This window comes from Synechococcus sp. CS-603, from assembly GCF_977929215.1.
In genome coordinates, this window is the sequence record NZ_OZ376778.1 from 775379 (window position 1) to 832684 (window position 57306).

General features: G+C 61.8%; 50 protein-coding genes, 1 tRNA gene and 2 pseudogenes (2 of these 53 only partly in view). 30 read left to right on the top strand and 23 right to left on the bottom strand.

The annotated features are described in order from the left end of the window. Both ACXMDM_RS04050 and cysE read left to right on the top strand, forming a co-directional pair. Window positions 1–108: the end of a GntR family transcriptional regulator gene (locus ACXMDM_RS04050; RefSeq protein WP_071802073.1), read on the top strand. The gene continues 921 nt to the left of window position 1, outside the view; the window shows 108 of its 1029 coding nt (coding positions 922–1029); its start codon lies beyond the left edge, outside the window; the stop codon is at window positions 106–108. A 65-nt stretch (window positions 109–173) separates the two neighbouring features. Next, a complete protein-coding gene (gene cysE, locus ACXMDM_RS04055) occupies window positions 174–965 on the top strand; it encodes a serine O-acetyltransferase (RefSeq protein ID WP_071800706.1) in 792 nt (263 codons plus the stop codon). 30 nt (window positions 966–995) lie between these two features. Here cysE and secA read toward each other — a convergent pair whose 3' ends face one another. Then, entirely contained in the window at window positions 996–3836 is a 2841-nt protein-coding gene (gene secA / locus ACXMDM_RS04060) for a preprotein translocase subunit SecA (RefSeq protein WP_071800707.1), read from the bottom strand. Window positions 3837–4023: 187 nt separating this feature from the next. On the opposite strand from secA, the gene ACXMDM_RS04065 reads away from it, so the two are divergent. Then, entirely contained in the window at window positions 4024–4503 is a 480-nt protein-coding gene (locus ACXMDM_RS04065; RefSeq protein WP_071802074.1) for a GNAT family N-acetyltransferase, read from the top strand. Here the strand turns inward: ACXMDM_RS04065 and ACXMDM_RS04070 are convergent. After that, window positions 4495–4566: transfer RNA gene (locus tag ACXMDM_RS04070), tRNA-Gly, on the bottom strand. The two genes, ACXMDM_RS04065 and ACXMDM_RS04070, sit on opposite strands and share 9 nt — an antisense overlap. A gap of 683 nt (window positions 4567–5249) precedes the next feature. On the opposite strand from ACXMDM_RS04070, the gene ACXMDM_RS04075 reads away from it, so the two are divergent. Beyond that, on the top strand, window positions 5250–6206 hold the full coding sequence (locus ACXMDM_RS04075; RefSeq protein WP_071800708.1) for a GDP-mannose 4,6-dehydratase: 957 nt from the start codon (window positions 5250–5252) through the stop codon (window positions 6204–6206). An 83-nt stretch (window positions 6207–6289) separates the two neighbouring features. Then, window positions 6290–7424 (top strand): annotated as a pseudogene (locus tag ACXMDM_RS04080) (GDP-mannose 4,6-dehydratase). A 41-nt stretch (window positions 7425–7465) separates the two neighbouring features. Here ACXMDM_RS04080 and ACXMDM_RS04085 read toward each other — a convergent pair. Then, a complete protein-coding gene (locus tag ACXMDM_RS04085) occupies window positions 7466–8251 on the bottom strand; it encodes a glycosyltransferase (RefSeq protein ID WP_162922854.1) in 786 nt (261 codons plus the stop codon). A gap of 462 nt (window positions 8252–8713) precedes the next feature. Here ACXMDM_RS04085 and ACXMDM_RS04090 point away from each other — a divergent pair, with 462 nt between their 5' ends. Then, the gene (locus ACXMDM_RS04090) at window positions 8714–9535 is read left to right on the top strand and encodes a glycosyltransferase (protein ID WP_499570139.1); all 822 of its coding nucleotides are present in this window, start codon (window positions 8714–8716) and stop codon (window positions 9533–9535) included. Further along, window positions 9532–10683, top strand: a complete 1152-nt coding sequence (locus ACXMDM_RS04095; RefSeq protein WP_071800711.1) for a glycosyltransferase family 4 protein — start codon at window positions 9532–9534, stop codon at window positions 10681–10683. Before ACXMDM_RS04090 ends, ACXMDM_RS04095 begins: the two co-directional genes overlap by 4 nt. Before the next feature lie 113 nt (window positions 10684–10796). On the opposite strand, the gene ACXMDM_RS04100 is transcribed toward ACXMDM_RS04095, so the two are convergent. Genes ACXMDM_RS04100 through ACXMDM_RS04125 form a run of 6 tightly spaced genes read right to left on the bottom strand, consistent with a single transcriptional unit; the run spans window position 10797 to window position 19049 of the window. Further along, on the bottom strand, window positions 10797–14039 hold the full coding sequence (locus ACXMDM_RS04100) for a glycosyltransferase (protein WP_083544456.1): 3243 nt from the start codon (window positions 14037–14039) through the stop codon (window positions 10797–10799). After that, on the bottom strand, window positions 14039–15217 hold the full coding sequence (locus ACXMDM_RS04105) for an FkbM family methyltransferase (protein WP_071800713.1): 1179 nt from the start codon (window positions 15215–15217) through the stop codon (window positions 14039–14041). The genes ACXMDM_RS04100 and ACXMDM_RS04105 overlap by 1 nt, the downstream gene beginning before the upstream one ends. Then, window positions 15217–16098 carry a class I SAM-dependent methyltransferase gene (locus ACXMDM_RS04110; RefSeq protein ID WP_259723278.1) on the bottom strand — a complete coding sequence of 294 codons (882 nt, stop codon included), beginning with the start codon at window positions 16096–16098 and terminating at the stop codon, window positions 15217–15219. Before ACXMDM_RS04110 ends, ACXMDM_RS04105 begins: the two co-directional genes overlap by 1 nt. Then, window positions 16091–16981, bottom strand: coding sequence for a methyltransferase domain-containing protein (locus ACXMDM_RS04115; RefSeq protein WP_083544457.1), 891 nt, complete (start codon window positions 16979–16981; stop codon window positions 16091–16093). Before ACXMDM_RS04115 ends, ACXMDM_RS04110 begins: the two co-directional genes overlap by 8 nt. A gap of 41 nt (window positions 16982–17022) precedes the next feature. Continuing rightward, window positions 17023–18264, bottom strand: coding sequence for an ABC transporter ATP-binding protein (locus tag ACXMDM_RS04120; RefSeq protein WP_071800715.1), 1242 nt, complete (start codon window positions 18262–18264; stop codon window positions 17023–17025). Continuing rightward, window positions 18264–19049: an ABC transporter permease gene (locus ACXMDM_RS04125; protein WP_205526818.1), complete on the bottom strand. Its 786-nt coding sequence runs from the start codon at window positions 19047–19049 to the stop codon at window positions 18264–18266. The genes ACXMDM_RS04120 and ACXMDM_RS04125 overlap by 1 nt, the downstream gene beginning before the upstream one ends. 458 nt (window positions 19050–19507) lie before the next feature. Here ACXMDM_RS04125 and ACXMDM_RS04130 point away from each other — a divergent pair, with 458 nt between their 5' ends. Together ACXMDM_RS04130 and ACXMDM_RS04135 are read left to right on the top strand one after the other, a co-directional pair. After that, complete coding sequence (locus ACXMDM_RS04130; RefSeq protein WP_083544458.1) at window positions 19508–19693, top strand: DUF6444 domain-containing protein; 186 nt, start codon at window positions 19508–19510, stop codon at window positions 19691–19693. A gap of 99 nt (window positions 19694–19792) precedes the next feature. Then, window positions 19793–20344, top strand: a complete 552-nt coding sequence (locus ACXMDM_RS04135; RefSeq protein ID WP_259723277.1) for an IS66 family transposase zinc-finger binding domain-containing protein — start codon at window positions 19793–19795, stop codon at window positions 20342–20344. On the opposite strand, the pseudogene ACXMDM_RS04140 reads toward ACXMDM_RS04135, so the two are convergent. Beyond that, window positions 20322–21388: pseudogene (locus ACXMDM_RS04140) on the bottom strand (ISAs1 family transposase). The gene ACXMDM_RS04135 and the pseudogene ACXMDM_RS04140 overlap by 23 nt on opposite strands. A gap of 130 nt (window positions 21389–21518) precedes the next feature. Between ACXMDM_RS04140 and ACXMDM_RS04145 the strand changes: the two are divergent. Then, a complete protein-coding gene (locus ACXMDM_RS04145) occupies window positions 21519–22232 on the top strand; it encodes an IS66 family transposase (RefSeq protein WP_499570144.1) in 714 nt (237 codons plus the stop codon). Between the two features lie 133 nt (window positions 22233–22365). Here ACXMDM_RS04145 and ribH read toward each other — a convergent pair whose 3' ends face one another. Together ribH and psbZ are read right to left on the bottom strand one after the other, a co-directional pair. After that, on the bottom strand, window positions 22366–22845 hold the full coding sequence (ribH, locus tag ACXMDM_RS04150) for a 6,7-dimethyl-8-ribityllumazine synthase (RefSeq protein ID WP_071800717.1): 480 nt from the start codon (window positions 22843–22845) through the stop codon (window positions 22366–22368). 6 nt (window positions 22846–22851) lie between these two features. Further along, entirely contained in the window at window positions 22852–23040 is a 189-nt protein-coding gene (gene psbZ / locus ACXMDM_RS04155) for a photosystem II reaction center protein PsbZ (RefSeq protein WP_071800718.1), read from the bottom strand. A gap of 141 nt (window positions 23041–23181) precedes the next feature. On the opposite strand from psbZ, the gene ACXMDM_RS04160 reads away from it, so the two are divergent. From ACXMDM_RS04160 to mutS, 3 genes are all read left to right on the top strand, one after another. Beyond that, entirely contained in the window at window positions 23182–23385 is a 204-nt protein-coding gene (locus ACXMDM_RS04160) for an AbrB/MazE/SpoVT family DNA-binding domain-containing protein (protein ID WP_071800719.1), read from the top strand. Window positions 23386–23396: 11 nt separating this feature from the next. Then, complete coding sequence (locus ACXMDM_RS04165; RefSeq protein ID WP_071802076.1) at window positions 23397–23771, top strand: type II toxin-antitoxin system VapC family toxin; 375 nt, start codon at window positions 23397–23399, stop codon at window positions 23769–23771. 68 nt (window positions 23772–23839) lie between these two features. Beyond that, a complete protein-coding gene (gene mutS, locus ACXMDM_RS04170; RefSeq protein WP_083544635.1) occupies window positions 23840–26662 on the top strand; it encodes a DNA mismatch repair protein MutS in 2823 nt (940 codons plus the stop codon). On the opposite strand, the gene ACXMDM_RS04175 is transcribed toward mutS, so the two are convergent. Next, window positions 26613–27242, bottom strand: coding sequence for a precorrin-8X methylmutase (locus ACXMDM_RS04175; protein ID WP_071800720.1), 630 nt, complete (start codon window positions 27240–27242; stop codon window positions 26613–26615). The genes mutS and ACXMDM_RS04175 overlap by 50 nt on opposite strands. Before the next feature lie 11 nt (window positions 27243–27253). Between ACXMDM_RS04175 and holA the strand changes: the two genes are divergently transcribed. From holA to ACXMDM_RS04190, 3 genes are read left to right on the top strand one after another with little or no spacing between them, the layout of a single operon-like run. Next, a complete protein-coding gene (gene holA / locus ACXMDM_RS04180; RefSeq protein WP_071800721.1) occupies window positions 27254–28222 on the top strand; it encodes a DNA polymerase III subunit delta in 969 nt (322 codons plus the stop codon). 35 nt (window positions 28223–28257) lie between these two features. Then, the gene (locus ACXMDM_RS04185; protein ID WP_071800722.1) at window positions 28258–30060 is read left to right on the top strand and encodes an aspartate kinase; all 1803 of its coding nucleotides are present in this window, start codon (window positions 28258–28260) and stop codon (window positions 30058–30060) included. Continuing rightward, window positions 30061–31395, top strand: a complete 1335-nt coding sequence (locus tag ACXMDM_RS04190; RefSeq protein WP_071800723.1) for a sugar transferase — start codon at window positions 30061–30063, stop codon at window positions 31393–31395. Window positions 31396–31428: 33 nt separating this feature from the next. On the opposite strand, the gene uvrB is transcribed toward ACXMDM_RS04190, so the two are convergent. From uvrB to ACXMDM_RS04205, 3 genes are all read right to left on the bottom strand, one after another. After that, complete coding sequence (gene uvrB / locus ACXMDM_RS04195) at window positions 31429–33435, bottom strand: excinuclease ABC subunit UvrB (RefSeq protein ID WP_071800724.1); 2007 nt, start codon at window positions 33433–33435, stop codon at window positions 31429–31431. A 55-nt stretch (window positions 33436–33490) separates the two neighbouring features. Beyond that, window positions 33491–33916 (bottom strand): phage holin family protein, encoded by a 426-nt coding sequence (locus ACXMDM_RS04200; RefSeq protein ID WP_071800725.1) that lies wholly within the window; start codon window positions 33914–33916, stop codon window positions 33491–33493. A gap of 88 nt (window positions 33917–34004) precedes the next feature. Then, the gene (locus ACXMDM_RS04205; RefSeq protein WP_071802078.1) at window positions 34005–34781 is read right to left on the bottom strand and encodes a DUF561 domain-containing protein; all 777 of its coding nucleotides are present in this window, start codon (window positions 34779–34781) and stop codon (window positions 34005–34007) included. 117 nt (window positions 34782–34898) lie between these two features. Between ACXMDM_RS04205 and tilS the strand changes: the two genes are divergently transcribed. Both tilS and ACXMDM_RS04215 read left to right on the top strand, forming a co-directional pair. Next, entirely contained in the window at window positions 34899–35834 is a 936-nt protein-coding gene (gene tilS / locus ACXMDM_RS04210) for a tRNA lysidine(34) synthetase TilS (protein ID WP_499570150.1), read from the top strand. After that, window positions 35831–36298 (top strand): hypothetical protein, encoded by a 468-nt coding sequence (locus tag ACXMDM_RS04215; protein WP_259723377.1) that lies wholly within the window; start codon window positions 35831–35833, stop codon window positions 36296–36298. The genes tilS and ACXMDM_RS04215 overlap by 4 nt, the downstream gene beginning before the upstream one ends. Window positions 36299–36302: 4 nt before the next feature. Here ACXMDM_RS04215 and ACXMDM_RS04220 read toward each other — a convergent pair whose 3' ends face one another. The 3 genes from ACXMDM_RS04220 to ACXMDM_RS04230 all read right to left on the bottom strand — a co-directional run bounded on the left by ACXMDM_RS04220 (window position 36303) and on the right by ACXMDM_RS04230 (window position 40414). After that, the gene (locus tag ACXMDM_RS04220) at window positions 36303–38327 is read right to left on the bottom strand and encodes a ribonuclease J (protein ID WP_259723378.1); all 2025 of its coding nucleotides are present in this window, start codon (window positions 38325–38327) and stop codon (window positions 36303–36305) included. A 96-nt stretch (window positions 38328–38423) separates the two neighbouring features. Next, complete coding sequence (gene dapA / locus ACXMDM_RS04225) at window positions 38424–39278, bottom strand: 4-hydroxy-tetrahydrodipicolinate synthase (RefSeq protein WP_083544636.1); 855 nt, start codon at window positions 39276–39278, stop codon at window positions 38424–38426. A 47-nt stretch (window positions 39279–39325) separates the two neighbouring features. Then, on the bottom strand, window positions 39326–40414 hold the full coding sequence (locus ACXMDM_RS04230; protein WP_071800729.1) for an aspartate-semialdehyde dehydrogenase: 1089 nt from the start codon (window positions 40412–40414) through the stop codon (window positions 39326–39328). 565 nt (window positions 40415–40979) lie between these two features. On the opposite strand from ACXMDM_RS04230, the gene tig reads away from it, so the two are divergent. From tig to ACXMDM_RS04255, 5 genes are all read left to right on the top strand, one after another. Next, a complete protein-coding gene (gene tig, locus ACXMDM_RS04235) occupies window positions 40980–42359 on the top strand; it encodes a trigger factor (RefSeq protein ID WP_071800730.1) in 1380 nt (459 codons plus the stop codon). 47 nt (window positions 42360–42406) lie between these two features. Further along, a complete protein-coding gene (gene clpP, locus ACXMDM_RS04240) occupies window positions 42407–43129 on the top strand; it encodes an ATP-dependent Clp endopeptidase proteolytic subunit ClpP (protein WP_071800731.1) in 723 nt (240 codons plus the stop codon). Window positions 43130–43210: 81 nt separating this feature from the next. Continuing rightward, complete coding sequence (gene clpX / locus ACXMDM_RS04245; protein WP_071800732.1) at window positions 43211–44557, top strand: ATP-dependent protease ATP-binding subunit ClpX; 1347 nt, start codon at window positions 43211–43213, stop codon at window positions 44555–44557. A gap of 18 nt (window positions 44558–44575) precedes the next feature. Beyond that, on the top strand, window positions 44576–45253 hold the full coding sequence (locus ACXMDM_RS04250; RefSeq protein WP_071800733.1) for a lecithin retinol acyltransferase family protein: 678 nt from the start codon (window positions 44576–44578) through the stop codon (window positions 45251–45253). Next, window positions 45250–47037: a DNA polymerase III subunit gamma/tau gene (locus ACXMDM_RS04255; protein WP_071800734.1), complete on the top strand. Its 1788-nt coding sequence runs from the start codon at window positions 45250–45252 to the stop codon at window positions 47035–47037. The genes ACXMDM_RS04250 and ACXMDM_RS04255 overlap by 4 nt, the downstream gene beginning before the upstream one ends. Before the next feature lie 12 nt (window positions 47038–47049). Here the strand turns inward: ACXMDM_RS04255 and ACXMDM_RS04260 are convergent, their stop codons facing one another. Together ACXMDM_RS04260 and ACXMDM_RS04265 are read right to left on the bottom strand one after the other, a co-directional pair. Continuing rightward, window positions 47050–48423: a glycosyltransferase family 2 protein gene (locus ACXMDM_RS04260; protein WP_071800735.1), complete on the bottom strand. Its 1374-nt coding sequence runs from the start codon at window positions 48421–48423 to the stop codon at window positions 47050–47052. Window positions 48424–48532: 109 nt separating this feature from the next. Further along, window positions 48533–50092, bottom strand: a complete 1560-nt coding sequence (locus ACXMDM_RS04265; RefSeq protein WP_083544461.1) for a SpoIID/LytB domain-containing protein — start codon at window positions 50090–50092, stop codon at window positions 48533–48535. A gap of 107 nt (window positions 50093–50199) precedes the next feature. On the opposite strand from ACXMDM_RS04265, the gene rpmI reads away from it, so the two are divergent. From rpmI to ACXMDM_RS04280, 3 genes are read left to right on the top strand one after another with little or no spacing between them, the layout of a single operon-like run. Further along, window positions 50200–50400 (top strand): 50S ribosomal protein L35, encoded by a 201-nt coding sequence (rpmI, locus tag ACXMDM_RS04270; RefSeq protein WP_071800736.1) that lies wholly within the window; start codon window positions 50200–50202, stop codon window positions 50398–50400. A gap of 32 nt (window positions 50401–50432) precedes the next feature. Next, on the top strand, window positions 50433–50780 hold the full coding sequence (rplT, locus tag ACXMDM_RS04275; protein WP_071800737.1) for a 50S ribosomal protein L20: 348 nt from the start codon (window positions 50433–50435) through the stop codon (window positions 50778–50780). A gap of 23 nt (window positions 50781–50803) precedes the next feature. Then, window positions 50804–51463: a tetratricopeptide repeat protein gene (locus ACXMDM_RS04280; RefSeq protein ID WP_083544462.1), complete on the top strand. Its 660-nt coding sequence runs from the start codon at window positions 50804–50806 to the stop codon at window positions 51461–51463. 55 nt (window positions 51464–51518) lie between these two features. Here ACXMDM_RS04280 and ACXMDM_RS04285 read toward each other — a convergent pair whose 3' ends face one another. Then, window positions 51519–52088: a hypothetical protein gene (locus tag ACXMDM_RS04285; protein ID WP_499570156.1), complete on the bottom strand. Its 570-nt coding sequence runs from the start codon at window positions 52086–52088 to the stop codon at window positions 51519–51521. Window positions 52089–52332: 244 nt separating this feature from the next. Between ACXMDM_RS04285 and ACXMDM_RS04290 the strand changes: the two genes are divergently transcribed. The 4 genes from ACXMDM_RS04290 to ACXMDM_RS04305 all read left to right on the top strand — a co-directional run bounded on the left by ACXMDM_RS04290 (window position 52333) and on the right by ACXMDM_RS04305 (window position 55820). Further along, window positions 52333–53130 (top strand): thiazole synthase, encoded by a 798-nt coding sequence (locus ACXMDM_RS04290; protein WP_071800738.1) that lies wholly within the window; start codon window positions 52333–52335, stop codon window positions 53128–53130. Between the two features lie 72 nt (window positions 53131–53202). Continuing rightward, on the top strand, window positions 53203–53370 hold the full coding sequence (psb34, locus tag ACXMDM_RS04295; RefSeq protein WP_071800739.1) for a photosystem II assembly protein Psb34: 168 nt from the start codon (window positions 53203–53205) through the stop codon (window positions 53368–53370). 84 nt (window positions 53371–53454) lie between these two features. Beyond that, window positions 53455–54651: an NAD-dependent epimerase/dehydratase family protein gene (locus ACXMDM_RS04300; protein ID WP_071800740.1), complete on the top strand. Its 1197-nt coding sequence runs from the start codon at window positions 53455–53457 to the stop codon at window positions 54649–54651. Between the two features lie 35 nt (window positions 54652–54686). Further along, on the top strand, window positions 54687–55820 hold the full coding sequence (locus ACXMDM_RS04305) for a glycosyltransferase family 4 protein (RefSeq protein WP_071802081.1): 1134 nt from the start codon (window positions 54687–54689) through the stop codon (window positions 55818–55820). Between the two features lie 16 nt (window positions 55821–55836). On the opposite strand, the gene mrdA is transcribed toward ACXMDM_RS04305, so the two are convergent. Next, window positions 55837–57306, bottom strand: partial view of a penicillin-binding protein 2 gene (gene mrdA / locus ACXMDM_RS04310; protein ID WP_071800741.1) — the 3' portion only. It continues 312 nt past the right edge of the window; the window shows 1470 of its 1782 coding nt (coding positions 313–1782); the start codon falls outside the window, past its right edge — the gene reads right to left on this strand; its stop codon occupies window positions 55837–55839.

Consider the following 57306-nt stretch of genomic DNA (forward strand, 5'->3'; position numbering starts at 1 on the left):
GCCCAGAGCTACCTGGGGGCTGCCACCATCGACCTGCTGCGTAAGGAGATCGGCCTGACCTCCCCGCCCGACGGCCTCCTGGATCGGGAGTCAGCCCAGGCCGGCTGAGCTGCCTCGCCCCCCTCCCAGCAGGCCTTCCCCGTTCTTCTCCCGTCCACCTTTCCCCGTCTGCCTTGGGTTCCTCGTTCCGGCAACTCCTGAGCACCGTGGCCGCCGATCTCCGGATCATCCGCGAGCGCGACCCTGCCGCCCGTGGCAACCTGGAGATCCTGCTCTGCTATCCGGGATTCCACGCCCTGGTGCTGCATCGGTTCAGCCACCGGCTCTGGCGCTGCCAGATTCCTCTGCTGCCGCGGCTGCTCTCCCAGCTGGCCCGCAGCCTCACCGGCGTGGAGATCCACCCCGGCGCCAGGATCGGCTCCGGGGTGTTCATCGACCACGGCATGGGCGTGGTGATCGGCGAAACCTCCGAGATCGGCAACCGCTGCCTCCTCTACCAGGGCGTGACCCTGGGCGGCACCGGCAAGGTGCACGGCAAGCGTCACCCCACCCTGGGGGAGAACGTGGTGGTGGGCGCCGGCGCCAACGTGCTCGGGGCGATCAGCGTTGGATCGAACACCCGCATCGGCGCTGGATCGGTGGTGCTGCATGACGTTCAACCCGACAGCACCGTGGTGGGCATCCCTGGCCGGGTGGTGCATCAATCGGGGGTGCGCATCGACCCCCTGGCCCACTCCCAGCTGCCGGATGCGGAAGCCAGGGTGATTCGCAATCTGATGGAGCGCATCGACGCGCTCGAAGGCGACCTCAGCCGTCTGCAGCACTGTCTGCGCGAGGTGGCCGCCGGGCGTCCGCTGCAGGAAGCCTGCGGCGGCACCTCCCAGAACCTCAAGGATCGCGAAATCATCCAGTTCCTCGGCGAGGATGCTGCCAGTGATTCCGCCGCCACCAGCACCAGCAACTGAGCGGGGCGGGGGCCGCTGGGCGGCTCGGCTTCAGCCGGTGGCCACGGCCGGGCTGTTTTCCATGCGGGGCTGGAACATGAACATTGAATAGATCACATTGCGGCGCATCGAAGTCATCATGTCGAGGAACATGTCGTAGCCCTCGTTCTTGTATTCGATCAGGGGATCTTTCTGGCCGTAGCCGCGCAGCCCCACCGATTCACGCAGGGCGTCCATGGCCTGGAGATGCTCGCGCCAGAGGGTGTCGATCTGCTGGAGGATAAAGAAACGCTCGGCCTCGCGCATCAAGTTGGGACGGGATTGATCCACCTGGCTTTCCTTGAGGTCATAGGCATTGCGCAACTGCTCGCGCAGGAAGGCCTTGAGCTCCTCCATCGACAGGCCCTGCAACTGCTCAGGCGTGAGATCGGCCAGCAGATAAACGAATTCCTGCACCTTCGAGACCAGCCGGGCCAGATCCCACTCCTCCGAGGGCAGGTCGGGGTTGACGTAGGCCTCGACGACGTCGTCCATGGTGCGCTCCCCGTAGCCGATCACCTGCAGCTTCAGCTCCCGGCCCTCCAGAACACGGCGGCGTTCGGCATACACGGCACGCCGCTGGTTGTTCATCACTTCGTCGTACTCGAACACCTGCTTGCGGATGTCGTAGTAGTAGGTTTCGACCTTTTTCTGTGCTCCCTCGAGCGAGCGGGTGAGCATGCCCGATTCGATCGGCATGTCCTCTTCCACCCGGAAGGCATTCATCAGACCGGCCACCCGATCCCCACCGAAGATGCGCAGGAGGTTGTCTTCCAGCGAGAGGAAGAAGCGGGTGCTGCCCGGGTCCCCCTGGCGGCCGGCGCGGCCACGCAGCTGGTTGTCCACCCGTCGCGATTCATGGCGTTCGGTGCCGATCACGTGCAGGCCGCCGGCCTGCCGCACCCGTTCCTCCTCCTCTTGGACCACGCCATCGTATTCGGCCCGCACCCGGGTGATCAGCTGGCGCAGGCTCTGGATCTGGGCGTCGTCGGTGGGGGCCTTCTCGGCCGCCTGGGCGATGCGGTCTTCGAGTTCAAGCACCGAGAGGGCCCGATCGCCCCAGGCCTTGACCAGTTCCCTTGCCAGCTCCACCAGGGATTGTTCGGTGGCGTCGGTGAGGGCGCAGGGGTAGAGGGCGCCGATGGCGCGGGCCTCGCTGGGGGCATGGGCCAGGCCGGAGGGGCTGCTGCCGAAGCCACCGCCGGCAGCCTCCCGCGGCAGTGGAACGGGGGGACGGTGGCCCTCCTCCGGACGCACCAGGCGGGGCAGCAGCACCTCGCGCAGTTTGAGGCGGGCCATGTAATCGCTGTTGCCACCGAGGATGATGTCGGTGCCGCGTCCAGCCATGTTGGTGGCGATCGTGACGGCCCCGGCCCGGCCGGCCTGGGCGATGATCTCAGCCTCCCGCTCCACGTTCTCCGGCTTGGCGTTCAACAGGTTGTGGGGGATGCCCTGTTCGGCAAGAAGGGCACTGAGCAATTCTGATTTCTCCACGCTGGTGGTTCCCACCAGCGCCGGCCGATCGGCCCGGTGGATGCCAGCGGTTTCGGCGGCCACGGCGCGCCATTTGGCGGCCTCGTTCTTGTACACCTGATCCACCAGATCCAGGCGTGAACGGGTGCGGTTGGTGGGTACAACGGTCACTTCGAGCTTGTAAGTTTTCTCGAATTCCACTTCTTCGGTCTTGGCGGTGCCGGTCATGCCAGCCAGACGCGGATAGAGCAGGAAGAAATTCTGATAGGTGATGCTGGCAAGAGTCTGCGTTTCCGGTTGAATCGCCAGGTTTTCCTTGGCTTCAATCGCCTGGTGTTGGCCGTCGCTCCAACGGCGACCAGGCATTACCCGACCAGTGAACTCATCGACGATCACGGCATCCTCGCCGCGCACGATGTAGTTCACATCCTTGATGAACAGGGATTTGGCCTTGAGGGCGTTGGTGATGTAGTGGGCCCAGGGATCTGCAGGATCGAACAGATCCTGAACATTTAGCAGCTCTTCTGCCTTCGCGTAGCCCTCGTCGGTGAGCGTCACGTTGCGCTGTTTTTCATCTACCTCGTAATCACCTTCGGGGTCGATCCCGTCTTTGGAGGTTCCTTCGGCCCGCAGTAGCTGATCGGCGATCTCGGCAGCCCGTCGATACTTTTCCTGGGGCCTCTCGATCTGGCCTGAAATGATCAAGGGTGTGCGCGCTTCATCCACCAGAATGGAGTCGACCTCATCGATGATGCAGTAATTGAAGCTTCGTTGTACTACCTCTTCGATGTCGTTGGACATGTTGTCGCGCAGATAGTCGAAGCCCAGCTCACTGTTGGTGGCATAGGTGATGTCACAGCCGTAGTTGCGCCGTCGCTCGGACGGGGGCATGTCCTGTTGGATCAGCCCCACCGAGAGGCCAAGGAAGCGATGCACCTGGCCCATCCACTCGGCATCGCGGCGGGCCAGGTAGTCGTTCACGGTCACCACGTGCACCCCGGCGCCGGTGAGGGCGTTGAGGTAGGCCGGCAGGGTGGCCACCAGGGTTTTGCCTTCGCCGGTCTTCATTTCGGCGATCTGGCCTTCGTGCAGCACCATGCCGCCGATCAGCTGCACGTCGAAGTGGCGCATGCCCAGCACCCGCTTGCCGGCTTCGCGCACCACCGCAAAGGCTTCCGGCAGCAACTCATCAAGCAGCTGGCGCTGCCTGGCCGGGGATTCCGCCTTCGCCAGCATCTCCTTGAAGCTGGCAGTCTTGCCACGCAGCTGGTCGTCGCTGTATGGGGCGATCTCCTCCTCCAGCAGGTTGATGTCCGACACCAGGGGCTGAAAGCGCTTCAGCTTGCGGGCATTGGGATCACCCAGCAGGAATTTGAGCATTGCAGCGGCCACCTTATTGGCTTCAGCTTATCACCGCTGAACCTCTGAACGTTTGCAAGAAGCAAGGCAGGGCAAGGGGTTTGGCCTCACCAGCGTCCGCTAATGACGGCTCAAGGCAGGGTCTGCCGGCAGATTGGAAAGGGGCTGGCCGGTGAAGCTTGAGGATGGCAGCCGGCCCTGGAACGCCATGCCTGCCCGCCCACCCTCTGCTGAAGCTGTGTCTGGCCCTGCGGCCATCAGGCTGATCGCCCACGGACCGCTGAAGCTGCGGCTGCTTTGGCGTCTTGGCGCCCTGCAGCAGTTTCTCGATGCCCACAGCTTCTGGGCCTGCGGCCGCAGCCGCCACGACCTGCGCCGCATGCTGGGGGGCAGCAGCGCCGTGGTGAGTGCCTGGCGGGAGGGCGAATTGCTCGGCTTTGGCAGAGCCACCAGCGATGGGGTGTTCCGAGCTGTGCTCTGGGACGTGGTGGTGGCCGAGGCAAGCCAGGGTCAGGGGCTGGGCCGCAGCATCGTCGAGGAGTTGCTGCACGCACCGGCGATCAAGCGGGCCGAGCGGATCTACCTGATGACGACCCAGGGAGCTGGCTTCTACGAGCGACTCGGTTTCAGCTACGGCCACGCCCAAACCTTGCTGGTGCGCGACCGATTGGCTGATTCAAGCGGATGAAGAGATTCGAACTCTCGACTTTCTCCTTGGCAAGGAGATGCTCTACCACTGAGCTACATCCGCGATTCGACGCTTCCGCCGAATCAAGAGCATGCCCTAAAGGGTGCCCCCCAGTCAAATCAGAGGAGCTGGTGCCGTCGCTGGGGTCGTCTAAGTTCAAGTCCATGACACCGCGTTTCGTCCAGAGCCTCTGGAACAATCGGGAACTCTGGTGGACCCTGGCAACAGGGCGGATTCAGAGTCTCAGCAACGATTGGCTTCTGGCTGTTTCCGTACCATTGCCAGCAGTTAATTGATGTCGTGGGACACGAACTGCAAGCCGGCCTGGATCTGTTGAAAGCCGGCCAGCCTCAGCAGGTTGAGCGCTGCTGTTCAAAAAATCGCCAAGGCACCCGCCTTAGTGGTGCACATCAGAATTAGGGACGAACTAGCTCATCACTTCGAAAGACCTCCTTGCGTCTTCGCTTCCACTTCTATTGCCCCATATTCAGGAACCAGGGCTCGAAAGCAATTGCTCTAAATGGCTAAGCAATTAAATAGCACCAGTCAGATGCTGGCTCCTGCTACTCTGGACCTGGAAAACACCACTCTGAAACCATATGATACCACTCAGGGACTAGAAAACGCTAATCTGAAACTACAAAATGCCAGTCATGAGCTGAATCAAAGTAATTCCAGCAAAAGCTGCAGATTTATTCATTAAGTTGGGGAAACCACTCTATTCCTCGAATTCTAATACATAACAAATGAGCAACACAGCACTCATCGCCGGCATCACCGGCCAAGACGGGGCATATTTGGCTCGCCATCTACTTGAGTCGGGTTACCGGGTAGTGGGCAGTAGTCGCGATGCCCAAAGTAGTGATACCAGTCGTCTGCGCAGGCTCGGCGCCGATCAAGACATTGAGCTCATCTCCTTGGCCCCCAACGATTTCCGAAGCGTGCTTAAGGCACTGTCATCTATCGAGCCAACTGAGGTATATAACCTTGCCGGGCAAACGAGTGTGGGGCTCTCGTTTGAGCAGCCTGTTGAATGCATGGAGTCAATCGCCAGTGGTACGTTAAATTTTTTAGAGGTGCTGCGCTACCTTGACGCACCAACACGTCTCTTCAGTGCTGGCAGCTCGGAGTGCTTCGGTGATACCCAGCAGAAACCGGCAAATGAGACAACTGCCTTCCATCCCAGAAGCCCCTATGCCGTCGCCAAAAGCACAGCCTTCTGGCAGGTGGCAAACTATCGTGAGGCCTATGGTATTTTCTGCTGCACGGGTATTCTTGCCAACCACGAATCACCGCTCAGGCCTTCACGCTTTGTGACCCAGAAGATCATTGAAGGAGTACGAAGCATCAAGCGGGGAGATAGCCATGAGTTAAGACTCGGCAATCTCGACATTTGGCGCGACTGGGGTTGGGCGCCTGAGTATGTGCTGGCCATGCACCAGATGCTCCAGGCCCCAGAGCCCAAGGACTACTTAATTGCATCGGGTGTTACCACATCACTGCGTGAGTTTGTACGCCTGGCCTTTGTTGCTGCTGGGCTGGACGTAGAAACCTACCTGATCAGCGACGCCACCTTCCTGCGGCCAAGTGATCTTAGATACTCTGCCATGGATCCTAGCCTCATCGCCGCCGATCTCGGCTGGAAGGCTCAGGTGTCACCGGCTGAGATCGTCCAACGAATGTACGAAGAGAGACTCATCTAACACAGAAAACTACGTTCTGGATCCCTGCGTTTTGGTGACCTTCACTTCTCCAATCAACCTTTAACTTCTATGGCCAAAACGCATTGATCACTGGAATTACCGGTCAAGAGGGTTCCTGTCTTGCGGAACTACTGCACTAGAAGAGTTGTGAGGTACAGGGGCATCCAGCGACGCGCCAGCAGCTTCAACACCAACCGCCTCGACCACCTCTATCAGGACCCTCATGAACGCAATCCACATCTGAACCTGCACTATGGCGATCTCACGGATAGTACCAACTTGATCCGCATCATCCAAAAGGTGCAGCCCGCATAAATCTATACTCAAGGTGCTCAAAGTCACGTGGCTGTGAACTATGAAACTACTGAATACACAGCCAATTCCGACGCTCTGTGAACCCTTCGCCTCCTCGAAGCCGTGGCGGATCCCCTTGGGCTCACCAGCAAGGCTCGCATTTATCGGTCCTCTACAAGTGTGTTGTATGGCTTGCTGTAGAAAATATACAAGAAGGAGAGAGCTATCTTCTTTCCCTGCAGCCACTATGGTGTTGCCATCCTTTATGCCTGCTGGATCGGGGTCGATTACTGTAAAGCCTATTAAATGCATGCTTACACTGGCACTCTGTTCAGCCATGAATCACCACAGTGGGGCGAAATCTTCGTAGCCCGCAAGATCACACGAGGCCTTGCCCGCATTGATGGCGGGCTTGACGATTGCATCTTCATGGACAACCTCGACTCGCTTCGCGATTGGGGCCATCCACGTGATTATGTGGAGATGCAGTGGCTGATGTTGCAGCAGGAGGGGCTACCGGAGAATTTCGTGATCGCCACAGGCCGTCAGGAAAGTGTAACGCGGTTCATTGAACTCACCGCCAAGCACCTGGGATGGAATGGTATCACTTGGAGCGGTGAAGGCCTCAGCGAGATCGGCTCTCCAGTTGACAATGGAACACCCATCGTAAGGATTGATCCCCGCTACTTCCGTCCAGCGGAAGTGGAAACGCTCCTGGGTGATCCCACCCGAGCCAAGGAAAGACTGGGCTGGACGCCCACCACCACACTGGAAGAGCTGGTGGCAGAAATGGTCGCCTGCGACAAGGAAGAAGCTGCGAAGGAATCCATTCTAAGGCGGGAGGGATTTGACGTTGTGGGATCAATGGAAAACCCCACGACGAAACCCTTGTCATTAACAACAAAGCAAACAGCTGAGTCCTGAAACCGTGTCTTCTGTGGCCTGCCTTCTGCCAAGAAGGCACATCAGAGATGTGAGCCAAAACGGGCGTAGGCCTCAAGATGTTGCCGCACTAAACGATCCATTTCGTAATGGCGGCGAAGACGCGTGTAGTCCTCAGACCCGAGGCGATGGCTGGGGCGCTGCTGATCCACAGCTTCACCACTCCCGAGCCAGTCCGCCCATGCCTGAGCATTGAGAGGCGACAAAAAGGTCACGAAACCCTGACCAACCTCCCGATGCACTTCAAGATCGGAAGCTACAACCGGCGTGTCACAAGCCAAGGCCTCAATCAGGGGTAGGGAGAAGCCCTCGGCAAGCGAGGGAACCAGCACCGCCTCAGCATGGCGATAGAGCCAGGCGAGCATCGGGTCAGTCACCGAAAGCTGGAGAACGGCATGCTGGAGAGCGTGGTTGGCGATGCACTGATGCTCTTGAGGGGTCCAAGAACCGCCACCTGCGAAGACAAGGAGCGGAAGATCACAGCCTGCCGAGCAACCACGATGCAATATCGCCAGTGCTCGCATCAAGGTCTGACCATTCTTGTAGGCGTGGCGTTTACCCACCATCAGCCAGAAGCGCCGATCCACAAGCCCATCCACCTGCTGGGGGGGGATCTGATCCATGGCCGTAGCCAGATGAATCACATGGACAGGGGTACGAATACGCGGGTAAAAGAAATTGAGGTCATCAACAGATGCTGCACTGATGCTGATGATCAAATCAGAGGCAGCAAGCCAGCCTGGCTTGTTTGCATGGGGGGAGCGCAGAGCTGGAAGAAAGAAGTGTTCAGGATGTCGCTCTGGGGTCATGTCAAACAGGGAGCTCACAAGACGCTGCTCGCTGTGTAGCCGGTAGGGGCGGCCGCCATAGAAGGTGGCATGAACCACATCAGCCCGACGCCATGATGACGGGTTCAGCCAACATCTGGGTGGCCTTGAGGCACGGCTCACGCATACACCAGCCTGCAGAAGCTCAGCGGCAAGAGAATCGAAATAACGGCTGATACCACCTCGGCTCTGACGCCGAAAGATCTGAGCGTCAAAACCAATGTGCAGAGAATCCACAGATTGAACGCCGGTTGGAAAGGATAAGGAATAAAACGCTTGGGATGAAACAAGCGCGGATTGCCTAACAATCGACCTGGAACCATGATCGCTATGGCAGGCTGTGATCAGCTTACAAGCTCCCAGCCTATGGCCAAAGCCCCTGAAGGCATGGACTGTGAGGTATCTGATCAGACTGACACAGAGGCCGCTGGCCATCCACAACCGTTGATCACGGTCATTACACCCTGCCTGAATGCGATTGCCACCATTGCCGAAAACCTCCTGAGCGTCCTGGCGGCCCGTGAAGCTCTGAAACGAGATGGATGGCTTCTGGAACATCTCATCATTGATGGTGGCTCTGACGACGGCACGACCGAACTGGTGGCTGAGTATGCGGACAGATATTCATTCTGCCGGTGGATCGCCAACATCCGAGGCGGCCCCTATGCGGCCATGAATGCAGGGCTGGAGCAGGCCAGCGGCCACTACACCCACGTGCTTAATTCCGACGATCTGCTGCTGGATTCAGCTGGCTATGCCGCGTTCTTACAGGAGGGGCACAGGAAGGGGGCCAAGGTACTGATCACTTCCATCGGCTACTTCCGGAGACCCGATCGTCAGCTCAAAAGCCTATGGCTCGTGAATCCTGTGCCGATGAACACAAGCGAATGGAAACAGCAGCTCTTACGAGGGCTGCATTACCCACATCCGGGCTTTATTGCAGAGACAGAACTATACAGAGATGAAGCCTTTGACGAAAAGTACAGCCTATCGGCAGACTACAAACTGATGCAGAAACTTCTGCTGGGGCCCGCACGACCAGAAACAACGCTGCTTTACACCCAACCGCTCGTGGCGATGGCGGAGGGAGGAGCAACAGGCAGCTGGAGAGCCATCCTCAAGGGCTGGAAGCAACTGACGGCCATCAATCAAGAACTGGGGATCCAGGCATCGAGCGCGAAGCGCTATTGGAAAAAAGCACGACGTAGGTTACTGCCCCTGGCTGAAAAGATCATGATCGAAAAGCTGGAAGGCTGTGAGCGATGAGTGGATTAAAGGTCGCCTTTGATGTGAGTCAAACGGGTGGGCGCAAGGCTGGATGCGGATACTATGCGGCCTCTCTGATTGAGGGTCTGCTGACCTCAGACGTGACCAATGAGTTCACATTGCTGACCAGCTTCGGTGACTTCTTCCATGACCCCACACTGGCTTTTGCCCTGCCCCATCTCGGCCAGGGTATTCGCTATGGGCCACGTCTTCTGCGCCGAAAAGATGCAGAAATCTTTTGGCGCGACCATGACAGGGGTGGTCACTTTCTGGAGCAATTTGACGTCGTTCATGCCAACAACTTCTGGTGCCCTCCCTGGCCGATGCCAGGAGCACTCATCTACACGCTCTATGACATGAGCTTTCTCGACCACCCCGAATGGACAACCGAAAAGAACCGACGGGGCTGCCTTGAGGGCGTTGAACGGGCCGTCACGCTGGCCGACAAATTCGTGGCCATTTCCGAAGCAACCAAGCAGTCCTTTCTCAAGCACTTCCCACAGATCACACCAGAGAAAGTGCATGTGATTTATCCAGCCTCTCGCTTTGGTCAACCTGGCTTCAATGCAGCACCAAAAAGACCAAGACAGGAGATCTTCAACATCGGAAACCCTTTCTTCCTATCAATAGGAACCATTGAGCCAAGGAAGAATCAGACCTTCCTCCTGGACGTTTACCATCAATATCGGCACCGAGGTGGAGAAGCGACTCCTCTTGTACTGGCTGGCAAGAAAGGATGGCTAATGGATGACTTTGAAGAAAAGATTGTGGCATCACCCTGGGCTAGCGACATTTTCATATTGGGCTACGTGAGCGATGGTGAGTTGGCTTGGCTTTACCAGCACTGTCTTGTCAATCTCTACCCCAGTCACTATGAAGGGTTTGGTTTGCCCGTTCTGGAGGGAATGGCCTTTGGAGCTTGCACGCTCTGTTCTAACAGTACGTCCATGCCAGAAATAGTAGGAGATGCAGGGATCCTGCTCCCGCCAGATGATTTGGAGAGGTGGGTTCACGCTCTGGAATCGGTGGTGTCTGAAACCGAAAAGCGCATCAGCCTTAAGGAAGAAGCTCTAAAACGCTCAACCAGCTTCCAATGGGAACAAAGTATTATGCAGACTTTGAGTCTATACGAAAAAGCAACAAGGTGATATCCTCCTCAAGCCCAAGTGTAGATGACCAAGACTCAACGGATGGCCAAGAATATCTAGGGACTCCTAAAAAAGGAGCGTCTACCTACCTACCATGTAACCTTCCAGAAAGGTTAGCTAGAAAATGGGACAGGCTTTGTTGATGTCCGAAAGGGAAAAGACTCCTCGCATTGAAGGAGCATAGTAAGAAGCCGCTTTGAGCAGGAAGACAAGTCCAACTCCACGGCTACAGAGGTGTCGTCAGATGCAAGATCAATATATTCGATCATAAGCGTATGAGACTGGATACTTTTTCTGCCCTTAATCCAGTCAAGCAGCCCATCCGCTACTTTTCTAGAAATGCATATCGCGCCATAGTCTTTAACAACTACCTCAAGCCAATTCGCGAAGCTATCGGCCAAAGGAGGAGGGCAGTGATAATAATGCTCAACCAAGAGCAGATCATGGATAAAAAACTTCACCTTCAAGCCCCGGCAGCGAAGATACTGATAATAATCCGCATAATTAGACTGAAATTCAGGGCGTAGATCCATAGCAAAGAAAATATCGCCTGATGCGAAGTCTATAGGATCATCATTCAACCCCTCATTCTGCACATCAAGGAAAGTAGTAGTGAATTTACGAGCATATCTGTATGACTGATCCAATGTGGCGTAAACAGGTTCAATGCGCCAGCCGACAGGAGGATTTAACAACCACTCTCTCAATATGTACCTAACGTCTTGCGCAATCCCGGTAACTACTTGGTTGTTGATCAGGCCTGAGACATCTACGAGTAACTGCATTTGCGCCTGCGGTGGCGGGAATGTCAAGGCAATCGCTTGAGCAATCGACAATAAATCATCATCAGATGGCTCTTCGGAAGAAAGTGCCGCAATAGAGGGAATCAAGGTTTTAGGCATGAATCGTCTAGTAGAATAAAAATGCTCAACTGCATTCATATAGCGCTCAGCACATCGTAAAGGATCATGCGTTGTACGTATTTCGTTCAAGGCATTAGTACCAAGTTGTTGGCGCTTTTCGCAATCACGCCAAAGAGCCTCCAAAGCTTCAATAAGATCTTGGTCTGTAAAATCATCTGGCAACATCAAAACATTATCGTTGGCCAAGTCGGCCATGCTGCCATTGGCATTAACGATCGTGGGGTGGCCATAGTTCATGCAGTCAAGAACGGCTGCCGAAGTTTCACCACGCGTGAGTGATCGCAACTGAATCGTCAAGTCTGCAGCAGCCAGATATAGACGATAAACCTCCTGCTCTAACCAGCCAGTGATGCAGACTCTTGAACCGCCGGGGTGGCGAGTGATGGATGAGAGAAGTTGTGATCCGTAGTCACCAGGTAAGCATTCACCGACAAACATTAAGCGACAACTACTTGCCTCCGCCAGATCAGAACTTTGCCATGCTTGCAACAAGCGGTGGTTGAGCTTTGTGGGTGCAATGATCCCGAAGGAGCAAACCACAAAATCAGTAGGAGACAATCCGAGCGCAATACGCGCTTCAGGCTTATCAAATTGCAATACGGGCGCACGCAGAAGTGGAATCACCGTCAAACTATGCTCGTCAAGCCCATACCACTTCTCGGCGAGTTTGAGCGCATGATCTGAGTGAACAACTGTGCCCAAGCCATCTTCAATCACCTCCCTACTACAAGGATACTTCAATACTACTTCTGTAGCATCCTTGCATTGGGCTTTGTCAACAAGGCCAAGGTATCCGTGAGAACGATAAATGCTTCGATTAAAGTAGCCAAAAGCATATCCATGCATATCTATATGATGAAGTATGCCAGAAAGAAAAAAGTCATGTAACACAACAACACCTGGAACCACTTTCAGCAATCCGAACATGTGTTCATGAAATGTGGAGTTACCAAAGTGGTAAAGAACACGGTCAAAACGGTCAGCGTTGGCGACAAACCATTCAAGAGTGCGGATTGGGCAGTTGGCCATTATCCAAGGATCCGTAACATTCGCTTGAGCAACTACAACTTCAATCTCGTAATATTTCGACAATGCAGGCAGCAATGCGGCGCTGTAGTCGGAAATTCCCGAGCGCTCCGGCGGAAGTGGAGAAAGATAAGCAAGGAGAGGCCGAGTAAGATCGCTAATATTAAGCTTTTGTTCTGCATCGCGCTCGGCATATTTACGTTCCATTGCAGATATTGAACGCCGTGCGCTTTCGTTCCACGAAAATCTTGCCGCCTGTTGAGTGCCATGCGAGATAAGATGCTCGCGGAATGCAGCATCGGCAAGAGCACGTTCCATTGCGTTAGCTATGGCAAAATCGGAATATGGATCAAACACGGCTTCTGATAGATCAACAACTTCCGGCAGGCTTGATGTATTCGCTGCAATCACCGGTGCCCCGCAGCGCATGGCCTCCAGTGCAGGCAAACCAAAACCTTCATGCAATGATGGAAAAACAAATAATGCACACAAGTTGTAGAGAGATATCAGATCTTGTTCAGGGACGAAGCCGGTCAGGATAAGTTCATCTGCTCCGAGCCCTTGTTCCATCGCCAGTTTCACCAGAAGGCGTCGGCTCTCCGGTTGCACTGAACACACTATGGCCAATTGATGGTTTGTTCTCAGTTGAGTTTCCAGCCGAGCAAATGCGCGAATAAGGCCTTCTATGTTTTTGCGATGATCAATACCGCCGGTATACATCACAAATTTGCGAGTAAGGCCATACTTTATCCGTAAACTTTTCTGAGCATCAGGAGATATCGTAATTTTCTTGAAGCAACTGTCCGCGTCTGATGAAATATTTATGCAGCGCTCAGACGGCAGGTCTAGATGATGACAGCCTTCTTGTCGGGAAGACTCAGAGATCGCTAACCATAAATCAGCTCGACGCAGATATTGGGCCTTCTCAAAGTACCAGCCCTTGACTAGCGGATTATTCAGATACGATTTTGAATGTATGAGCGGGATAAGGTCGTATAGGATAACCACATATATAATGTCTGTCGAAAAGTGCTTGATGCTGGTCACAGCATCGTCAACCAACCCTTCGAAGAGGCTACTGACAAGAACTATATCTGGTTTAAGGCTTACGAGAAAAGCCTCTCGGATCAGCTCACTGGCTTGACACCGCCAATAGTTGGCAGCATCCTTTCTAGCCGTAGACCTAGGAGAATTCCAGATACGAATACATTCCGGTTGTAATAAACTTACGAAATGAGCGCGCACACGAGCAATAGAGTCTGGGAATGCGCCATTCAATACAAGAATAACTTCATGAGATCCGCGGTTGCTAACGATCGCAGAGGCAAGTGACATTGTATAGCGTCCAATCCCACGATTCCATGAGCCTGTAGATTGAGCGCCTTGCATATCGATAACGATCCGCATCAGCGTTGCCCTTCCTGATGAACTTTAATCGCGCCCTTTAGATCAGCATAGATCTGTCTAGCTCGAGGGCTTAACTGGTTAAGATCCTCAGGCGCTTTAGGTAAAAAATGCTGGAATCCAACAGGGTGAACTTGCCAAGCGAAATACAACTCTCCCAATTTGTTAGCAGCGCCAAGCCTTGAGGCCGAAGTGATGACGGCGCGTTTTAGACGTGGGTGATTATTGACAACCCGGATCGCCCGGAACAGCATACGTTTAGAAACCTCCTTCACCTTTACCTGAACACGAAGTCTCCTCATTCTGTGAATGAAGTCCATCGACCAACGCAGTGGCTTGGTTAGGTGCCAAGAGGTGCTTGCAAGAACAGCAGCAAGTTGAGCATGGTATTGATCTGCAGTGGCTAGAACTCGCAGGGCTTTGCTCTCAGCTTGCTGGGCTTTGTTCTCGGCTTGCTGGACTTTGTTCTCGACAAACCTGCAGAAAGGGTGCGAGGCACTCCCACTCAAGACAAAACCATCAAATACATTTGGCGGAGAACTAAATGAACTCACAAGTTCAAAATGTCTATGGGAAACATAGAAACGATTCAACCCATCGAAATATACAAACTTATAGCCCTTGCGTAGGAGTAGTTGCTCCCACTCGTTATAGCTTTTGTCTTGCGTCAAAGGGCGAGTACTCTCTATCACTAACACCCAAGGGAGCATCAACTCGCTCTGCCAACTCTCCAAAACAGGCCCCTCCGACTCTTCGACATCAATCTTCATCCAATGAATATCCTGAACACCAATACGGTCAAACAACATGTCAAGTGATATCACTGGGACCAATGTTTCATGATACCGAAAGCCTTCTTCTTGGTGCCTCAGAGCGAGATCAGTGACGGCGGTAGAAAGACCGGTGTCTGCAAACTCATAGAATTTTAAGGTGCCCGATTGGTTGCCAATAGCCACCTGCATTACAATTTCATCTGGGCGAGCCAGCTTTAAAAGCTCTGAGTATTGCTGCGTCGGCTCGACATTTACACCCCGCCAGCCATGCTCATAAAATGCAAGGCTTACAGAATCAACAAGCGGGTCTTGCGCACCGATATCAACATAAAATCCCTTCTCGACATGCTTAAGCGCACGCCAAAGCATAACGTCCTCAAAGTTCTGAGCATATGAAGTAATACCCATTAGATTTCTTTTCGAATGATGATCAGCATAGAGGTACTGACATACTCGCCAATCATCAGCTTTACATGCTGACGACCATGGGTATAGTAAGGAGGGTAATCAAACGCAATATCATGTTGTTCCGATCCTGCATCAAAATCCAGTGCCTCGATAGCACAGCCAAGCTTTCGTAAGCGATAATCAAAAGCTTCAATATCTCCCTTGCGATAAATCACGCTTTCACCCACTTCAATGGTATCCTGGTTTGAAGATACGTTAAACTCTGTAGTGTGGACTGCTATCCCACCGGGCTTAAGGCAGTCCAAAGAATTTATCAGAAATTGCAAGCCAGCTTCCAAGCTGCCTAAGTGTTCGAAAGAGCAGGAGCTCCAACTGAAATCATACATCTCACTTGGAATACGACTCAGATCGCGCATGTCGATGTTTTGATAACTTACTCTGGCATCAAAGTCGCAAAAACTGAGAATGCCGGGCCAATGAATACTAGCGAGTGAGTCTCCAAGCTGGCCTGTTTCCTCCCAGCTGGAATCATCAGTTTCGCCATGAAAATCTGACGCGATCAATTGAACACCGCGTTCAGCAAAGAGTGAGGCCAATGGCTCCATTCCTACCGCAAAACCAATGCCTTTATGATCCGGAACCAGCAGGCCGCGTTCTTCCAGCACTTGTGCAATAGCACACCATTCCCAGAGTTTTCGGTGCATCGTCTTCTCGTTATTCATACCGTCCCATACAACGCCCCAAATGGCTTTCCTCTCGAGCTCTAGTAGCGGGGCTCCTTTGGCAATACGTTGCCTCCAGATCTGGTACCAAGAGGATGCGAAATGTTCTTGCCGGCATAACATAGAACGAATAACAGGTAAACTAAATTGCTTAGGCATGACACTCGCCCTGTCGCGACGACTTCATGACACGACAGATAAAGTCTCCATCGACAATATCCTCCACAAGCTGTAGATTAGCCAGTTGCATCAAGAGATCTTTTGATTTTCCGGTGAAGAAGTGCAAGTGAAACCTCGTGTACTCATAGAGGTATTCAAAACATGGTGTTGCGTGTGCCATGCTCCCCCCTTCATGTAGCAAGCGTTCCATTCGTTGCAACTCCTGAACAGGATGCCTAAAGTGCTCCAAGACATTGTTCGAAAAGATTCCGTCAAAGCGCATAAGTTGTAATTGCTCTGAAGAGCAAACACACCAATCTTGAGCTAAGCTGTGAGTGGCAGAGATATGAGGCTCATAGGCATAGACAATCCATCCTTGAGCTCGTAATTCCTGAACAGTGCGGGACCAACCACCTGCCCCATAATTCAGATAAACACCGCGTTTGTCTGGATTGAGTGCAAAAAACGCCCGTAGCTCACGCTCAGTCGAGTCTCCTTCTTGATAGACTTGATAATGCCATTCATAGTCCTCGGCGAGTCCAGCCTCAGTTAAAGCAAACATCTTGTCTGGCCCATAGATTACTTCGCATGCAGGGCAAATATGTCTCAGTAAATCACCACCACCAAAGATACAGTGAGACCTTAGTTTGCTAAATTGGTTGTCTGACGCCTTAAATCCGCATAACGGACAGCCTCTTGTTGACGTCTCCTCTAAGTTCTTCCTGAAAACGAAATCAACAATACTCCACTTGGCAGCTATCTGACTGCGTAGGAGCGTGCTCTGGATTTCCTTCAACAACGCATCAACACCGGCTAAGCCTAGCGAATTGGATGTCTCGCCAACAGGCAAGTTTCTGATAGCACTACGTGGCGCAATTACCATGCCAGTAGGGCCTAATATGTTATTAATTACTTGTAGAAGACTCACGGGTGCTCCACTTGCTGTGAATGAACAACAAATCGTGCATCTAGCCAAGTACACCCTGCAAAAAGGGGTTTTCCAACATTAATGACACTAAAGTGCAATGCTTGCTCACGCCATTCATGGTTGTCAACAAAGTGTGTGCCTGAACTGGTAAGCGCCGTGTGAATAGAGTAAGTACCAGGTCCAAGAAGCATTAAAAAGCTGATTTCGAAGTAAACGATGCCATCGGGTGATATGCTTTCAACAGCTTGACCTTGTAAATCAGTATTGGTTCCGTAGATCATTAGCCCGAGTCTGTCTTTGATACCAAAGCCTAGAACTAAGCGCTCATTGTATTGCCGAACCTGCACTGCAATGCGAAGTAAGACCGGCTGTCCGACGCGAACTACGTCAACTCGCAAGCCCTCACTGTCGAACAATGCAATATCCGTAACTTCAGCCTTGCCGGTCCCCGAAATGATTTGTATCTTGTTATCTTTCCCAGCCTGCTGGGAAATTTTGGCGGCTGACTCAACGCTGAGCAGCAAGGCATTATAGTAATCCATGACTTCTTCCGGCTCCCCTTCCCTGACCAATCTACCAGAATTGAGTAGTATAGCTCGGTCACAAATAGCCTGAATAGCTCCTTTATCGTGACTGACAAGTAACAAGGTCGTGCCCCGCTCACGGAACTCACGAATGCGGGCAAAACTCTTATGTTGGAAATAGGCATCTCCCACTGACAGCGCTTCGTCGACGATCAACACATCAGGGCGATGGGCTGTGGCGACACTGAAGGCCAAGCGCATTTGCATACCGCTGGAGTAAACGCGCACCGGCTGGTCGATGTAGTCTCCGATTTCGGCAAAGGCCTCAATTTCCGGCATCAGATGGGCGATCTCATCGACCCCGTAGCCAAGGAGCTGGCCCGCCATGAAGGCATTCTGACGGCCGGTGAAATCGGGATGGAAGCCCATGCCGAGCTCAAGCATCGCCGCAACACGACCGGTAATGTGCACTCCGCCAGTGGTGGGCTGGGTGGTACCAGTGATCATCTTGAGCAGGGTGCTTTTCCCCGCGCCGTTGATGCCGATGATCCCCACCGCCTCGCCGGGATTCACTGTGAAGTCAATGTCTTGCAACACCCAGTGCAGGTGGTGGCGACGCTGATGGAATGGACTGATCCACTCGGCCAGCCGAGCCCAGCGGCTGGGATACTTCTTGTAGGCCTTGCCTAGATGGGAAACTGTGATCGTGCCCATTACAGTTCATCCACCATTTCACCCGAGTGTCTGCGGAACAGGCGTAAGCCGACAGCACACAGTGCAAACGCGCATATCGTCATATAGGTCAGGCTGCTCCAAGCCGGCCATGTTCCCCTCACCAACACACCCTGAACCGCGCCAATGAAGGCGGCCAATGGATTGAACGCCATCAATGACTGCGTCCACGGCGGCAAGATGGTGGGAGAATAAACGATCGGCGTCAGCCAGAACCAGAACGTGACAATGATACCGAAGGCCTGGCCGACATCCCGGAAAAAGACGTTGAGCACCCCCAGCACCATGCCCAAGCCTGTCGAAAAAGCGACCAGCAGAACCAGCAGCGGAAACAATGCCAAGTAGGCCGAACCAGGAAAACTGCCGCTGATTAACAGAAAAACGGTGAACAACGAAAAAATAATGGTAAAATTTAGCAAAGCATTAGCAACCACCACGGCTGGTAAGCAGATGCGCGGAAATCTCAGCTTCTTCAGAAGATTCGCATGTTCGATGAACATCGTTTGCGACCGGCTCGTGATCTCGGCAAACAAGCCCCAGGAGAGAACGCCGGCGCAAAGGAAGATGCTATAGCCAAATGTATTGTCAACTCCTGGGAGCCTGGTACGCATGATTTGAGCAAAAATCACAGTATAAACAAGGATCGTGGCCAAAGGATTGACCACGTTCCACGCAAAGCCAAAGATCGAATTCTTGTATTTGCTCTCAAACTCTCGCTTCACACTGCTGGAGATGAATCCGCGGTAGGCCCAGAGTTCCCGGATCAATCGCATCAGTCAAAAACCTCCGATAGCACATGGGTAGATGATGGTCGCAAGACGTCTCATTGTTACGAAGGAACGAATGCAGTGCTTGAGTGCAAACTAATTTAAGCAAAAGGGCGAGCGGTACTAACATTCTCCATAGGAAGCAGTATCGACAATCTAGGTCATTGGATTGTCTTGATCCACACACCCTTAATCATACAATAACTCCCTTGGCCCCGGGCGTCACAAAGAAGCATCCTTGTGAATCGAAAGGCCTTGATGCTCGGTCTGATCGGAACGAGCCAGAATAGATTCAACTCAATTACAATTAGCAGTAAGTAGGGCTGTAGCCATTCAGTGGTCGTGACAGCGAACATCGCTACGGCTGACCCTGACGGCGGCCTGATTGCCGGTTGTGTCTCATGTAGAGACTGCCTGAGACGAGAGCCCCTCCTGCCGGGATTTCAGAAGCGGACTGGTTGGCATGGCCGGCCAGTGCCCGTTTTCTGATCCTGCATCAACAGCAGGAGATTCAAGTGCTGCGCCAAGAGAACGAACAGCTCCGAGCTGAACTCACCGCCCTGGCGACGGAACTGGCCAGCCTGCGCGACCGGATCGGGCGAACGTCTCGCAACTCTTCCAAACCACCCTCCAGCGACGGGTAGGGTTTTAAGCCGTCTGAACGCCGTAAAGGCAGTGGCCGCAAGCGGGCTGGCCAGCCGGGCCATCCCGGATCCGGGCCGGAGCTGCTGCCGATCGAGCGGGTGGATGAAGTGCTGGAGTACCACCCCCAGGCCTGCCGCCGTTGCGGGCAGCTGCTGGACGGTGTGGGTCCAGATCCGCTGCGCCATCAAGTGATCGAGATCCCGCCGATCACACCGCTTGTGATCGAGCACCGGCTGCACCGGCTGGTCTGCCCCTACTGCTCGACCAGCACCTGTGCCACCCTGCCGGCGCATGTTGGGGGCAGCCGTTATAGGCCAAGGCTGAGTGCTCTGGTGGGCCTGTTTGGCAGTGCTTTCCCGTTGAGTTTCAGCAAGACCCAGGCGCTGCTCCATCAGCTGCTGGGGGTGGTGATCAGCCGCGCAGGGATTGCTGGGATCCGCCAGCGGCTGAGCCCAACCCTGGCCCCACCGGTGGCAGAAGCGCTGGCAGCTGCTCGGCAGCAGCCGGTGGCCTACGTCGATGAAACCGGCGCCCCCACAGGCAATGCCGACGGCCGCAATCCCGATGGCCGCAGAGGTTGGCAGTGGGTCATGGTCACCCCGGTGGCAGGGCTGATTGAAAGTCTGATCAAGTCGCCCATCCTGGCCTGATCCCAGCCATTGTGAGCAGCTTGGCGATGTCGTGGGCCACCTCAGCCAGCCCAGCTCTCACCGAGTAGTGGCCGTGCAGCCCGAGCAGGTTGAGGGCCAGGGTCCTCAGCGTGGCCAGCACGGCAGCGCCGGGGCCGCCATAACGGTGTTCATCTTCATGGAGCTGGGTATCGCGGATCCAGTGCCAGCTTTCAATGCACCAGCGGTCCCTCACCAGTTGCAGCAGGGCTTTTGGCGTGGTGCGCAGGCTGGTGAGAAAAAGGTGCCGCTGGAGGGAGGGCTTGCCATGACGCTTGCCACTGACGACAAGTTCAACAATCCAGCTACTGCCGGGCCAGGCCTCGTTGATGAAGTCAGGAGCCTGTTTGGCCCTGAGTATCCAGGTGGTGTCGCGTCCATGGCTGCGTTCAGAAACCATTGCTGTGAGAGGGATCTTGCGGGAGTAGAGGAACTGCTCGCCGATCTGGCGATGCAGGGTCCTTTGGTTTGCTTTCACTGTGAGGAGGAAGTCGGCCCCCTGCTCCGTGAGCTGCCGAAAAACGGTTTCTGGGTATGAAGCGCGTCGGCCTGGATCAAGACGCCGTCGAGATCCATCGTGGCCAACAGCTCCCGCAGTACGGCACGCTCGTGAGATTCACGGGTGTCGTAGGTGGCCTGGGCAATGGCCACACCCAGGGTCTTGGAGTAGAGCGTCACCTGAGAAATGAACGCACCGCCGCCACCGTCGGTCTGGACAATCGAGCCGCGGAGTGTCTTGCCGTCGCACACGAGCTGATCAAGACCCATCGCACCACCTGGGATCTGGGCGAGCATCCACCCCTGCAGCTGCCGGCAGATCTCGGCCACATCAACCTGCAGGAACAGATAGCGGAAGGTGGAATCAGTGGGTGGCCGCCTGAGCTCAAGACCCAACGCCTGGTTCAGCGCAGCGTGATGGCGGAGGGCAAAGCGCTCCAGATCCCGCAGGCTCTGGCAGCCACTCAAGATCCCGAGGACCGCCACCAGGAGCAGAAACCACTGGGGGAAGCGCACCCCACGACGCATCCGTCCCTCTGGGATCGCCTGCAGAAAGCTGATCAGGTCGGCAGAGGCATTAGCAGGAGAGGGTTCTGGCAAAGAAGGGATCCATTCCCGCCGACCAAACCCAATGCTCGCAGCAACGCCAAGCTCGCTTGTGACAGACTTTCAATCAGCCCTGACCCCGGTGGCAACGGTGTTCCTGCAGGGCCTGAGCCGCTCGGCTGCAGCGGCCACGGAGCTGTTGGGGGACTCTTTTGGCGGAATCGTGGTGAGTGATCGGTTCTCTGCCTACAACCATCTGCCACTGGGGCAACGCCAGCTGTGCTGGGCGCACCTAATCCGTGATCTCACCGCTATCGCCGAACGCACAGGCGCCAGCGGTGAGATCGGAGCGGAGCTGCTAAGCCTGCAGCAGCAGCTGTTTGGGCAGTGGCACCGCTGGAAGGACGCCGCGATCGACTGGCCGCAACTCCAAAAGAACTGCCGGCCAATCCGACAGGCATTTGAGGCCACGCTGCAGCAGGTGGTGGAGCTGGGATACCAACGCGGCGAGCGAACGCCATGGGCCCAGACCGTTCGCACCTGCCAGCAACTGCTGCAACGCAGCGATGCCCTCTGGACCTTCCTGGAGCACCCTGGCGTGGAACCCACCAACAACGCCGCCGAAAGGGCCCTACGCCAGTCGGTGATTCAGCGCAAAATCAGTCACGGTGTCCAGTCGACCAGCGGCGCCATCTGCCGCAGCCGATTGCTCACGGTGACCACCACTCTGCGCCAGCAAGGCCGTGATGTCTGGCAGTTTCTGGAGCAGGCCTGGATTGCCCACCACCGCGGCGGACTAATGCCATCACTCCTGCCCAATACCTGAGCCGCTCAGCTCACAGCCTCAAGTCCTTGGTTGCTCAGCGCTGCGGGATCAGGACGATTGGCGCCATCGGCTTCCCGACCCCTGAATCGGTACTTGAAGTCTTACTAAAAGCCAAGTGAGGCACTGGCGCCTGTTAGCCCGGCAACACCCCCATCAAACTCCCCATCTCCAGCGCCTGCAGCGCGTAGCTCCAGCCCATGTTGCTCTTGATGCCGGCCCGCTCCAGTGCCTGCTGCATGGTGTCGGTGGTCAGAACGCCGAAGATCACCGGCACGCCCGTGTCGCGGGCCACGCTCGCCACTCCCTTGCTCACCTCGGCGCAGACGTAGTCGAAGTGGGGGGTGTCGCCTCGGATCACGGCCCCCAGGGTGATCAGCACCTGATAGCGGCCAGTGGCAGCGAGGCGCTGGGCGACCAGGGGAATCTCAAAGCTGCCGGGTACCCAGGCCAGGTCGAGCTGGCTGCTGCTGGGAGTCACATCGATCCCGTGCCGCGAGAGGGCATCCAGGCAGGCGCTCAAAAGCTTGCCTGTGACCAGGTCGTTGAAACGACCAACAACCACGGCAATCTGAAGGTCACTGACCTCGGTGAACCGTCCTTCAAAAACCGCCAATGGAACTCAGACCACGAAGTAGCTCATGCCCCAGTTGAGCAGAACGAGGACCAGCCAGGTTGCTCCTCCGAGCAGGATCAGGCGGTTGGAGCGGCCGCTGTCGTCGGTGCTGGCGTAGAGCACGGGCACGGCCACCACCAGGGCGAACGACATCACCACCAGGGCCAGAACGGTGAGGGTGTTGAGAATCTGCATGGAATCTGCGGGGCCTGGGCGGGCAGAAATGGATTGTCCCACGGCGTCTCTGGCTGCCTGGAAGGCGCCCTTGGATCCTTCACAACTTGTCGGGAGGTGACCCTCGTCTTACGATTGCCTCATCGATAACTTTGTTGTGGAATGGCGACGACGACAGTCTCTTCCAAGTTCCAGGTGGTGTTGCCCAAGGCGGTGCGTCAGCTCTACGACCTGAAACCAGGCCAGGTGCTTCAGCTGATCTGTCTGCCCGATCGCATTGAGCTCCTGCCCCTGCAGGCTGCCTCGGCCCTGCGCGGCTTCCTCAAGGGGGCGAACAGCTTTGAGCGGGAGCCCGATCGGCTGTGAGTGAAAGGCTCGTGGTGGATTCCTCAGGCTGGATCGAGTTCTTCACGGATGGCCCCAACGCTGACCCCTTCGCCGAAGCCATCGAGCAGCCGGAGCGCTTGGTGGTGCCCACCATCAGCCTGTTTGAGGTGTTCAAGTGGATCCTGCGTGAGCATGGCGAAGGCCCAGCCCTGCAGGCCATCGCTTTGATGCAGGGCGCTGAGGTGGTGGGCTTGAGCCCCGAAATCGCCCTCCATGGGGCCCAACTGAGCCTGGAGCTCAAGTTGCCCATGGCCGACAGCCTGATGCTTGCCACCGCACAGGCCTTTGGCGCCCTCTTGATCACCCAAGACTCGGATTTTCAGGGGCTTGCCGGGGTGCGCTGGCTGCCCAAGGTCGCGGGCTGAGCCTCCTACGATCGGGGACGTGCTGCAGGGGAAGCGTGGCGGGGGAAGCCCAGGAACAGCTTTCGCTGATGGCCGCCCCGACGCTGCAGGGATGTCTGTTCGGCCCTGCCGATGCCTCCACGGATCGATCACCCCAAGCTCCTGCCGGGGCCGATCCAGGAGAAGCTGATCCAGATGAAACCGGGCTCGACGACACAGCCCTGATCTCCCAGGCTGCCGCCAGGCCCCGTCAGCGCCAGGTCAGGCCCGAGGCGAGCCCAACGGAAACCAGCGCCGCCGATGGATCCGAACTGCCCCGTTGGCACCACCACAGCCTGTTGGATCCGGCGGCCCTGCCGCCGATGCTGCGCCACTACGTATCGCTCAAGGCGGCCCACCCCGATCGGGTGCTGCTCTACCGCCTGGGGGATTTCTTTGAGTTCTTTTTCGAGGACGCCCTGCTGCTCTCGCGCCTGCTGGAGCTGACCCTCACCGGCAAGGAGGCGGGCAAGGGGATCGGCCGCGTGCCGATGGCCGGCATCCCTCACCACGCCGCCGAGCGCTATTGCACCGAGCTGGTGCGCCATGGCCTGAGCATCGCCCTCTGCGACCAACTCGAAGCGGTGGCCGCCAAGGGCAGCCTGCTCAAGCGGGACATCACCCGGGTGATCACCCCCGGCACCGTGCTGGAGGAGGGCATGCTGGCCGCCCGTCGCAACAACTGGCTGGCGGCGGCGGTGGTCGAGCAGGGCCACTGGGGCCTGGCGATCGCCGATGTCAGCACCGGCGAATTCAGGGTCAGCGAGCGGGTGGGCAGCGACAGCCTCTACCAGGAGCTGCTGCAGCTGGAGGCCGCTGAGCTGCTCTGGCCGGCCGTAGAAGCGGCCTCTCCCAGCTGGTGCCCTGACGCTCTCCACCTCACCCGCCTGCCGCTCACGCCGTTTTCAGCGCCGGAGGCCCGCCGCACCCTGCTGGAGCGCTTTGAGCTGGCCAGTCTCGATGGCCTGGGCCTGGGCGAAGCGCCACTGGCGCTGCGGGCGGCCGGCGGTTTGCTTCGCTACCTCGATGACACCCAGCCAGGCCAGGGTGGCGAGCCGGGCGAAAGAGCGGATCGGGCTGATGGCCGCCGCGCCGTGGTGGTGCCGCTTGATCCCCCCACGCTCACGTTTGCTGGCGATCAGCTGGTGCTCGATGCCCAGACCCGCCGCAACCTGGAGCTCACCCGCACCCAGCGGGACGGCCAGCTGCAGGGCTCCCTGCTCTGGTCGTTGGATCGCACCATGACCGCCATGGGCGGGCGGGCCCTGCGCCGCTGGATCGAGCAGCCGCTGCGGGCTTTGGAGCCGATCCGTGCCCGCCAGGAGGCCGTCTCTGCCCTGGTGGCCCAGCGTCCCCTGCGTCAGGCCCTGCGCCGCCTGCTGCGGCCGATGGGGGATCTGGAGCGGCTGGCAGGCCGTGCCGGGGCGGGCAGCGCCTCAGCCCGGGATCTGGTGGCCCTGGCCGATGGCCTGGAGCGGCTGCCCCAGCTGGGCTCGCTGCTGGAAGCGGCGGACAGCCCCCCGCTGCGGGCGCTCCACCAAGCGGCCCCCGAGCTGGCTGAACTGGCCGCCAGCCTGCGCCATAGCCTCCAGGATCCGGCGCCGCTAAGCCTCTCGGAGGGTGGCCTGATCCATGACGGCGTCGACCAGACGCTCGATGGCCTGCGCAACCGCCTCGACGATCACCAGGCCTGGCTGGCTGAGCAGGAGGCCCAGGAGCGCCTGGCCAGCGGCATCCCCTCCCTGCGCCTGCAGTTCCACCGCACCTTCGGCACGTTCCTTTCGGTGAGCCGGGCCAAGGCCGCCACCGTTCCCGGCCACTGGATCCGGCGCCAGACGCTGGCCAACGAGGAGCGCTTCATCACGCCCGAGCTCAAGGCCCGCGAAGCGAAGATCCTGCAGCTGCGCGCCCGCGCCGCCGGCCGTGAATACGAGCTGTTCACCCAGTTGCGGGCGCTGGTGGGCGAGCAGGCCGCCCCGATCCGGGCCTGTGCCCGCCGGGTCGCGGCCCTCGATGCGCTCGCCTCACTGGCCGAGGTGGCGGCCCTCGGCGGCTACTGCTGCCCCGAGCTCAGTGATGACCGCGGCCTGTTCATTGAGGCCGGTCGCCACCCGGTGGTGGAGCAGCTGCTGGTGGCCGAGCCCTTCGCCGCCAACGACATCCATCTCGGTACGCCCGGCCAGCCCGACCTGATGGTGCTCACGGGGCCGAACGCCAGTGGCAAGAGCTGCTATCTGCGCCAGACGGGCCTGCTGCAGCTGATGGCCCAGATCGGCAGCTGGATTCCGGCCCGCTCCGCCCGGCTGGGTCTCTGCGACCGGATCTTCACCCGGGTGGGTGCCGTCGATGATCTGGCCGCCGGCCAGTCCACCTTCATGGTGGAAATGGCTGAAACGGCCAACATCCTGCACCACGCCTCCGACCGCTCCCTGGTGCTGCTCGATGAGATCGGCCGCGGCACCGCCACCTTCGATGGCCTCTCGATCGCCTGGGCGGTGGCCGAACACCTGGCTGAGGGCTTGCGGGCCCGGGCGGTGTTCGCCACCCACTACCACGAACTCAATGAGCTGGCCTCCCTGCTCCCCAACGTGGCCAATTTCCAGGTGATTGTGGAGGAAACCGGCGACAGGCTGGTGTTCCTGCACCAGGTGCGCCCCGGCGGGGCCAGCCGCAGTTATGGCATCGAAGCCGCCCGCCTGGCCGGGGTGCCGGCGCCGGTGGTGCGCCGTGCCCGCCAGGTGCTCGGCCGGATCGAGGCCAACAGCCATGTGGCCGTGGGCCTGCAGAGCGCGGCTGAACCCTCAATGGCCGAGGTTGAGCCCCTTAAGCCGAACGATCCAGATCCAGCCAGGCTCGCCGCAGCAGGGCATTGACGGCCGCAGCAGCGAGGCCGGCGCCGCCCCTGCTGCCCTCCAGCCGGATCTGGCTCAGGCCGCTCTCGGCCAGGTGACGCTTGCTGCGCTCCACCCCCACGAACCCCACCGGCATGCCGATCACCAGGGGCGGAACTGCCTCCCCCCTGGCGGCAGGCCCGGCGATCAGCTGCAGCAAGCGCTCCAGGGCGGTGGGGGCGCTGCCGATCAGCACCACCGCCCGTGGATGTGCAGCCAGCGCCGCCGCCATGCCCTCGGCGCTGCGGGTGCCCCCCTCCGGCGCCAGGGCGGGGGCCCAGTCGAGGATGGAGTGCACGGGGTTGGCGAAGGTGCGCCCGGCCATCGGCCTCACGGCCGCCGCTGCCATGGCGGTGTCGGTGAGGATCACGGCCCCGGCCGCCAGGGCGTCCATGCCCGCCTCACACGCACCGGGGCTGAAGCGCAGCGCTGGGCCAAGGGTCAGGTCGCCGCTGCTGTGCACCAGCCGCTCCAGCACGTCCTGGTGCACCCCATCGAGGCCGGTCGGCCCCAGGCATTGGCGGATGTGCCGCACGCTTTCGGTGAAGATCGGGTGATCCACGGCCTGCCCTGATGCCGATCCATCTCTACTGGGGAGACGACGAGGCCGGCCGGCAGCGGGCCGTCGACGCCCTGATCACGGCGGTGGTGGAATCCAGCTGGCAGAGCATCAACCTGACCAGGCTCGATGGCAACGATGGGGCCCAGGCGGCGCAGGCCCTCAGTGAGGCGCGCACGCCGCCCCTCGGTGGCGGTCACCGGGTGGTGGTGCTGCAGCGCAGTCCCTTCTGCAGCGCCTGCCCTGCCGATCTGGCTGGCCCCCTGGAGGAAAGCCTGGGGCTGATCCCCGAGCACACCCATCTGGTGCTGGTCAGCCCGGGCAAACCGGATGCCCGGCTGCGCACCACCAAGAGCCTGCGGGCCGTGGCCGAGGAGCAGAGTTTTGCCCTGCCGGCGGTCTGGGATGGCAGTGGCCAGCTGGACCTGGTGCGGCGCACGGCCCAGGGCCTCGGCCATGCCCTCACCCCCGAGGCGTTGGAGGCCCTGGCTGAGGCGATCGGCAGTGACAGTGCCCGCCTCGCCAGCGAGCTGGAGAAGCTGGCGCTCTATTGCTGCCAGCGGCCGATTGATGGCGCCGCCGTGGCGGCTCTGGTGGGCAGCCAGGCCACAACCAGCCTGCAACTGGGCGATGCCCTGCTGCGCGGCGATCTCGGCGAAGCGATCGCCCTGCTCGATCACCTGGTGACGGCCGGGGAGCCCCCCCTGCGGATCGTTGCGGCGCTCACCAGCCAGATCCGCGGCTGGCTCTGGGTGAGCCTGCTGGAGGCCCAGGGGGAGCAGGACGTGGCTGTGATCGCCCGGGCCGCCGGCATCGGCAACCCGAAGCGGATCTACGTGATGCGCAAACAGATCCGCGGCCGGCCCGCCCAGCTTTTTCTGGCCCTGCTGGGCCAGTTGCTGGAGATTGAGGCGTCGCTGAAGCTGGGAGCCAAACCTGGCGACGCCTTCCGCGATGGGCTGTTGGCGGCAGCCCCCCGATAATCAGCTCCTCACGACAGCGTTGCGCGCAGACCGGGATGGCCCTGCTGGTTCAGAAGTTCGGGGGGACCTCCCTCGGCAGCATCGAGCGAATCCAGGCCGTGGCCGGGCGCATTGCCGCCAGCCGCGAGCAGGGTTACGACCTGCTGATTGTCGTCTCGGCGATGGGCCACACCACCGATGAGCTCACCGGCCTGGCGCACGCCATCCATGCCGATCCACCCCAGCGGGAGCTCGACATGCTGCTGGCCACCGGCGAGCAGGTCTCGATTGCCCTACTGGCGATGGCCCTCCACGCCCTGGGGGTGCCGGCGGTCTCGATGACCGGCACCCAGGTCGGGATTGTCACCGAGTCGGCCCACGGCCGCGCCCGCATCCTTGAAGTCCGCACCGATCGGCTCAGGAAACTGCTCGACGATGGCTGCGTCGTGGTGGTAGCCGGCTTCCAGGGCACCAGCTGCGGCAGTGCAGGCACCCCGGAGATCACCACCCTGGGCCGGGGGGGATCGGACACCTCGGCCGTGGCCCTGGCGGCGGCGATGGGGGCGGAGGCCTGCGAGATCTACACCGATGTGGCCGGGGTGCTCAGCACCGATCCCCGCCAGGTGGCCGGGGCCCAGCTGATGGAGACGGTCAGCTGCAACGAGATGCTGGAGTTGGCCAGCCTCGGGGCGGCCGTTCTCCATCCCCGCGCCGTGGAGATCGCTCGCAACTACGGCGTGCCGCTGGTGGTGCGCTCCAGCTGGAGTGAGGCCGCCGGCACCCGCCTGACCAGCGGCTCGCCGCGACCGATCGGCAGTGGGGGTCTGGAACTGGGCAAGCCGGTGGATGGGGCTGAACTCGAGGATCACCAGGCCGTGGTCGCCCTCACCTACGTGCCCGATCGCCCCGGCGTGGCGGCCCTGCTGTTCGAAGCCCTCTCAAACGCCGGTCTGAACGTCGATTTGATCGTCCAGGCCACCCACTCAGGCGCCACCAATGACATCGCCTTCACCGTCAGTGAAGACCAGCTGGAGGCGGCCACAGCCGTTTGCCGCAGCTTGCTGGCAGAGCTGGGGGCCGATCAGACGGCCCTGACCAGCCAGGCTGGGCTGGCCAAGCTGAGCATCTCCGGGGCAGGAATCATGGGACGGCCTGGTGTCGCCGCCCGCCTGTTCGACACCCTGGCCCGCTACGGGATCAACCTGCGCCTGATCGCCACCAGCGAAGTGAAGGTGAGTTGTGTGCTGGAGGGCAGCCAGGCCTTCAAGGCCCTGCGGGCCACCGCCGAGGTGTTTGAGCTGCAGGATCAGCAGCTCCGCCAGAACCCGGTCCCCTGCAACCTCGGTGATCCCGCCGTGCGCGGTGTCGCCCTCGACCGCCACCAGGCCCAGGTGGTCGTGCGCCAGGTGCCCGATCGCCCCGGCAGTGCCGCCGCCGTCTGCCGCGCCCTGGCCGATGCCGGCATCAGCCTTGACACGATCGTGCAGTCGGAGCGCACCCACAGTTGTGAGACCGGCCCGGCCCTGCGCCGCGACATGAGCTTCACCCTGCGCCGCGACGACCTCGGCAGAGCCAGCCTGGCGCTGCAGCCGCTGCTGATGCAGTGGCCTGCCGCCAGCTTTGAGGAGGGGATCGCCATTGCCAGGGTGAGTGCGGTCGGTGCCGGCATGCCCTGCACTCCTGGCACCGCCGCGCGCATGTTCCGCGCCCTGGCTGAAGCGGGGGTGAACATCGAGATGATCGCCACCAGCGAGATCCGCACCAGCTGTGTGGTGGGCGAGGCCGATGGGGTTCGCGCCCTGCAGGCCGTGCACGCCTGCTTCGGTTTGGATGCGGCCTGCGTTGAGGCGGCCTGTTAGATGCACTGGCTGCGCCACCGCCGCTTGCTCGCCCTGGCCGCGAGTCTCGACGCCCTCGGGGTCAGCCTGTTGGCCGTTTGGATCGATCGGGCCCGCAGCGGCCAGATCGAACAACAACTTGGCCTGCTGCTGCTGATCGTGGCGATCTATTGGACCCTGGGCTGGTTGCTCGGCTCTTACACCCTGCTCAAGCAGGCCCGGCTGCGCTGGAGTCAGCTTGTGATCAGGGTGGGGATAGCCTGCCTCGGCACGGTGCTGGCGGCGGCAGTGCTGGGCTGGTTGCTCCAGGCCCCGCCTGCGATCACCCTGTTGCATCGGGGCAGCCTGATCCCCTTGTTCGCCTTAGCCGGCCTCTGGAGCGCCGGGGTGAGGCTGTGGATTCGGCGGCTGTCGCAGACCAACGGCGATGGGTCCTGGCTTGTGCTGGCCCTGGCGGAGGAGAAGGCCCCGGTTGGCTGCGAATGGCGGCGCCTCGGCCCCCAGCCACTGCCATTGATCGAAAGCCTGCCGGCCTCCCTGTCGATGCCAGAGGCCCTGGCAGGCCAGGGCCGGGTTCCGGCCGGAGTGGCCTTCAGCCCGGGGGTGCTCGCCCAGGCGAATCTCCAGGCCGATGTGGAGGCATTGGTGGGGCGCGGATGGTCGGTCACCACACTGGCCCAGCTGGCTGAGCGGGAGCTGCAACGCATCCCTCCCCAGTGGGTGGGTTCCCAGTGGCTGCTGTTCGCTGCTCGGATCGAAGCCAGCCGCTTCGGCTTTGAGCACCAGCTCAAGCGCTACGCCGATGTGTTGATCAGCCTGCTGTTGCTGCTGTTCAGCGCACCGTTGTTGGTTGTGGCGGCCCTGCTGATCAAGCTCGGGGATGGGGGCCCGATCCTTTATCGCCAGTGCCGCAGCGGCTTCCTCGGACAGCCCTTCATGGTGATCAAACTGCGCACGATGATCTCGGATGCGGAAGTTGCCCAGGCCGTCTGGTCGCAGCCCAACGATCAGCGCATCACAGCGGTGGGCAGCTGGCTGCGACGCACCCGCCTCGATGAACTGCCCCAACTTCTCAACGTGTTGCGCGGCGAGATGAGCCTGATCGGGCCGCGGCCGGAGCGCCCGGAACTGGAGGAGGAACTGGAGCGTCGCATCCCCCATTACCGGCTGCGGCACTGGGCCCTGCCTGGGCTGAGCGGCTGGGCTCAGGTGAACATGCCTTACACATCCTCAGTGGAAGATGCCGCCCTGAAACTCAGCTATGACCTCTTCTATCTGCGCAACAGCAACATCTGGCTGGATCTGTTGATCCTGTTCAAAACAATCAAGATCGTACTTAAAGCTGCGGGCCGTTAGGCATTGCTTGCACTGCTCTTCTGAGTGATCACTTCAGTGACGGCCCACCAGCTTCTGGCGCAGTTTCTTGATGCGGTCACGCAGGTTGCCGGCCTCTTCAAATTCAAGATTCTTGGCCGCCACTTTCATCTTGTCTTCGAGCTCGAGGATCACTTCCGGTAAGGCGTCGAGGGGCACATCCCTGTACAAGGCCCAATCGTCAACCACCTCCGGGATGTCATCGTTGAGCCGGCGGCTGAACTCAAGAGAGGAGAGGATCGAGTTGCCGGCCCGCTTGCCGGCCGGAGAGGGGGTGATTCCGTGCGTTTCGTTATATGTTTGCTGGATGACCCGGCGCCGTTCCGTTTCGGAGATGGCTTTGGCCATCGAGTCCGTGAGGTTGTCGGCGTAGAGCAGGGCTCTGCCATCCACATGGCGGGCGGCCCGGCCGATCGTCTGAATCAAGGAGCGCTCGGCCCGCAGGAATCCTTCCTTGTCCGCATCGAGAATGGCCACCAGAGAAACCTCCGGCAGGTCGAGGCCTTCGCGTAGCAGGTTGACACCAATAAGGGCATCAAAGAGGCCATTGCGGAGATCCTGAATGATTTCAATCCGCTCGATCGAGTGGATCTCCGAGTGCAAATAGCGGACTCGCACCCCATTCTCGGCCAGGTAATCGGTGAGATCCTCGGCCATCCGCTTGGTGAGGGTGGTGATCAAGCAGCGTTCCTGGCGCTCGGCCCGAACCCGGATCTCCCCGAGCAGGTCGTCGACCTGGCCCGCACTGGGGCGCACCTCCACAACCGGATCGAGCACGCCCGTCGGACGGATCACCTGCTGGGCCACCTGGCCAACACTCTGCTCCAGCTCCCAGGTGCCTGGGGTGGCCGAGACGAAGATCGTCTGGTGGGCTTTTTCCCAGAATTCCTCGGCCTTGAGCGGCCGGTTGTCGGCGGCGCTGGGCAGCCGGAAGCCGTGGTCGATCAGCACCTTCTTGCGGGCCTGGTCGCCGTTGTACATGGCGTGCAACTGGGAACAGGTGACGTGGCTTTCGTCCACCACCAGCAGCCAGTCATCGGGGAAGTAGTCGATCAGGCATTCCGGCGGAGTTCCCGCTTGGCGGCCGGCCAGGTGGCGGGCATAGTTCTCAACCCCGTTGCAGTAGCCCACCTCCTTGAGCATCTCCAGGTCGTAGGCGGTGCGCTGCTCCAGCCGCTGGGCTTCAAGCAGCTGGCCCTGGCTGTTGAGGACGTCGAGTCGTTGCTTCAGTTCTTCCCGGATAGCGGCGATGGCGCCTTCCAGTCGGTCTTTGGGTGTAACGAAGTGTTTGGCCGGATAGATGTTCACCGTCTCCAGGCTCTGGAGAATCTCACCGGTGGTGGGATCCACATAACGGATCGCCTCCACCTCATCACCGAACAGTTCGATTCGCACCAATCGGTCTTCATAGGCGGGGCCGATCTCGAGCACATCGCCCTTGATACGGAAGCGACCTCGGCTCACGTCGATATCATTGCGCGAATACTGGTTATTCACCAACTCCCGCAGGGAGCCGCGCAGATCGAGGCTCTCGCCCACCTGAAACTTGACGGCGGCCTTGAGGTATTCCGAGGGGATGCCGAGCCCGTAGATGCAGCTGATCGAGGCCACCACAATCACGTCCCGCCGCTCGAACAGGGAGCGGGTGGCCGAGTGACGCAGCATGTCGATCTCTTCGTTGATCGAGGCCGTCTTGGCGATGTAGGTGTCCGAGACCGGCACATAGGCCTCGGGCTGGTAATAGTCGTAGTAGGAGATGAAATATTCGACGGCGTTGTTCGGGAAGAATTCCCGCAGCTCGTTACAGAGCTGGGCCGCCAGTGTTTTGTTATGGGCGAGAACCAGAGCTGGCCGCCCCGTGCGCTCGATCACATTGGCGATCGAAAAGGTCTTGCCGGTGCCGGTGGCACCCAACAAGGTCTGGAAGCGCTCCCCACCATCCACTCCCTTGGTGAGAGCGGCGATGGCGGAGGGTTGGTCGCCTTTCGGTACGTAGGGCGCCTGAAGATCGAATCGGGCCATGCCCGTGGGAAATCAGGCGGAGCCTGGAGAATGGGGCAATCAGTCTACGGAGGGTTCAGGCCACACCGCCGCTCACCAGGGTCATGGCCCGGGTCAGGCCCACATCCAAACCGAGCAGTCGCAGGATCAGAGCGCTCAGAACGCTGTACACCAGGGCACCGAGAATGGCGCTGACCAGCCCGTTCTTGAGCTGGAAGCCCTTGATCAGCCAGGCCGCCAGGGCGAACAACACGATGGTGATTAGCCAGTTGAACAACAGCGACACCGGGCTGATCAGGCCACCGAGCGACGTGACAGCCCAGATCGGCCCGAGCAGGAGCCGCAGCGGAAAGATCAGCAACGTGCCCAGCAGGCCGATCACGACCGCCGAGAGCAACGCCGTGCCGAAGTTCGCCATGACCACGCCGAGGGGCAGGGCCGCGACGATCAACAGCACCACGGCCCGGATCGGCCATTGCAGCAGCCAGATGAAAGCACCCATGGATCAGGGAAAGCAACGCTGTAACCGTAGGCAGCGAAGGGCCATGGCGCCAGAACCAGGCGGTCCACTGCCATGGACTGTTACTGGATCAAGAAGCGATCCCAACCGCCAGCGGTGCGCCCAGGGCTTCGCGCAGGCTGCGCACCGCGGCTATCATGGCCGGCTCATCATCGAGGCGGCTCACCGCTGAGCCGACGCCCACACCGCTGGCCCCTGCGGCGATCGCCAGCGGCAGGGTCACCGCTGAGAGGCCCGAGGCGCAGAGCACCGGCAGCGGCGCCTCCAGTGATTGCAGGGCCCGGCTGATCGCATGGGCTGCGGCCAGGGTCGGAGCCGCCTTCTCGATCAGCCCCAGGGTGCCGGCGCTGAACGGACGGGCTGCGGTTCCCCCCTCGGTCTGGATCAGGTCGGCACCAGCCGCCGCCAGATCGATCGCCAGCTGCTCCTGTTGATCCAGGGGAAGGATGTGGGGAACGGTGACCGAAAGCACCACGCTTGGAAGCAGCCGACGGGTCCGGCGGGTCAAGGAGAGCACCTCGTCGGCGCCGAAGCGGCGGCCCAGGGGGTAAAAAGCATCGAAGTTGCCGATCTCCACGATCGTCGCTCCGGCGGCCACAGCCGCCGGAAACAGGTCAGGATCCACCGCTGATGCGCAGATCGGCAGCCCGGAAACCTTGGCTGCCAGCTGAACCAAAGCGGGGTCGCAGGCCACATCGATCAGATCGGCGCCCCCACCGCCGGCGGCCCGGCTGATGCGCTCCACCGCCAGCGGATCGCGATTGGTGAGCCCCGTGATCACCTTCAACAGACGCCGTGACACCAGCGCCGCATGGAGTTCGGCGGGCAGGCTGGAGAGACGCGACATCGGCAGGGTCAGCAAGTGGCAGCCATTCTCCCACCTGAAAGCACACCAGCCCAGACCAGTCCCCGGCATCCAGGGCCGGGCTGGGGGCCCCTGCACCGGCGGCTGCATCGGCAGTTATTGGCAGACCCATTCCTCCTGCCCAGGGGAGAGCGGTTGCTGGTGGCTGTCTCCGGCGGCCAGGATTCGATGGCGCTGATCCGGCTGCTGCTTGATCTGCGCCGTCTGCACCACTGGGAGTTACGGCTCTGGCACGGGAACCATGGCTGGCGGCCGGAAGCCGCCGCCCAAGCGGAGGCCCTGGCTGACTGGGCTGGGTCGTTGGGCTTGCAGGTCCAGCAGGATCAGGCGCAGCCGCCACCGAGCAGCGAAGCCGCCGCCAGGGACTGGCGCTACGCCCAGCTTGAACATTGGGCAGCCGAGCTGGATTGTGGCCATGTGGTCACCGGTCACACCGCCAGCGACCGGGCCGAAACCGTGCTGCTGAATCTGGCCCGGGGCGCCGATCGGCGTGGGCTCAGCAGCTTGCGCCGCCGTCGCCGTTTAGGGGAGAGCCGCTGGCTGGTCCGCCCGCTGCTGAGCCTGAGCCGCGAGGAGACGGCAGACTTTTGTGCCGCCTGGGAGTTGCCGGTCTGGATCGATTCGAGCAACGCCAGCCCCCGCTTCAGCCGCAACCGCATCCGCCACGACGTGATGCCCGTGCTGGAGGCCCTCCATCGCGGCGCCAGCCGCAGGATCAGTGCCCTGGCCGAACGCCTTGAGCAGTACCCGGGCGAGGAACTACTGGGCCTGGCCCTGGTGCCGCTGCTGGATCCAGCCGAGCCGAGACGGTTGTGCCGCCAACCCCTGCAACGGCGTAGCCCGGCCTGCCAGGAGTTGCTGCTGCGCCATTGGCTGGAGCAGGAAACTGGTAGGAGTCCGGCGTCGCGAACGCTGCTGGAGCTCTGCCGCAGCTTGCGCAGCTCTTGCGAGCCTGGCAGCCTCGATCTGGGCGGGGGCTGGCGGCTGACGTGGCGGACCCACCACCTTCTGCTTCTGGAGCCAACAGTCAAATGACGTCAGGCCGCTTCGATTCCGACTCGTTCGACCAGGCCTACAGGGCGGTGGAGCTTGCCTACAGCGAGGGCCGCTTCCAGGACGCCTTTCGCCAGGCCGATGCCCTGCTCCAGCAACAAGGTCCTGGAGAATCTGACCCCAGGACGCAACGCCTTCAACTGATCCTCGGCCATATCCACCTCCATGGCCTGCAGCAGCCGGAGCTGGCCATTCCCCACTACCAGACCGTTCTGGAGAGCGGAAACAGCGTTACTTACAGGGAGCTGGCCGAGCAGGGGCTGGCTCTGTGCCAGGAAGCGTTAGTCGAAAAAGCCGTTGAGAAAACCAACGAGCCGTCGACCGTGGCACCGGGCCCCGCAGCCGACCTGAGAATCGAAGCGGACAGCGTCGAAGAATTCAGGCCGGTAGCTACGGCAGAGGAGAGCGAACTGGCCAAGGGCCTGTTGCGCGTGGTGCTGGGCTGAGGCTTCAGCCGGCGGCGGTGGAGCGGCGGCGACGCACCCGGTTGGCGGGCATCTCCGGTTCAGCTGGAACAGAGACCGCTGGGGCTGCTTTGACCACTGGGGTCACGGCTGCGACCGGAGCTGCTGTAGCTGTTGCTGCTGCCGGGGCCGGCAGGGTGGCCACGGCCTGGCGCGCGGCAGCCGGAGCGGCTTCGCTGCGGGAGCCGACGTTGCGGATGATCTCCCGGCTGGTTTCCCGACCGCCCTGGCGACCACCCCGACCAGCCGGGCGGCTGTCGGGCTCGGCATCGGCACGGCCCTTGTAGGCGGGCGTCCCGGCCGGTGCCGGTTGAACCAGGCAGATGATCAGAGGTTCCACCTGCAGCTCGCGGCGCAGGCGGCGCTGCAGGCCCACCTCGATTTCGCGTTGCACCCCCACCCAATCCACATCGGGGGCGGTGCCACCGGTGTTGCGGCAGAGCTGGTTCCAGCGGTTCTCGAGCACCCATGTGATTTCCCTCTCTGCCCAGATCGAGAGTTTGCGGGCATCGGCGGTGGTGACCACGCCCCGCAGGTTGACCCGAGGCGGGGCACCCATGGCCCCATCGGTGCTGATCACAGTCAGCAGGGTGATCACGCCGTCTTCGGCGAGTTGCTGGCGTTCCTTCAGCACGCGGGCATCAACGATGCCGTTGCGGGACGCATCGAGCAGTTCGATGCCGGCCTTGACCGGATCGCCCTTGCGGATTGAATCGGGGGTCAGTTCGACCACGTCGCCGTTGTCGATGATCAGCATGTGATCGGCCGGCACACCCATCGATTGGGCGGTCTTGGAGTGAGCCACCAGCATGCGGTGCTCACCGTGAACCGGAACGAAGTACTTGGGCCGGGTGAGGGCAATCATCAGCTTGTGGTCTTCCTGAGAGCCGTGCCCGGACACATGGATGCCCTCGCCCTTGCCATAAACAACCTTGGCGCCGAGCATCATCAGCCGGTCAATGGTGTTGACCACGGAGATGGTGTTGCCCGGAATCGGGCTGGCCGAGAAGATGATCGTGTCACTGGCTTTGACCTGCACCTGGGGGTGCTCGCAACGGGAGATGCGGCTCAGGGCTGCCAGCTCCTCACCCTGGCTGCCGGTCATCAGCAGCAGGGTTTCACGGTCGGGCAGATCACGGATCTGCTTGATCGGCACAAACAGTTCGTCAGGGCAGCGGATGTAACCGAGTTCCCTGGCCTTGGCGATCACGTTGAGCATGGAGCGGCCGAGCAGGCCCACCTTGCGGCCATGCTTCATGGCCAACTCGAGGATCATCGAAACCCGGTGCACCGAGCTGGCGAAGGTGGTGACGATCACCCGACCTTCGGCCTTGGCGAAGTTGCGATCCAGGTTGGGGAACACGGCTCGCTCCGGCAGCGTCGAGCCGGGAAGCTCGGCGTTGGTGGAATCGCTGAACAGGCAGAGCACACCCTGCTCGCCGTAATGGGCCATCCGCTGGATGTCGAAGTATTCGCCATCCACGGGCGTGTGATCGAACTTGAAGTCGCCGGTGAAGACAATCACACCCACCGGAGTGGTGATCGCCAGGCTGAAGCTGTCGGCGATGGAGTGGGTGTTGCGGATGAACTCCACTTGAAAGTGCTGGCCCACCTTGACGATGTCGCGGGGGCTCACCGTCTGGATGATGGTGCGATCGGTGACCGCCGCTTCCTCCATCTTCCCTTGCAGCATCGACATGGCCAGGCGTGGGCCATAGATCACCGGAATGCTGAAGTTCTTGAGGTGATGCGGGATGCCGCCGATGTGATCTTCGTGGCCGTGGGTCACGATCATGCCGCGGATGCGCTTCTGGTTTTCGCGCAGATAGCTGGTGTCGGGCAGCACCACATTGACGCCGTGCATGCCATCACTGGGGAAGGCCAAGCCGGCATCGACGAGCATCAGCTCATCGCCGTACTCGAACACGCAGGTGTTCTTGCCGATTTCATGGAGGCCGCCGAGGGGAATCACCCGCAGGGTGGGCTTGTTGCCGTTGGTGCTTGTGGGCATGGGTTGGGAATCCGGGGTGGTCCCGGGAGAGGGAAAACTTGGGGGTGCTGAAGCTGAAATCACCGGGCCAGGCTGCACCGGAGAGAAGCCATCGCGTCAGGTAGGACGCAGGGCAGCCAGGGCGGTGGTCAGGCGGTCGCGCACGTCGCTGTCAGCGGAAACAAGGGGAAGCCGGGGGGCGCCGACGGCCCAGCCCTCAAGCTCCAGGGCGGCCTTGACGGGAATCGGATTGGTGCAGGAGAACAGGGCCCGGCAGAGGGGCAGCAGCTGATCGTGAATGGCCAGGGCGCCGGGATGGTCACCGCCCAGGAAGGTCTGGATCATCTGCTGGATCTGGCGCCCGACCAGATGGCTGGCCACGCTGACCACACCAACGGCTCCGACGGCCAGCATCGGCAGGGTGAGGGCGTCATCACCGCTGTAGACCGCCAGACGGGAGCCGCAATGCTGGCGCAGGCGGCTCACCTCATCGGTGCTGCCGCTGGCCGCCTTGAAGCTGACCACGTTGGGCAGGTCCATGAGGCGGGCGGCGGTTTCCGGCGCCAGGCTGCAGCCGGTCCGACCGGGGATGTTGTAGAGCATCACCGGCAAGGCTGGCGCCGCGGTGGCGATCGCCCGGAAATGGGCTTCGAGGCCGTCCTGGGGAGGCTTGTTGTAATAAGGAACCACCACCAGCGCCCCATCCGCCCCGTGGGCCTGGGCCTGGCGGATCGCCTCCACCGCTTCGCTGGTGCAGTTGCTGCCAGTGCCGGCGATCACATGGGCCCGATCAGCGACGGCGCGCTTGACGGTGGCAAGCAGTTGATGCTGCTCCTGCCAGCTGAGGGTGGGCGATTCACCCGTGGTGCCGGCGACCACCAGACCATCGGAGCCATGGCTCACCAGGTGTTCGGCCAGCCTGGCCGCCTGGGGCAGATCCACGGAACCATCGCTGGCGAAGGGGGTCACCATGGCGGTGATCACGCGCCCGAATGGAGCGGTGCTGGCGGCTATGGCACTCAAAGCACACCTCCGGCTACGGCTGAGTGGGCTGGGTGAGCGGCCTGGGCGGCTGGATGGAGCAACAGCTCGGCGATCTGGATCGCGTTGAGGGCAGCGCCCTTGCGGATCTGATCGCCGCAGAGCCAGAGCTCAAGGGCGTTGGGGTCGCTGAGGTCCTGACGGATCCTGCCGACCGCCACCGGGTCCCGCCCGGTGACATCGGTGGGCATCGGGAAGCGGTTGGTTTCAAAATCTTCGATCAGCTCGACGCCGGCCGCCGCCGCCAGGGCCGCGCGCGCCTCCTCCAAAGGGAAGGGCTCGGTGAAGGCGATGTTCACCGATTCGGAGTGGGCCCGCAACACCGGAACCCGAACGCAGGTGGCGGACAGCCGCAAGCCCGGCAAGCCGAGGATTTTGCGGGTTTCATGGAGCATTTTCAGCTCCTCCTCGCAGTAGCCGCTGGGCTGAAGCGGTGAGTTGTGCAAGAAGAGGTTGAACGCCAGGGAGTGGGGCAGCACGGTGCTCACCGCTTCGCCGCCATCAAGCACGGTGCGGCTGAGCTGGCGCAGCTCCTCCATGGCGCGGGCGCCGGCCCCACTCGCGGATTGATACGTGCTCACCACCACCCGCTCGATCGCCCGGTGGGCCTGCAGCGGAGCCAGGGCCAGGCAGAGCAGGATCGTGGTGCAATTCGGGTTGGCGATCAGGCCCCGATGGCGGATGGCAGCCAGCGGATTCACTTCCGGCACCACCAGCGGAACGTCTGGATCGAGGCGAAAGGCGCTGGAGTTGTCGATCACGATCGCCCCAGCGGCCATGGCCACAGCAGCCCATTCCCTGGAGATCGAACCGCCAGCCGAAGCCAGTACCAGATCGACACCGATGAACGATGCGGCGCTGACCGCCTGCACCGTCAGGGTCTCCCCGTTCCAGCAGATGGTTTGGCCAGCCGAGCGGGGCGAGGCCAGCAAACGCAGTTCGCGGATTGGAAAGTGGCGCTCGGCCAGCAGCTCCAGCAACTCCTGACCAACGGCGCCGGTGGCACCGAGGATCGCCACGGTCAGGGGACGGTCGGGGAGTTGGGAGGGAGGTGCGGCGGTGGTCAAGGGCAGCGGGGAATCGGTACGGAGGAGGGAGAAATCAGTGGGCTAGGGCCAGGCTGAGGGTTGCTGTTCGCGTCGCTCTGGTGCGTCAAGACCATGGACTCAACCAGGTTTGTGGCCCGATGCTTCCGCCTGATGAAGGGGGAATGGGGCTGGGAAGCCTGAGTTGAAAATCGAGAATGGCCGAAGCGCTGGTCGGTGGCTGAGCGGAGAAAAGGCTGTAAATTGAAGGTTGCGTTAGGTGCTGAGAAATGAAAAGAAAAAGCTGATCAACTGAGCGAGCATCCGATGAATCACAGGGCACTGACAGGCCTCTATGAATTCAGGCTTATTCAATCAAGCCTGCCCAGATCTGTCCCAGATCCGTGAAAAACCTTGCCGGTTTCAGTCACGTCGTCGTTCTTTAACCATAGTACCCAGAACTGCTTCTCTGTTGTCAAGATTCTGGGTTGTCAAGCCGCTGAGCGGTTGCCCGGCACGCCGATGGCAGAGCCCGGTTTGCAGAGCCTGTTGCATGGGTTTCTAGGATCAAAGGCTGTCCTGCATTGCCGGTCCGGCCGGTTCAGCCATGAGCTCCGCCCTGAAGGTCAAGACCAGCCCCCGTCCCGGCAGCCGCTTGGCGCTGGAGGTGGAGATCCCGGGCGGCCGCTCCAAGGCCAGCTACGAAGCAGCGGTGACCAAGCTCAGCCGCAGCGTGCGTCTGCCGGGCTTTCGCCAGGGCAAGGTGCCCCGTCCGGTGTTGCTGCAGCAGATCGGCCCCCTGCGCATCCGCGCCACGGCCCTCGAGGACCTGGTCGATAGCGTCTGGCGCGATGCCCTCGAGCAGGCAGCCATCGCTCCGCTCAGCCAGCCTGAATTGAGCGAGGGATTCGAGGCCCTGCTGGCCCGCTTCAGCCCCGGAGAGGAACTGACCCTCACCCTCGAACTCGACATCCAGCCCTCCCCCAGCCTGCGCACCACCAAGGGCCTGGTGGCGGAGGCCGAAGCTGTGGCCTACGACCCGGCCCGGATCGAGGAATTGATTGAACAGTCGCGGAAGCAGTTGGCCGCGCTGGTTCCTGTGGAAGATCGCCCCGCCGGCCGTGGTGACCAGGCCGTGGTCAGCTTCAGCGGCACCTATGTCGACAGCGGCGAAGCGATCGAAGGTGGCAGCGCCGACGACCTCGAAGTGGAACTCGAAGAGGGCCGGATGATCCCGGGTTTTGTCGAAGGGATCCTCGGGATGGCCCTGGGCGAGAACCGTGAGGTCAGCTGCCGCTTCCCCGACGACTACCCCCAGGAAGACGCGCGCGGCCGGGAAGCCTGTTTTGCCATGACCCTGAAGGATCTCAAGGCTCGCGAGCTGCCCGAGCTCGATGATGCCTTCGCCCAGCAGGCCAGCGAAAAGGCGACCCTCGCTGAGATGCGGGCCGATCTGGAACAGCGCCTTCGCGATGATTCCGAGCGCCGTTCGCGCAACAACCGCCACGAGGCCCTGCTCGCCGCCCTGGTGGAAGAGCTGGAGGTGGAGCTGCCGGAAACCCTGATCCAGCAGGAGATCCGTGCCTTGATCGAGCAGACCGCCAGTCAGGTGGCCCAGCAGGGCATGGACATCAAGAGCCTGTTCACCCCGGAGCTGGTCCGCAGCCTGATGGAAAGCTCGCGCCCGGAGGCCGAGCTGCGCCTGAAGCGCAACCTGGCGCTTGAGGCTCTGGCGACGGCAGAGCAGATCGAGGTCGAGGCCGGGGCGATCGACGCCAAGCTCAAGGAGGTCAGCAGTGGCCTCAAGCAGCAGGAAAGCATCGATCCGGCCCGGCTGCGCGCAGCCCTGGCTGAAGATCTGCTCCGCAACAAGCTGCTCGACTGGCTGGAGGAACACAGCACGGTTACGGAGAAAGCACCTGACCAGGCCGCTGACCAGGCCGCCGATGGGCCCGATGACGGTCAACCCGCCAGCGGCGAGGGCTGAGTCGGCCATAGATTGCAGCCTCCACCCGTTCCATTCGTGCCTGCCGCGTGATCAACGCCTCTCGCCCCCATCCGATCCGTAGCCAGTGGCAGGGACCCTTCCCTGCGGCGGTTTCAGGGGCTGCCCGCCCGCTTGCTCCCCAGGGCGCTCCCGGTGTGTTGCCCACCGTGGTGGAGCAGTCGGGCCGGGGAGAGCGGGCTTTTGATATTTATTCCCGGCTGTTGCGGGAGCGAATCATCTTCCTGGGTACTGGCATCGACGACGCCGTTGCCGATTCCCTGGTGGCGCAGCTCCTCTTTCTCGAAGCCGAAGACCCAGACAAGGACATTCAGATCTACATCAACTCACCGGGAGGTTCGGTCACCTCGGGTCTGGCCATCTACGACACCATGCAGCAAGTGGCCCCTGATGTGGTCACGATCTGCTATGGCCTGGCCGCCAGCATGGGGGCCTTCCTGCTGACCGGTGGAGCCAAGGGCAAGCGCCTGGCCCTTCCCAGCGCGCGGATCATGATCCACCAGCCGATGGGTGGTGCCCAGGGCCAGGCCGTCGATCTCGAAATCCAGGCCAGGGAAATCCTCTACCTCAAGGACACCTTGAACAGCCTGATGGCTGAACACACCGGCCAGCCACTGGCCAAGATTGCCGAAGACACCGATCGCGATTACTTTCTTTCTCCACCTGAAGCCGTCGCCTACGGCCTGATCGATCGTGTCGTGGATGACGAGACTCCAGCCGATGCCGAACAGGTGGGAGCCAGCCTGGCCTGAGCTCTACCGTTGCATCGACGCGATCGACATTCCCCCGCGCTTTCGCCGCAGCTTTCCCCTTCGCTCTGAAGCCTCCGCCTGATGGCCAAGTTCGACGCCTATCTGAAGTGTTCGTTCTGCGGCAAGTCCCAGGAGCAGGTGCGCAAGTTGATCGCCGGGCCCGGGGTCTACATCTGCGATGAATGCATCGATCTCTGTAACGAGATCCTTGATGAGGAACTTGTTGAGGTTCAGGGCGGTACCCGGCCCGCTGCGGATACGGCCCGCAAAGCCGCGCCGAAAAAAACCGCCAAGCCAGCTCCCACCCTGGCCACGATTCCCAAGCCCCTGCAGATCAAATCGTTTCTCGATGCCCAGGTGGTGGGCCAGGAGGAGGCCAAGAAAGTGCTCTCCGTGGCTGTCTACAACCACTACAAGCGCCTGGCCTGGCAGGGCGATGGCAATGGCGAGATCGATCGCACCGCCACCCGGCTGCACAAATCCAACATCTTGCTGATCGGCCCCACCGGCTGCGGCAAGACCCTGCTGGCCCAGACCCTGGCCGAACTGCTTGATGTGCCGTTTGCGGTGGCGGATGCCACCACGCTCACCGAAGCGGGCTACGTCGGTGAAGACGTGGAGAACATCCTGCTGCGGCTGTTGCAGAAGGCGGATATGGATGTGGACCAGGCCCAGCGCGGCATCATCTACATCGACGAGATCGACAAGATCGCCCGCAAGAGTGAAAACCCCTCGATCACCCGGGATGTCTCGGGTGAGGGGGTACAGCAGGCCCTGCTGAAGATGCTGGAGGGCACCGTCGCCAACGTGCCGCCCCAGGGGGGCCGCAAGCATCCCTACCAAGACTGCATCCAGATCGACACCAGCCAGATCCTGTTCATCTGTGGTGGTGCTTTCGTGGGTCTCGACGATGTGGTGCAGCGGCGGCTGGGCCGCAATTCGATCGGCTTCCTGCCCAACGACGGCCGCGCCCGCCACCGCAACCAGAAGGAACAGCAGGCGGCCCATGTGCTGCGCCACATGGAGCCCGAAGACCTGGTTCGCTACGGCCTGATTCCAGAGTTCATCGGCCGCTTGCCGGTCAGCGCGGTGCTTGAACCCCTCGATGTGCGCGCCCTCAAGGCGATCCTCACCGAGCCGCGCGATGCACTCGTCAAGCAGTTCCAGACCTTGCTGAGCATGGACAGTGTCCAGCTGGAGTTCGAGCCCGAGGCCGTCGAGGCGATTGCCCATGAGGCCCACCGGCGCCGTACCGGTGCCCGAGCCCTGCGCGGCATCATCGAAGATCTGATGCTCGACCTGATGTATGACCTCCCGACCAGCACCGATGTCAGCACCTTCACGGTTACCAGGGAGCTGGTCGAGCAGCGCGGCAAGGTCAAGGTGCTGCCCCATCCCAGTGTGATCAAGCAACAGGAGTCGGCCTGAGGCCGGAAGGACGCCGCCATGGCCGCCGCTGACCATCTGCAGGTGCCTCGCCAGCATGGTCTGTTCGACCATCACGGCATCGACCTGGGCGACGGCACTGTCGTCCACTACCTCGAAGGCAGCCAGATCCTGCGCAGTCCGCTCGAGCAGTTCCGCCGCGGCGAAGACGCCACCGTGGTGTCCTACGACCCGGCCGCCATCTCCCCTTCGGGCGTGACCCTCAGGCGGGCCATGGGCCGGCTCGGCGAGCAGCGCTACAACCTGGTGTTCAACAACTGCGAACACTTCGCGATCTGGTGCAAGACCGGCCACCACCGCAGCACCCAGGTGGAGGACTGGCTGCGCAACGGCAGCTTCGGCGCCCTCGCCATCGGCCAGTTCGTCCCAGCGGCCCTGCTGGTGGCCGTTCGTCTGCTCCTGCGCCAGGGCCTCTCGCTCGATAACGGCCGCGACCTGGCCCTGAAGAGCCTGGAGCAGCTCGATGGCCTGCGCCAGCGCCTGCAGCAGCGGCTTGAGCAGGAACTGGAGCAGGCGGAGCTGTGGTGGTCGAGCAAGAAAAGCGCCGACCAGTTCGGCAGGCTGCAGCTGCAGGCCCAGAACCTGGCCGACCAGCTCGCCACGGTGGAGGAGCTGGAAGGAAGGCTGCAGAAGCTGATCGGAGAGGGGACATCCGGCCCGGGACCCACCGCCCCATGAGCGAGGCCCGCGCCTATGAACCGCTGCACCAGAAGTACCGGCCGCAGCGGTTCGACCAGCTGGTTGGCCAGGAGGCGATTGCGGCCACGCTGCGTAACGCCCTGCTGCAGAACCGGATCGCCCCCGCCTACCTGTTCAGTGGCCCGCGGGGCACCGGCAAGACCTCCAGTGCCCGGATCCTGGCCCGTTCGCTGAATTGTGGCGCCAGCGCCGCCCCCACCCCGGAACCCTGCGGGGTCTGTGAGATCTGCCACTCGATCACCGCAGGCAACGCCCTCGATGTGATCGAGATCGACGCGGCCTCCAACACCGGCGTCGACAACATCCGCGAGCTGATCGAGCGTTCCCGTTTCGCACCGGTCCAGGCCCGCTGGAAGGTCTACGTGATCGACGAGTGCCACATGCTCTCGACCGCGGCCTTCAACGCCCTGCTCAAAACACTGGAGGAGCCGCCGCCCCGGGTGGTGTTCGTGCTGGCCACCACGGATCCGCAGCGCGTCCTGCCGACGATCCTCTCCCGTTGCCAGCGCTTCGATTTTCGCCGCATCCCGCTGGCGGCCCTGGAGGGCCACCTGCGCTACATCGCCGAGCAGGAGCAGATCGGCATCACCCCGGAGGCCCTGCAGGTGGTGGCGCAACGGGCCCAGGGAGGGCTGAGGGATGCGGAGAGCCTGCTCGACCAGCTCAGCCTGTTGCCGGCTCCGATCGAAGTCGGGGCGATCTGGGAGCTGCTCGGGGCCGTGCCGGAGCAGGAACTGCTCAACCTGGGCATGGCTCTGGCTGCCTTTGAGCCCCTGGAGCTGATCGAGGCCTGCCGCCTGCTGCTTGACCGCGGCCGCGAACCTTCCGCGGTGCTCCAGGGGCTGGCCTCCCTGTTGCGCGATCTGGTGTTGGCCGTAGCCGCCCCGGATCGGCCCGAACTGAGCAGCCTTTCCCCCCAGTACCGGCCCCAGCTGCTTGAGCTGGCCCAGCGGCTCAGCAGTGATCGGTTGCTGCGCTGGCAGAGCCAACTGAGGGGCAGCGAACAACAATTGCGCCAGAGCATCCAGCCGCGGCTCTGGCTGGAGGTGTTGCTGTTGGGGTTGCTGGCCGAACCAGCAGCCGTTGCCATCGCCAAGCCGGTACACCCAGCTCCCTCAACCGCCCCTCGCGTTCAGGCCGCCCCTCTGCCCGTCCCCCGATACGCCGCTCCTCCGCCCCTCGCCCCTGAACCCAGCCCTGATCCGCCGCCGCTTCCCGTTGGGGTGCCAGATGCGACCAGCCAGAACCTGGCTGAGTTGTGGCAGCAGATCCTTTCCTGCCTGGAGCTGCCTTCGACGCGCATGTTGTTGTCCCAGCAGGCGTCGCTGGCGCGGCTCGACAGCCAGCGGGCCGTGGTGCAGGTCAGCGGAAACTGGATCCCGATGGTGCAGAGCCGGTTACCCCTGCTGGAGAAAGCACTGCTGAGTGCGCTGGGCAGCCCGCGCCAGCTGCTGCTGGAAAGCCACCAGGGCCCTGCAGTCCAACCTGTGGCCCCGAGTCCAAGTGCTCCGGCTGTCCCAGCTGCGATCCCCAGGGCCCCAGCGGTTCAACCTGTGGCGCCCGTTGCAGCATCGCCTGCGCCCCAAGCCCCTAGTCCCGCTGCTGCTCTGGCTCCCACGGCCCCAGCTCCGACGGCCCCGGAACCCCAGCGGATCGCGCAACCGCTTGAAGAGCAGGCCCGCCGGCTGGCGGAGTTCTTCAACGGAGAGGTGGTCAGCCTGATCGAGGAACCTGGGAGTGAGGGCGAAACTCTTGCCGAGTAAGTCAGCAGCCGACTAGGACACCTGGGTGGTCAGATCGGGATCGCCGGGCAGGGCGTCGTCGTCGTCGGGATCGTCATGGAAGACGCCGAGATGGAGGGTCTTGGCCCAGACCAGTCGCTTCGGCAAGAGGGCCATGCGCAGCGCCACCCAGGGGATCACCACGAACCAGTGGGCCAGATAGCCCATGCCCAGGGCGATGGAGAACGGGTTCATCGGCGGCAGGGCAGGCCCCTCGGCTGAACGGCGGCAACCGATCACCATGGCCCCGCCCGTCAGTCCTGATGCCACGAAGGTCAGGGGCCAGATGGCTGGCTGGGAGCGGGTCAGCAGGGCGGTGAACAGATCGAACGCTCCAATCACCGGCAAGGCGTACTGGATGAAAAAGAAGACACCGAGATCCAAGCGCTTGCGCAGCGATAGGCGGGAGGAGGTAAGGCCTGGCCAGTAATCGAAGAAGCGCTGCAGCCCCCCTTCGGCCCAGCGCTGCCGTTGTCTCCAGAGCGAGGGCAGGGTCAGAACCGCCTCTTCCTCCACTGGCGGATTCCACAGCATTCCAACCGGATGCCCAGCCAGCAGCAGGCGGAAGCTGAGGTCAAGGTCATCGGTAACGGTCTCTTCGTTGAATCCACCGCAAGCCGCGAGCGCGTCACGGCGGAGCAGCTGGCCATTGCCGCGCAGCTCAGCGATTCCGCCGGCAAGCAAGCGCCCCTCCTGGATCCCAGCGTCGAGAGCCATTTCCATGGCCTGGCCCCGGGTGAGCAGGTTGCGCTCGGTGTTCACCACCGCCTTGCGCAACTGAACCGCCGACCAACGGCCGGTTTCGGCATGGGCCACCAGCCGCTGGAGCAGATCGGCCTGCAGCCCGGCATCGGCATCGAGCACCAGCATCCAGCGGCCCTGAAGGCGGTCGAGAACGGTGTTGAGCGCCCCTGATTTGCCGCCGCCCGCCTCGCGGCTGCGCCGGATCACGGTGAGCTGGGGTGTCTGACGCTCAAGATCGGCCAGCAGCCCTGCCGTGCGGTCTTCACTGCCGTCATCGACCACCCACAGCCTCAGGCAGTTGGGCGGATAGTCCAAACGGCAGACCCGCTGCACCAGCCGCACGATCACCGCTTCTTCGTCCCGGGCGGCCACCACCACATCCACCTCGGGCCAGACCTGATCACCACCAGGCCAGGGCGAGGGGGGATCCGGCGTCGTTGACGACGGACCGCGCCAGAGGGACTGAAAGACGGTGCGCGCCAGGTAGGTGGCCATCAGCAAGCTGACGCTGATCGCCGGCAGCAGCATGCGGGGTGGCTCAAGCCAGTGGGGAGCTACCCCGGCCCAGCCGCAGAGGATCACAAACACGGCCGCCTTGCCCCTTCGCCGCCCTGGGGCGGCCATGGCCTTCGCTGTGCCTGTCACGACGACCTCTGCAGCTTCAAGACATCACCTTCAAGAACGTGCCCTCCAGGGCCTGGATCCGTGGACGTTGAACGGTGTGGTTTCAATTCTAGAGGTCACCGCCAAAGGAGCTGATCGGCCTTAGATCCGTGCCCGGGTAGTAGTGCTCGAGGATGCGCGTCAGGCTCCAGCCCCGTGCCGCCAGATCGATGGCTCCAGCCTGGGACAACCCAGCCCCATGGCCAAAGCCGCCTCCGACGAATCGCCAGGCACCGGCACCATCAGGAACCAGCTCGAACAGGGTGCTGGGCAGTTGGCGGAAGGTGCGACGGATCGCATCGAGCCGCAGAACCCGCTCCCCGGCGCTGCCCTCGACGGCCAGTGCCACCACCCGCCCGCTCGGCCCCCGCTCCAAGACCTTGAGCCGCAGGGGGGTGCCAATGCTGGGGCCGCCGCTGCGAGCTAAATCCTGGCCAATCTGGGCGCCAGTGAGCCTTCGTTGCCAGCGGAAACGGGGGTGGTCGGCGCCATAGGCGCTGCCGCCCTGGCTCAGGAGTCCGGGCAGCAGGGTCGCTGGCAGAGGGACGGCGAAGCGTTGGGCAAAGGCGCTCGGCCCATCCGGACGGGCCTGCAGATAGGGGCGGGCCTCGCCGCTCCAGACCTCCTCGAACCCAGCGGAGATGCCGCCATTGGTGGCGTGATACACCGCGTGAATCGGTTCGTTCCCAAAGCTGAGTACCTGGCCCTGGGTGGCCTGAATGGCCCCACGCACGGCAGCGCCGGCCTGGCGGGGATCGGCATAGACCTGGCACTGGGTGTCAGCGCAGAGGTGGTAGCCATCGGTGGCGAAGCGGTGGCGGTTGCGCAAGGCCCAGGTGCGTGCCAGCACCGCCTGGGCCGCCAGGGCCGCCGCTGGCGAGCGGGCGCCAATTTCGTGGGGAACCACCCCGAGCAGGTAGCGCTCGATCGGCACCTGCTCGATCAGGCTCCAGCCGCCGTAGGCGTTCGCCTGGAGGCGGAACGGTCCTTGGAACACCCCGCCGTCCCAGCGCAGCCCACCGGGAGCGCTGACCTGAATCGGACCCTCCAGCAGCGCGCCCGCCGGGGTTTCGAGCGTCAGACGGCTGTTCAGCACCTGCCTCTGCTCGCGGGCCGTGAACCCTTGCGGAGCGGTCGATCCCAGCGGTGCCCACACCTCAAATTCCCTGGGGAAGGCGACCTGGGCTGGCACACCGAGTGCTTGCCAGGCCGTGGCCGCCTGCTCGGCACTCTCGAAGCTGGCGAACGGCCCCAGCACACTGCGCTCCAGGGGCAGCGGTTCGGCGAGGGGCCGCTCCCGCCAGCGCAGGGTCAGGCTGGCCGCGCTGCTGCTCTGCCCGGAGGCATCGGTGAGGGTCACAGCTCCACTGGCCGCCTGCAGCACCAGCGGAGCTGCAGGGCCCAGCCTTGAGGCCAGACCAATCCAGAGCACGGGATTGTTTCCGTTCAGTGGCGGCGGCGGCTGGGTCGGCCAGTGCAGCGCCACTGGAGCGGACGCGGCACGGCACCCCGCCGCCATCGACAGCGAAGCACCGAGACCCAGCAAGGCGGCCGCTAGGCGTTGCTTGGAAAGGAAGTGCCTGGAAGGGCGGTGACTGGAGCGGGCCTGAAGCAGGGTCAGGTGAGGCATGGGCGGCAGCAAGGCGGCAGGGGTTCAGAAAGGACAGGGAAGCAGGGGGGAGTTGGCGGAAGGCGCTTCCACGTCGTACTTTGGTTGTTTGTGGTTGGGCGGAAGAGATGCCGAAACTCAAGACCCGCAGAGCTGCGGCCAAGCGCTTCAGGCTCAGCGGTAACGGGAAATTCATGCGCCGCCGCGCTTTCCACAATCACCTGCTTGATCACAAGAGCCCGAAACGCAAGCGCTATCTCGGCACGATGGCTGTCGTCGACGAGCGCGATGTGGACAACGTGAGGGGCATGCTCCCTTACGCCAACTGATCGACCACCCCATTCACTCCCGAAACTGATCCATGGCTCGCGTCAAGAGGGGCAACGTTGCCCGCAAGCGCCGCATCAAGGTTTTAAGACTGGCCCGCGGCTTTCAGGGCAGCGGCAGCAAGTTGTTCCGTACCGCCAACCAGCGGGTGATGAAGGCCCTGTGCAATGCCTACAGGGATCGCCGCCGCCGCAAGCGTGACTTCCGCCGCCTCTGGATTGCCCGCATCAATGCGGCGGCACGCCTGAATGGCCTCAGCTACAGCCGCCTGATCGGTGGGCTCAAGCGGGCCGATGTGCAGCTGAACCGCAAGATGTTGGCCCAGCTGGCTGTGGCCGATCCCGCCAGCTTCGCCAGTGTCGTTGGCGCAGCCAATCGCTGATTCACCCTGAACCGGGAGGCCCCATGGACATGCTCCTGCCTCAGGCTTACCTGATTGGACTGATCGTCCTGTTGGGTGCCGCTGCTGTGCTGATCGGCTTCCAGTTGGTGCGGGTGCGCCGGGATGAAGCCACCCTCTCCCGGCTGGAAGGGAAAGGAAAGGAAGCGAGCCAGGATCCGGCCACTCTCTATGAACTGGCTTCGGTGCAACTGCGCAAGCGGATGTATGCCCAGGCCGTCGCCTCCTTGCAACTGGCCCTGAAGCGCTCAGCCGGTGAGCCCGATGAGGCCCAGGCCCTGATGCAGAACGCTCTGGGCTTCTCACTGGCCGCCCAGAACAACTTCAGTACGGCCACCCGTCACTACAAGGCGGCCCTGCAGGCCAAGCCTGATTATCCCGTTGCGCTCAATAACCTGGGCTATGCCCTTGAGCGTCAGAGCAAACCGGACGAGGCGCGGCAGGCGTACCAGCAGGCTCTTGTTCTCGACCCCGGCAACAAAACAACGGCCAAACGACTCAAACTGCTTGATCGCCGCAACCCTCAGGACGCTGTCGATCCCGCTCCCAGCAGTGGGGCAGGCATGAAGAAGGCGTCGTCAGTTGTGAGCAAACCATCGCCATCCTCGGCGAAGAAACGCAAACCGCCTTCTGGAAAGCCGCCGTCTGGCAAGAAAGTGGCCTGACGTCTTCAGGAATTGCCTGCGGATTCAGAAGAGCTCTGCGGAACCTTGCTTCGCCTCACCACAGACCTCGGATCGCTCCAGGAGATTGGTTGCCCAGCGGCGCTTGGTTGGCTGGTCCAGCCCCTTGCAGTGGTGACAGCACCAGCCGTCCGCCGGGATTGGTCAGCCTGGGTGCATTCCAGCCGCTCAAGCTCAACCCCTCCAGGCCGAGAAAGTCACCACCGGGCTCCAGGCCGGTGCTGAGATTGTCGATCAGGGGCAGCAGCTCAAATTGATCCGACTTGGCATTGAGATTGCCCTGCACGGCCGTCGTGACGGATCCGATCGTCATCGCGCCGCGCAGATCAACGATCTGCCCGATGGCGGTGAGCGTGTCGAGCCGCAGCTCCACCGGCACAGGGGTGGCCGAGCCGAAAGCCTGATAACTGCCCCCCCAGCGGCGGGGTAGTTGCTCAACCAGTTGCAGGGCGCGGAGGCTGGGATCGAAGGTTTCAACCGAGCCGAAGTCAGTTTGGAACGATTCGACCGTGTTGGGATTCGGCGGGTTGAAGGGCACCATCGAGCCGATCGGAACCGGCGTGGCGGCGAGCAGCAGCGGAAGGACCAGGGACAAGGGGCTGACCAAGCTTTGATCAAGATTAAGGGCCAGCGCCAAGGTCAGCTGCGCTGATGAAGCCACGCGCTGCCGGAGCAGCTGCCTGAGGCCCGGTGGCCTGATCCCGATGGACCCCGCCCACGCCTGCGACCTTAAAGTTGCTGATTCATCCGCAGCGGCAACCGTGGCCGAATCGGAAATCCTGGCTAGACGCGAAGCAGTTGCTGTGCCGGAAACAGTGTCTGCAACGGATCCAGCCGCATGCGACAGCCTGATGATCGGTGGCCGGCGCTTCGGCAGCCGGCTGATGACCGGAACCGGCAAGTACCCCAGCCTCAGCGTCATGCGGGCCAGCCTGGCGGCGAGCCGCTGCGAGATCGTCACCGTGGCGGTGCGCCGGGTGCAGAGCTCAGCTCCGGGCCATGGCGGCTTGATCGAGGCCATCGACTGGAGTGCGATCTGGATGTTGCCCAACACCGCAGGCTGTGCCACCGCCGAAGAGGCCGTGCGGGTGGCGCGGCTCGGCCGGGAGCTGGCCAGGCTGGTCGGTCAGGAAGATAACAACTTTGTGAAGCTGGAGGTGATCCCGGAGGGGCGCCACTTGCTCCCCGATCCCTTCGGCACGCTCCAGGCGGCCGAGCAGCTTGTGGCCGAGGGCTTCACCGTGCTCCCGTACATCAATGCCGATCCGCTTCTGGCCAAACGGCTTGAAGAGGCCGGTTGTGCCACGGTCATGCCGCTGGCCTCACCGATCGGCTCCGCCCAGGGGATCCGCAATGCCGCCAATATCGCCCTGATCATCGAAAGCGCCGGGGTTCCGGTGGTGGTGGATGCGGGCATCGGCGTTCCCAGCGAAGCGGCCCAGGCCATGGAGATGGGTGCCGATGCCCTGTTGATCAACAGCGCCATCGCCCTGGCCGGTGACCCTGCCGCGATGGCTGAGGCCATGGCCATGGCCACAGAGGCTGGTCGGATCGCCTGGCGGGCTGGCCGCTTGCCCTTGCGCCAGGAGGCTCGGGCCAGTTCTCCCGTTCAGGGGCTGGTCGGCCAGGCGGGCGGGCGGAGCGCATGAACTTCCCCCCGAGCATGCCGATCCGCCAACGACGCGTGCTTACTCTTGCCCTCTCTTCAGGGGGGTTCTGCGATGTCGGTGACACGGGAAGACGGCGGCCGCCTGAATGCCTTTGCCAAGGAGCCCCCGATCCAGGTGGTGGTCCCCGGTGGTGGCCTCAGCCGCCCCACGCTCCTGTTGCTGATCGGTGGGTCCTTGCTGGTGCTGGCGATGCTGGCTGTGGCTGTGGGGATCAGCTGAACGGGCCGGGCCCCGGCGGAGGCGCTGAATGCCTGTAGTAGCTTGCCAACAGGGAGCATTCGCTCGTTCAGCAGGAGTTCAGACGTGAAGGTTCTCGTTCTCGGTGGCGATGGCTTCTGCGGCTGGCCGTGCGCGGTGAATCTGGCCGATGGCGGCCACGAGGTGGTGATCGTCGACAATCTCAGCCGTCGCAAGATCGACATCGATCTCGGCGTTGAGTCGCTCACCCCGATCGCCAACCTGCAGGACCGCCTGCGGGCCTGGGAGGAAACCGGCGGCCAGCCCATTCGCTTTGTGCCGCTCGACATCGCCCAGAACTACGAGGGCCTGCTGGAGTTGCTGCGCCAGGAGCGGCCCGAAGCGGTGGTGCATTTCGCCGAGCAGCGCGCCGCGCCTTACTCGATGAAATCCAGCGCCACCAAGCGCTATACCGTCGACAACAACGTCAACGGCACCCACAACCTGCTCTGCGCCATCGTCGAGAGCGGCCTGGATGTGCACATTGTCCACCTCGGCACGATGGGGGTGTACGGCTACGGCTCCCACCGCGGCGCCACGATTCCCGAGGGCTACCTCACCGTTGAGGTTCCCCAGCCCGATGGCACCCGGTTCCGCGAGAAGATTCTCCACCCCACCGATCCGGGCAGCGTCTATCACATGACCAAGACGCTCGACCAATTGCTGTTCTTCTATTACAACAAGAACGACAACATCCGTGTCACCGATCTCCATCAGGGGATCGTCTGGGGCACCAATACCGATCTCACTGACCGCGATCCCCGGCTGGTCAACCGCTTCGATTACGACGGCGACTACGGCACGGTGCTCAACCGTTTCCTGATGCAGGCCGCGATCGGCTATCCGCTCACCGTCCACGGCACCGGTGGTCAGACCCGCGCCTTCATTCACATCCGCGATTCAGTCAAGTGTGTGGAGCTGGCCGTCGCCAACCCGCCCAAATCTGGCGAAAAGGTCCGGATCTACAACCAGATGACCGAAAGCCACAAGGTCAAGGATCTGGCCGAGAAGGTGGCCGCCGTCACCGGCGCCAAGGTGAGCCATCTGCCCAACCCACGCAAGGAAGCGATCGAGAACGATCTGATCGTCGATAACCGCTGCCTGATTGAGCTGGGCCTCAAACCCACCACCCTGGAAGATGGTCTGCTGGCCGAAGTGGTCGATGTGGCCCGCCGCTGGGCTGACCGCTGCGATCGCTCCCGAATCCCCTGCGTTTCCGCCTGGACCTCCTCCCAGGCGCTGGCCGTCGAGGCCAAGGTCTGAACCCGCCAAGACCTCACCTGGACATGCGGCCCCCCTTGAAGATCGTCTTTTTCACCGAAACCTTCCTGCCCAAGGTCGACGGGATCGTCACCAGGCTCACCAAGACGGTCGAGCATCTGGTGGCGGCGGGCGAGGACGTGCTGGTGTTCTGCCCTGAAGGGGGTCCAGACACCTACATGGGCGCCCGGGTGATCGGCGTTCCGGCCATGCCCCTGCCGCTCTACCCCGAGCTCAAACTGGCGCTGCCACGGCCGGCGGTTGCCGAAGCCCTGGAGGCGTTCGCGCCGGATCTGGTCCATGTCGTCAATCCAGCCGTCCTCGGGCTGGGCGGCATCTGGCTGGCCAAGTCGCGCCAGATCCCTCTGGTGGCCAGCTATCACACCCATCTGCCCAAGTACCTCGAGCACTACGGCGTCGGCCTGCTGGAGCCCTTGCTCTGGGAACTGCTCAAAGCCGCCCACAACCAGGCCGAGCTCAACCTCTGCACCTCCACGGCGATGGTTGAGGAGCTCAGCCAGCGGGGCATCCAGCACACCGCCCTCTGGCAGCGGGGCGTTGACACCGAACTGTTCCGGCCGGAGCTGCGCAATCCCGGCATGCGCCGCACCCTAATGGGGCAGCACGCCGACAGTGACAGCCTGCTGCTCTATGTCGGCCGACTCTCGGCCGAAAAACAGATCGAGCGGATTCGGCCCGTGCTCGATGCCATGCCCCAGGCCCGTCTGGCGCTAGTCGGTGACGGCCCCCATCGCCAACAGCTCGAAAAGGTGTTTGCCGGCAGCGCCACCACGTTCCTCGGCTACATGGCCGGTGAAGAGCTGGCCAGCGCCTATGCCAGTGCCGATGCTTTCCTGTTCCCCTCCAGCACCGAAACCCTGGGGCTGGTGCTGCTGGAGGCCATGGCGGCGGGTTGCCCGGTGGTGGGCGCCAACCGCGGCGGCATCCCGGACATCGTTACCGATGGGGTCAACGGTTGTCTCTATGACCCCGATGAGCCCAGCAGCCTGGCGTCGGCAACAGCCCGCCTGCTGGCCAGCCCGCAGCGTCGCGAGGAATTGCGGCTGGCCGCCCGCTCAGAAGCGGAGCGCTGGGGCTGGGCGGCCGCCACCGACCAGCTGCGCGGCTTCTACCGGCAGGTTTCCAGGCCGAAGCTGCAGTTGGTGGGCTGATCGGCGGCTGGCCCGATCAGTTGCTGGCAGGCGTTAGTGGGCGGATTTCGTTGCTGGGCGGTGTGGACTTGAACCAGGTGGTCATCAGGGCCTTGACCATCGGCGCCGCCACGGTGCCCCCGTAGCCCCCACTGTTTTCCCCGAAGGCAATGATCACCAGTTCGGGCTTGTCGGCCGGCGCATAGCCGCCGAACCAGGAGTGGTCCTGCCGGGGTGGGTCTTCGGCGGTGCCGGTTTTGCCTGCCACCGGCGGCAGGCCGGGGATGTTCAGCAGGGTGGCGGTGCCGCTGGTGACCACCTGACGCAGGCTTTGTCGCAGCACCTTCAAGGTGGAGGGCTTGAGCCCCAGGTTCTCGCGAGAGCTTGGACCCTCCACCAGATGGGGCGTGACCAGCCAGCCGCCGTTGGCGATCGCGGCGTAGAGACGGGCCATCTGCAACGGTGTCACCGAGACCGCGCCCTGGCCGATCGAGGAGGTGATCGTGTCAACGGAGGTCCACCTCTCCTTGAGCGTCTCCAGCTTCCAGGCGGGATCCCCCAGCAGGCCAGCGCTCTCCTCCTCATCGAGCTCGATCCCGGTGGGGCTGCCGAAGCCCAGCCGCCGGGCGGCCTTGAACAGGTCTTCGGCCCCCAGTTGCAGGCTGAGCCGGTAAAAGAAGCTGTTGCTGCTCACGGCCATGGCAAAGGCGAAGCCGATGCTGCCGTAACTACCGTGATCGGCATAGCACTGGCCGTCAAAGCAGAAAGACTTGGAGGTGAGAATCTTGGAGTCGGGGTGGAAGCGACCCGATTCCAGCGCGGCCAGGGCCGTGATCACCTTGAAGGTGCTGGCGGGCGGAAAGGCCCGCAGCACCCGGTTCAGCATGGGCGCTTCGGGTCTGTTGAGTTCGTTCCACTCGGCGGTGGTCGGACCCTTCGAGAACATGTTGGGATCAAAGTTCGGGCGACTGGCCATCGCCAGGATGGCTCCGGTCTGGGGATCCATCGCCACGATCGCCCCCTTTTTCACCCCATCGAGGGCCTTCTCCGCAGCCCGTTGCAGTTCCAGATCCAGGGTGAGATTGAGATCCTTCCCGGATCGGGCCTGCTTGTCGCCCAGCACCCGCTGCACCTCCCCTGCCGCATTCACCTCCAGCTGCTGACCGCCCCACTCACCACGCAGGTGGGACTCGAACACCCGCTCCAGGCCGCTGCGGCCGATGCGGTCCTGAACCCGGTAGCCCTCGCGGGCCAGGCGGCCGTATTCCTCCTCGTTGATGCTGCTGGTGTAGCCGAGCAGATGGGACGCCAGCGTTCCATTCGGGTAGGAACGCAGGTAGTCGACGTCGATGTTGATGCCGTCGAAGGCGGTTCCCTGCTCCTTGAAACGCAGCACCTGGACGCTGCTGAGTGGTCCGGCCAGCGGAATTCGATAGCCGTCGCCGCTACCGGCGTTGCGCCGCTTCTGCTCCAGCTCGCCGACGGACACATCCAGCACGGCGGCGAG

Coding starts and splice junctions, on each gene's coding strand:
- uvrB (WP_071800724.1), bottom strand. CDS start 33,435: ATGGCCCGATTCGATCTTCAGGCGCCCTACGTACCGAAAGGCGACCAA.
- ACXMDM_RS04205 (WP_071802078.1), bottom strand. CDS start 34,781: ATGTCGCGTCTCTCCAGCCTGCCCGCCGAACTCCATGCGGCGCTGGTG.
- secA (WP_071800707.1), bottom strand. CDS start 3,836: ATGCTCAAATTCCTGCTGGGTGATCCCAATGCCCGCAAGCTGAAGCGC.
- rpmI (WP_071800736.1), top strand. CDS start 50,200: ATGCCGAAACTCAAGACCCGCAGAGCTGCGGCCAAGCGCTTCAGGCTC.
- ACXMDM_RS04100 (WP_083544456.1), bottom strand. CDS start 14,039: ATGCGGATCGTTATCGATATGCAAGGCGCTCAATCTACAGGCTCATGG.
- ACXMDM_RS04160 (WP_071800719.1), top strand. CDS start 23,182: ATGGCGACGACGACAGTCTCTTCCAAGTTCCAGGTGGTGTTGCCCAAG.
- ACXMDM_RS04075 (WP_071800708.1), top strand. CDS start 5,250: ATGAGCAACACAGCACTCATCGCCGGCATCACCGGCCAAGACGGGGCA.
- psb34 (WP_071800739.1), top strand. CDS start 53,203: ATGTCGGTGACACGGGAAGACGGCGGCCGCCTGAATGCCTTTGCCAAG.
- ACXMDM_RS04095 (WP_071800711.1), top strand. CDS start 9,532: ATGAGTGGATTAAAGGTCGCCTTTGATGTGAGTCAAACGGGTGGGCGC.
- ACXMDM_RS04290 (WP_071800738.1), top strand. CDS start 52,333: ATGATCGGTGGCCGGCGCTTCGGCAGCCGGCTGATGACCGGAACCGGC.
- ACXMDM_RS04250 (WP_071800733.1), top strand. CDS start 44,576: ATGGCCGCCGCTGACCATCTGCAGGTGCCTCGCCAGCATGGTCTGTTC.
- ACXMDM_RS04065 (WP_071802074.1), top strand. CDS start 4,024: ATGCCTGCCCGCCCACCCTCTGCTGAAGCTGTGTCTGGCCCTGCGGCC.
- ACXMDM_RS04085 (WP_162922854.1), bottom strand. CDS start 8,251: ATGACCCCAGAGCGACATCCTGAACACTTCTTTCTTCCAGCTCTGCGC.
- psbZ (WP_071800718.1), bottom strand. CDS start 23,040: ATGCAGATTCTCAACACCCTCACCGTTCTGGCCCTGGTGGTGATGTCG.
- ACXMDM_RS04265 (WP_083544461.1), bottom strand. CDS start 50,092: ATGCCTCACCTGACCCTGCTTCAGGCCCGCTCCAGTCACCGCCCTTCC.
- mutS (WP_083544635.1), top strand. CDS start 23,840: ATGGCCGCCCCGACGCTGCAGGGATGTCTGTTCGGCCCTGCCGATGCC.
- holA (WP_071800721.1), top strand. CDS start 27,254: ATGCCGATCCATCTCTACTGGGGAGACGACGAGGCCGGCCGGCAGCGG.
- ACXMDM_RS04255 (WP_071800734.1), top strand. CDS start 45,250: ATGAGCGAGGCCCGCGCCTATGAACCGCTGCACCAGAAGTACCGGCCG.
- ACXMDM_RS04190 (WP_071800723.1), top strand. CDS start 30,061: ATGCACTGGCTGCGCCACCGCCGCTTGCTCGCCCTGGCCGCGAGTCTC.
- rplT (WP_071800737.1), top strand. CDS start 50,433: ATGGCTCGCGTCAAGAGGGGCAACGTTGCCCGCAAGCGCCGCATCAAG.
- ACXMDM_RS04110 (WP_259723278.1), bottom strand. CDS start 16,098: ATGCCTAAGCAATTTAGTTTACCTGTTATTCGTTCTATGTTATGCCGG.
- ACXMDM_RS04220 (WP_259723378.1), bottom strand. CDS start 38,327: ATGCCCACAAGCACCAACGGCAACAAGCCCACCCTGCGGGTGATTCCC.
- tig (WP_071800730.1), top strand. CDS start 40,980: ATGAGCTCCGCCCTGAAGGTCAAGACCAGCCCCCGTCCCGGCAGCCGC.
- ACXMDM_RS04105 (WP_071800713.1), bottom strand. CDS start 15,217: ATGGGTATTACTTCATATGCTCAGAACTTTGAGGACGTTATGCTTTGG.
- ACXMDM_RS04200 (WP_071800725.1), bottom strand. CDS start 33,916: ATGGGTGCTTTCATCTGGCTGCTGCAATGGCCGATCCGGGCCGTGGTG.
- clpX (WP_071800732.1), top strand. CDS start 43,211: ATGGCCAAGTTCGACGCCTATCTGAAGTGTTCGTTCTGCGGCAAGTCC.
- ACXMDM_RS04120 (WP_071800715.1), bottom strand. CDS start 18,264: ATGGGCACGATCACAGTTTCCCATCTAGGCAAGGCCTACAAGAAGTAT.
- ACXMDM_RS04280 (WP_083544462.1), top strand. CDS start 50,804: ATGGACATGCTCCTGCCTCAGGCTTACCTGATTGGACTGATCGTCCTG.
- ACXMDM_RS04260 (WP_071800735.1), bottom strand. CDS start 48,423: ATGGCCGCCCCAGGGCGGCGAAGGGGCAAGGCGGCCGTGTTTGTGATC.
- dapA (WP_083544636.1), bottom strand. CDS start 39,278: ATGGTGACCCCCTTCGCCAGCGATGGTTCCGTGGATCTGCCCCAGGCG.
- ACXMDM_RS04185 (WP_071800722.1), top strand. CDS start 28,258: ATGGCCCTGCTGGTTCAGAAGTTCGGGGGGACCTCCCTCGGCAGCATC.
- ACXMDM_RS04215 (WP_259723377.1), top strand. CDS start 35,831: ATGACGTCAGGCCGCTTCGATTCCGACTCGTTCGACCAGGCCTACAGG.
- ACXMDM_RS04115 (WP_083544457.1), bottom strand. CDS start 16,981: ATGGTAATTGCGCCACGTAGTGCTATCAGAAACTTGCCTGTTGGCGAG.